This is a genomic window from Pseudomonas jinjuensis, assembly GCF_900103845.1.
GTDB lineage: Bacteria > Pseudomonadota > Gammaproteobacteria > Pseudomonadales > Pseudomonadaceae > Pseudomonas > Pseudomonas jinjuensis.
The window spans coordinates 109,725-165,296 of record NZ_FNIJ01000007.1; the positions used below are offsets into that span (position 1 = coordinate 109,725).

Genomic DNA, 55,572 nt, shown 5'->3' on the forward strand with positions numbered 1-55,572 from the left:
CTGCGCGCCTCGATGCGCCAGGCGCCGGTCATGGCCGCTTCCAGCTCGCGCGGGTCGAGCGGCCGCTGCGGGGTGAGGCTCTGTCCCTCGCCGGCGAAGCGATGCTTGCGCAGCTTGCGGAAGTGGCCCTTGAGCAGGTTGCGGTAGATCAGCGCGTCGCGGTTGTAGAAGGCCAGCGACAGCAGGCCGTCGCGGCGGGTGAGCTGGCGCAGCACCGGGAGGATCGCCTGGGGTTCGGCCAGCCATTCCAGCACCGCGTGGCAGACCACCAGGTCGTAGGGCTGGTCGAGCTGGCCAAGCAGTTCCTGCCACGGCGCCTGGATGAAGGTCGCCTGCTGGCCGGCCTCGGCGAACTGCCGGCGGGCGCCTGCGAGCATGGGTTCGGCGGGTTCGGCGAGGGTCACCTGATGGCCGCGCCCGGCCAGCCACAGCGACATGTGGCCGAGCCCGGCGCCGACGTCGAGCACCCGCAGCGGCCGCTCCGGCAGCGCCTCGGCGAGGTCGGCCTGGAGCACGGCGAGGCGGATCGCGCCTTTGGCGCCGCCGTAGATCTTCTCGGCGAAGCGCGTCGCCAGTTCGTCGAAATGGCGGTCGCTCATGGGCGGAACCGCCGTTCGCTGTCGGCCAGCTTGGCGCGCACCACCTGTTCCATGTCGATGCCCAGTTCCGCGCAGAGCAGCAGCAGGTAGAGGACGATGTCGCCGACCTCCTGGCCGGCGTGCTCCAGTTGGTCGGGCGGCAGGCGGCGGGATTCGTCCTCGCCCAGCCACTGGAAGATTTCCACCAGTTCGGCCATTTCCACGCTGGCGGCCATCGCCAGGTTCTTCGGGCTGTGGAAGCGCTTCCAGTCGTTGTGGTCGCGGATCGCGTGCAGGCGCGCGGTGAGTTCGCTGAGGTTCATCGTGGGACTCCTGATTCGGCCCCTAGCTTCGGCCTTCGCGGCTCAGGCATCAAGGGTTCGCCAGCTGCCGGCCATGTGCGGCAGATCCTCCTTGCCGACCAGGCTGAACTGCCCGTCAGGCCCGGGGGCGCTGGCCAGCAGGGTCAGGCTGGTGGGCAGCAGCACCGGTTTCCGGAAGCGCGCCTCGACCTGGTAGCCGGCCCTGGGCAACTGCGGCTGCAGCGCCGCCAGGCTGCGCGCCTTGTTCCACAGGCCGTGGGCGATGGCCTGCGGGAAGCCGAACAGTTTCGCGCTGGCGGCGGACAGGTGGATCGGGTTGTAGTCGCCGGACACCCGCGCGTAGCGGCGGCCGATGTCTTCCGGCGCGTCCCAGCGGTCGAGCAGGGCCAGCGGCAGGGCGTCCTCTTCCTCGCGACTTGGCGCCGCGCCCTCGATCTGCAGGCCGCGGAACAGCACGCGGCTGTCGCCTTCCCAGAGCAGGCCGAGCGGGTCGTGCAACTGGGTGAGGATGCTGAAGGTAACCCCCTTGGCGTGCGGCTGCAGGTCGTCCACGCGCACGCTGACCTCGGCGCTGGCGAGCCCGCCGAGCGGCCGGACCACGCGGATGCGGTTTTCCAGGTGCACCAGGCCGAGCAGCGGGAAGGGGAAGCGTTCCTCGGTGAGCAGCGCCATCTGCAGGGGGAAGGCGAGGATGTGCGGGTAGGTCGGCGGCAGCAGGTGGTCGTCGGCGAAACCGCAGACCTGCCGGTAGCGCTCCAGATGCTGCGGGTCCACCCTAACCTGGCTGCGCAGGCCGTGGCCGGGCAACTGGCGGCCACGCATGCCGCGGCGCACGGCTGCTTTGGCGAACAGGCCGGGCAGGGCGGGCGGAGTGGGCAGGTCGATCCATTCGGTGGACATCGGACTTCTCCTTGCGCGGGCTTGGCCGGAGGGTATGTCAGTACGGTGAACTTTCCTACCAGCACTTGCGTACTATCTTGAGTGGTTGTCGGAAGCTGCCCTAAGATGGCCGGCTCATGGATAACAAGAAAAAACGCCATGTATGAATTGACTGACACTGGGGCGCCTGTGCGCCTGACGGTCGATGCGCTGGGGAGCTGCATCGATCCACCCGGCCGCAACACCGACCTGGTCTGCCAGGTGCGCGAGCTGATCGGCGAACTGCTGGTCAACGGCGGCGCCACCCTCGAACGTGTCGCCGACCGCCTCGGCATGACCGTGCGGCGCCTGCGCGACGCCCTGGCCAAGGCCGGGGTCGGCTTCAACGACCTGCTCACCGACTACCGCTCGCAACTGGCCATGCAACTCCTGCTGGAGACCGACGAGCGCATCCAGGTGATAGTCGAGCGCACCGGTTTTTCCGAGCCGAGCACCTTCTACCGGGCGTTCAAGCGCTGGGCGGGGGAGACGCCGGTGGAGTTCAGGAGGCGCGGGAGGATTCCTGTGGCCTCGTGATTGCCTGTTCCCTCAAGCCCCCAACACACTCAACCCACACACCCGCAACACCTGTCCCGTCACCGCCCCGGACCCCGGCTGCGCCAGCCAGGCGACTGCCTCGGCGACGTCCTGCGGCAGGCCGCCCTGGCCCATGGCATTCATCCGCCGGCCGGCCTCGCGGTAGGTCAGCGGCATGGCGGCGGTCATCCGCGTCTCGATGAAGCCCGGTGCGATGGCGTTGATGCTGATGCCGCGTCCGGCCAGCGCTGGCGCCCAGGCCTCGGCCAGGCCGATCAGCCCGGCCTTGCTGGTGGCGTAGTTGGTCTGGCCGAAGTTGCCGGCGATGCCGCTGACCGAGGCCATCAGCACCACACGTCCGTCGTCGTGCAGCCGGCCGGCGTCGAGCAGCGCCTGGGTCAGTACCTGCGGGGCCTGCAGGTTGACGGCGATCACCGAGTCCCAGAATTCCTCGCTCATCTTCGCCAGGGTCTTGTCGCGGGTGATGCCGGCGTTGTGCACGAGGATGTCGACGCCTTCCGGCAGCGCCTCCACCAGCTTCTCGCCAGCATCCGCCGCACCGATGTCCAGCGCCACGCCACGTCCGCCCAGGCGCGCGGCGAGGGCGTCGAGTTCGTCCTGTGCCTGCGGCACGTCGAGCAGGGTGACCATGGCGCCGTCGCGCGCCAGGGTTTCCGCGATGGCCGCGCCGATGCCGCGGGCGGCGCCGGTGACCACCGCATGCCTGCCGGCCAGCGGCCGGCTCCAGTCGGTGACCTGCGCGGCGCAGGGCGACAGCTGCATGACCTGCCCGGAGATGTAGGCGCTCTTCGGCGAGAGGAAGAAGCGCAGCGCGCCTTCCAGCTGGTCCTCGGCACCGGCGCCGACGCGGATCAGCTGCACGGTGCCGCCGTGGCGGACTTCCTTGCCCAGCGAGCGCATGAAGCCTTCCAGGCTGCGCTGCACGCTGGCCGCCAGCGGGTCGTCGAGGGCTTCCGGCGGGCGGCCGAGGATCACCAGGTGCGGGCAGGTTTCCAGGCTCTTCAGCGCCGGCTGGAAGAAAGCGCGCAGTTCGGCGAGGTCCTCGAAACGGCTCAGCCCGCTGGCATCGAACAGCAGCGCCTTGAGCTTCTGGCCGGTCCACGGCGCCAGGCCGGGCTGGCCTTCGGCGGGGGTGAACAGGCTGTCGGTCAGGCGCGGGGCGATGGACAGCGCCGTATCGAGCAGCCCGCCGCGTCCGCCGACCAGCAGCGCGCCCTCCAGCGGACGGTTGCGGCCGGAACGCCAGCGCTCCAGGCGCACCGGGGCGGGCAGGCCGACGGCGCCGACCAGGCGGCGGCCGACGCGGGAGTTGGCGAATGTCATGTAGCGATCGGTCATGAAGCAACCTCGTGGGTACTGGAACAGCTGACCATGGGACGGCGCCGGCGGTTCGGATCGATCCACGCCCGCGCCGCGCGAACGGGCTAAGGTTAGCCTGTGCCCCCACCCGCGCCATCCAAGGAGTCCTGCATGACCGAGCCGCGCCGGGTCGCCATCGTCGGCGGCAACCGTATTCCCTTCGCCCGCTCCAACACCGTCTACGCCACGGCGAGCAACCAGGAGATGCTGACCTCCGCGCTGGACGGCCTGGTGGAGCGCTACCGGCTGCACGGCGAGCGCCTCGGCGAGGTGGTCGCCGGCGCGGTGCTCAAGCACTCCCGCGACTTCAACCTGACCCGCGAATGCGTGCTCGGCTCGCGCCTGTCGCCGCAGACGCCGGCCTACGACGTGCAGCAGGCCTGTGGCACCGGGCTGGAAGCGGCGATCCTGGTGGCCAACAAGATCGCCCTCGGGCAGATCGACTGCGGCATCGCCGGCGGCGTGGATACCACCTCCGACGCGCCGATCGGCGTCGACGAGGGGCTGCGCAGGATCCTGCTGGCGGCCAACCGGGCGAAGACCACCGGCGACAAGCTGCGGGCGTTGCTGCAGATGCGTCCGTGGCATCTGAAACCGCACATCCCGCGCAACGGCGAGCCGCGCACCGGCAAGTCGATGGGCGAGCACTGCGAGCTGATGGCGCAGGAGTGGAAGATTCCCCGCGACGAGCAGGACCGCCTCGCCTACGAAAGCCACCTCAAGCTGGCCGCCGCCTACGCCGAGGGCTGGCAGAACGACCTGATGACGCCGTTCCGCGGCCTCAACCGCGACCAGAACCTGCGCCCGGACATCGACCTGGGCAAGCTCGCCGCGCTCAGGCCGGCGTTCGACCACAGCGCGCGGGGCACGCTGACCGCCGGCAACTCCACGCCGCTCACCGATGGCGCCGCGGTGGTGCTGCTGGCCAGCGAGGAATGGGCGAAGGCGCGCGACCTGCCGATCCTCGCCTGGCTGCGCGACGGCGAGGCGGCGGCGGTGGACTACGTCAGCGGCGCCGAGGGCCTGCTGATGGCGCCGGTCTACGCCGTGCCGCGCCTGCTGGCGCGCAACGGCCTGAGCCTGCAGGACTTCGACTACTACGAAATCCACGAAGCCTTCGCCGCCCAGGTGCTGTGCACCCTCAAGGCCTGGGAGGACGCCGACTACTGCCGCACGCGCCTCGGCCTGGAGCAGCCGCTGGGCGCCATCGACCGGGCGAAGCTCAACGTCAAGGGCGGCTCGCTGGCGGCCGGCCACCCCTTCGCCGCCACCGGCGCGCGGATCGTCGCCAACCTGGCGAAGCTGCTGTCCATGGCGGAACAGGGGCGCGGGCTGATCTCCATCTGCGCGGCGGGCGGCCAGGGTGTGACCGCGATCCTCGAAAGGTAATCCAATACCCGAGGCGGCCATTGGCCGTCCTCGCGATGTAAAGCAACTCCGTGACTTCAGGCGGTACCGTGCACGCGGTACCGCCTTTTTTTCGTCCATAGGGCGCCGGAATGTCCCGGAATTCCTGACCTGTAGGAGCCAGCTTGCTGGCGAATCCGGAGTTACCGGCAACCACCGGGCAGCCGGCAGAGATGGATGATCGCCAGCAAGCTGGCTCCTACGAAAAGCGCACTGCGCTGTCTGGGCGCGCTGCCGTTCGTCCGCTACCCGCCGCGCATCGGCCAGGCGGTGGCATGGCTCAAGGGGAGCGGGGGTGTGGCTTCCTATACTTGATGAGTCCCATCGTTGTTGCGGGCTCCTGCCATGTCCCTCCAGAGCATCCGCCCGGCCGCCGTTGCCGGCTTCTTCTATCCCGGAGAACCCCACGCCCTCGCCGCCCAGTTGCGGCAGATGCTGGATCACGCCGACGCCCCGTCCGGCGCGCCGCCCAAGGCGCTGATCGTGCCCCACGCGGGCTACGTCTACTCCGGCCCCATCGCCGCCCAGGGCTATGCGCAGCTGGCGCCGCTGCGCGACGTGGTGCGCCGTGTGCTGCTGCTCGGGCCGAGCCACCGGGTGGCCTTCGAGGGTGCGGCGCTGCCGGCCGCCTCGGCCTTCGACACGCCGCTCGGGCGGGTCGAGGTGGACGTCGAGGCCGTCGCCCGGCTGGCGGCGCTGCCGGGCGTGCTGGTCGACGACCGCGCCCATGCCTTCGAGCACGCGCTGGAGGTGCAGCTGCCGTTCCTGCAGACGGTGCTGGAGGACTTCCGCATCGTCCCGCTGACCCTCGGGCTGGTCGAGCCGAAGGTCGTCGCCGCGCTGCTGGACGAACTGTGGGGCGGGCCGGAGACGCTGATCGTGGTCAGTTCCGACCTGTCGCACTACCTGGAGTACCAGCAGGCCCGGCGCATCGATGCGGGCAGCGCCGAGCACGTCATGCAGCTGCAGGCCGATCTCGATCACGAGCAGGCCTGCGGCGCCACCGGCATCAACGCGCTGCTGCTCAGCGCCCGGCGCCACCAGCTGACGCCGCATCTGCTCGACCTGCGCAATTCCGGCGACACCGCCGGCGATCATTCGCGGGTGGTCGGCTATGCCTCGTTCGCCTTCAGCGAAGCGCCGGCCGTCCAGCGCCTCGAACCGGACGTCGATCGCCAGGCGCTGGGGCGTGCGCTGCTCGGCCAGGCGCGCGACGCCATCGACGAGTGCCTGGGTCTGGCGCGCTTCGCCGCCCCGGCCGAGCATCAACTGCTGGATGAGCCGGGCGCCTGCTTCGTCACCCTGACCCTGGAAGGCCAGCTGCGCGGCTGCATCGGCCGGCTGGTGCCGGAGCGCTCGCTGCGCGAGGACGTGCGGGCCAACGCCCGCGCCGCCGCGACCGAGGACCCGCGCTTCCTGCCGCTGAGCGAGGCGGAGTGGGCGGAGACCCGGCTGGAGGTTTCGCTGCTCAGCCCGATCCACTACCGCGCCTGCCCCGACGTGGACAGCGCGCTGGAGCTGATCGAGCCGGGCGTGCACGGCGTGGTGCTGGAAGGCGGCGGCCAGCGCTCGACCTTCCTGCCGCAGGTATGGCAACAGTTGCCGGACCCGCGCGAGTTCCTCCAGCAGCTGTTGCAGAAGGCCGGGCTGAGTTACTGGCCGGCCGACATGCAACTGGGCCTGTACCGCGTCTGGGCGCATCATGAAAGGAGCGATGTCCTTTGACTGGACCGCCCGCTCGCGGGCGGTGCGAGGTGATCCATGAACCATCCCGGCCGTTGGTGGCATGCGCTGGAGGATGGCCGTATCCAGTGCGACCTCTGCCCGCGCGAATGCAAGCTGCATGACGGGCAGCGCGCGGCCTGCTTCGTGCGCATGCGCGAGGGCGACCAGGTGGTGCTGACCACCTACGGGCGCAGTTCCGGCTTCTGCATCGACCCCATCGAGAAGAAGCCGCTCAACCACTTCCTGCCGGGCTCCAGCGTGCTGTCCTTCGGCACCGCCGGCTGCAACCTGGCGTGCAAGTTCTGCCAGAACTGGGACATCTCCAAGTCCCGCGACATGGACCGCCTGATGGACTCCGCCGCGCCCGACGCCATCGCCCGCGCCGCCCGCGAGGTGGGTGCGGCGAGCGTGGCCTTCACCTACAACGACCCGGTGATCTTCGCCGAATACGCCATCGACATCGCAGCGGAATGCCGCAAGCTCGGCGTGCACAGCGTGGCGGTGACCGCCGGCTACATCGGCCGCAGCGCGCGCGGGGAATTCTATGCGGCGATGGACGCGGCCAACGTCGACCTCAAGGGCTTCACCGAGGACTTCTATACCAGGTTCTGCGGCGCGCACCTGGCGCCGGTGCTCGACACCCTGCAGTTCATCCACCACGAGACCGACACCTGGCTGGAGATCACCACCCTGCTGATCCCGGACGCCAACGACAGCGACGCGGAAATCACCGCGCTGTCGCGCTGGGTCGCCCGCGAGCTGTCGCCGCAGGTGCCGCTGCACTTCACCGCCTTCCACCCGGACTTCAAGCTCACCGACCGTTCGCGCACGCCGCACGAGACGCTGCTGCGCGCCCGCCGCATCGCGTTGGACGAGGGTTTGCAGCATGTGTACGTGGGCAACGTGGTCGACCTGGAAGGCGCGACCACCTACTGCGCGCAGTGCAAGGCGCCGCTGATCGTGCGCAACTACTACGCCATCGTCGATTACCGGCTGGGCGAGGACGGCTGCTGTCCGGATTGCGGCAGCCGGCTGGTGGGTCACTTCGACAGCCGCGCGGGGCATTTCGGCAATCGGCGGATTCCGGTGCGGTTGGCTTCCTGACGCGCCCGCGTCATGCACCCTACGCGGGACGTGAACCCGTAGGAGCGGGCCATGCCCGCGACCCGCCGGGATGTCGCGCGCATGGCGCGCTCCTACGAAAGCGCGAGGCGGATTTCTTATCGTTCCCGTGCCCAGACGGCGGTGGATAACGCTGGCGCGTTATGCACCCTACGCGGGCACGAACCTGTAGGAGGCGGATGCGCCAGCAAAAGTGTTCCGCTCCCTTGCACCCTGGCTGTTCCTTACCCCCTCCACTGTCGGCTCCTAGAATGGACCTTCCCCTCTGCCTGCCGAGCCCGCCCCCATGTCCGCCCCCGCACGCGTCTCGCTGACGCTGATCGCCGCCTTCTTCGCCCTGTATTTCATCTGGGGCTCGACCTACCTGGCGATTCTCGTCGGCGTCGAATCCTGGCCGCCGATGCTGATGGCCGGCTGCCGCTTCCTCGTTGCCGGCGCGCTGATGTTCGCCTGGATGCGCTGGCGCGGTGCGCCCTGGCCGACGGCGCGGGAGTGGGTCAACGGCGGGATGATCGGCATCCTCCTGCTCAGCTGCGGCAACGGCGGCGTGACCGTGGCCGAGCACTGGGGCGTGGCGTCCGGCGTAGCGGCGCTGGCGATCGCCACGGTGCCGCTGTTCACCCTGCTGTTCGGCATGCTCTTCGGCCAGCGCAACACCGTGCTGGAATGGTCGGGCATCGCCTTGGGCCTCGGCGGCATCTTCCTGCTCAACCTCGGTTCCAACCTGCAGGGCAGCCCGGCCGGCGCCGCGCTGATCCTGTTCGCCGCCGCGGCCTGGGCCTTCGGCTCGGTGTGGAGCCGGCGCCTGCCGCTGCCCGCCGGGCCGATGGCCAGCGCGGTGGAAATGCTCGTCGGCGGCGCCGCGCTGCTGCTCGCCAGCGCGCTCAGCGGCGAGCGCATGACCCAGCTGCCGACCTTCGCCGGCTGGATGGCCTGGGCCTACCTGGTGGTGTTCGGCTCGATCGTCGCCTTCAGCGCCTACATGTACCTGCTCGACCACGTGCGCCCGGCGGCGGCGACCAGCTACGCCTACGTCAACCCGGCGGTGGCGGTGCTGCTCGGCGTGATGTTCGCCGGCGAGCACATCGGCATGGCGGAGGCGCTGGCGATGGCGGTGATCATCGGCGCCGTGGTGCTGATCGGCCTGCCGCAGTGGCGCGCCCGGGCGGAGGCCCAGGCGCAGGTGGAGGGCGGCTGAGCGCCTGTCCGCGTCAGATCACGAAGAACCCGTGGGTGCCGCCGCCGGTCTCGCGCCAGCCGGCCAGGCAGCCGTCGAGCAGGGCGACGTCGAGGTAGCCGAAGTCCACCAGCCGTTGTGCGGCGATCTGGGCGAGGCCTTCGCCGTCGTCGTAGAGGGTGATCGCCGTATCGCGCCGGGGAATCCGCGCGAACACCTCCAGTTCCAGCTTCGACAGCGGAAGGTTGGCGGCGAACAGCGGATGCGCCTGGGCGAACGGATCCTCCTCGCGGACGTCGACCAGCGCCACCTCGCGGCTGTCGAGCAGGGCGGCGCGGATATCGTGGAAGGTGCGGCGGGCGAACCGGGTCATTGCGGATTCTCTTTCGACAGGTTCCAGAGATTGGGCAACAGGCTGTTGGAATAGCCGGAGATGAAGGGTTTCTCCCCACCCTCGGCGGTGTAGACGGCGCGGCGCACGGCGCCGATGTTAGCGCCGTAGACGTGGATGCTGATCGAGCTGCGGTCGTTGTAGGCGTTGCTCACCTGATGGATGTCGCCGATACGCGGCGACACCGCTTCCACCTCGCCCGGTTCCAGCCGATGTGGTTCGCCGGTGGGCTGCAGGCGGCTGTCGGCATCGAAGGCGAACGGCTGCGAATACTCCGCGCCGCGCAGCATGCCGATCAGGCCCCAGACCCGGTGGTCGTGGACCGGCGTGCGCTGGCCGGGGCCCCAGACGAAGCTGACCACCGAGAAGCGCTGGCGCGAATCGACGTGCAGCAGGTACTGCTGGTAGCGCTCGGGATCGGGCCGGGCGAAGGCCTCGGGCAGCCAGTCGTCGTGGCGGACCAGTTCGGCGAGCAGCGGGCGGGCGTTGTGCAGCAGCGCTGCTTCGTCGGGTTGGGTGTCGATCAGTGCCGCCAGGTCGCCGATGAAGGCGCGCAGGCGGTCGAAGCGGAGGGGGACGGACATGGCGCGAATCCTTGTGGCCGGGGATGCAAATCACGGTAGCAAAAGGATCTTTATTCATGAAGTGCAATTTGAATATAAGCTAATATGCGTAGATTGCATCTAGTGCCGGGATAGCCATGAAAATCGACGATATCGACGCCTTCGTCGCGGTAATCCGCTGCCAGTCCCTCAGCCAGGCGGCGGAAAGCCTGCAACTGACCCAGTCGGCCATCACCCGCCGCGTGCAGAGCCTGGAAGAGTCGCTGGGCGTGGAACTGCTCGACCGCAACACCAAGCCGCTGAAACCGACGCTGATCGGCCTGCGCGTCTACCAGCAGTGCCGCCAGGTGCTGCGCGAGGTCGACGGCCTGCGCGAACTGGTGGCCGGCGACACGCCGCCCAGCGGCGTGCTGCGCCTCGGCGTGCCGCAGAGCATCGGCGAGCTGGTGCTGCCGGATGCCCTGCGCCGGCTGGGCGACGACTACGCCGGGCTGCGCGCGCAGGTGACCACCGGCTGGGGTGGCCAGTTGCTGGAGCGCATGCAGGACGGCGAGCTGGATGCCGCCGTGGCGCTGTTCCCGCCGAGCAAGGTGTTCCCCGACAGCCTGCAGGCCGAAGCGCTCGGCGGCATGCGCCTGCGCGTGGTCGCCGCGCGCGACGGCGGGATCGATGCCACGCGGCTGGCCGACTGCTACCGCCACGGCTGGGTGCTCAACCCGGATGGCTGCGGCTTCCGCGCCGGCCTGCAGCGGACGCTGGCCGACCAGGGGCTGAACCTGCAGGTGAACCTGGAAACCTTCGGCAGCGAGCTGCAGCTCGGCCTGGTCGCCGAAGGCCGCGGGCTCGGGCTGGTGCCGGCGCCGGTGCTCGAACGCAGCCGCCATCGCGAGGCGCTGCAGGTACTGGCGCTGCAGGATTTCCAGCCGCAGATCGAACTCTGGCTGGTGCATCCGAAGGCGCTGGGCAGCCTGCTGCCGGTGGTGCGGCTGTTCGGCGCGGCGGTGGCGGAGGGGTTGCAGCCGCGCGGTTGAGCGCACGAGGTCGCGGGCAAAGGCCTTCGCGAGCAAGCTCGCTCCTACAGGAGGCACTGCTCTTCGTAGGAGCGAGCTTGCTCGCGAACGCTGGCGACGCCAGAAGCTTCGCGAGCAAGGACTGGGCGTCCCCCCCTCGGTCCTGCGGGGGCTTTCGTCGCGTCATAAATTAATTCCCAAAAATTATTTACTCTTAATTTTTTATAACTGTAATCTTCATTTTACCGGACCACCGGACACCCATTACGACTATGTCCCGTGGTCCGTCCTCGCTCAGGAGGCGGCACCCGTCGCCCCTGAGGAGTTCAGCATGTCCCGCAATCGATTCCTGCGCCGCGTTGCCGTCGGCCTTGCCGCTTCCGCGGCGCTGTTCGGCACCGTCGCCGCCCAGGCCGACATCACCCTCGGCTACCAGACGGGCATCGACCCGACCAAGGTTCCCCAGGCCGACGGCACCTATGAAAAGGCCATCGGCGAGAAGCTCGACTGGCGCCGCTTCAACAGCGGCGCGGAAGTGATCGCCGCCATCGCCTCCGGCGACGTGCAGCTCGGCAACCTCGGCTCCAGCCCGCTGGCTGCCGCCACTTCACGCGGCCTGCCTATCGTCGCCTTCATCGTCTCCGCGCAGATCAACTCCGCCGAGGCGCTGGTGGTGCGCAACGGCAGCAGGATCGACAAGCCCGAGGACCTGGTTGGCAAGACCATCGCCACGCCCTTCGTGTCCACCTCGCACTACAGCCTGCTGGGCGCGCTGAAGCACTGGAAGATCGACCCGGCCAAGGTGAAGGTGGTCAACCTCAATCCATCCGAGATCGCCGCCGCCTGGCGTCGCGGCGACATCGACGGCGCCTTCGTCTGGTCGCCGGCCCTCGGCGAGATCAAGAAGAGCGGCAAGGTACTCACCGATGCGGCGGAAGTCGGCCAGTGGGGCGCGCCGACCTTCGAGGTGTGGGTGGCGCGCAAGGACTTCGCCGAGAAGCACCCGGAAATCATCGCCAGATTCGCCAAGGTCAGTCTCGACGCCTTCGCCGACTACAACGCGCACAAGGCCGAGTGGACCGCCGATTCCGAACAGGTGAAGAAGATCGCCCGGCTGACCGGAGCCGATCCGAAGGATGTCCCCGAACTGCTGGCCGGCTCGGCCTTCCCGGAGGCCAGGGAACAGCTGTCCGGCAACCTGCTCGGCGGCGGCACGGCGAAGGACATCGCCGGCACCGCGGCCTTCCTCAAGGAGCAGAAGCGCGTGCCCGCCGTTCTCGACGACTACTCGCCGTATGTCAGCGCGGAGTACGTGCGCAAGGCGGAGTCGGTGCAGGTGGGGCAGCGCTGAGTTCTTCCTTGTAGGAGCGAGCTTGCTCGCGAACACCGGCCGGCTCCGAAGCTCAGTCCGGTTCGCGAGCAAGCTCGCTCCTACGAAGAGCGAAGCGCGAGCATTCCTTCTCACCCTGCGGAGGCAGAATCCATGAGCCGTCTGACGGCCGAGGCCGTGAGCCTCTCTTTCCAGCAGCACGGGCGCACGCGCCAGGTGCTGCGCGACCTGAACCTGAGCCTGGCCAAGGGCGAATCGCTGGTGGTGCTCGGTCCGTCCGGTTGCGGCAAGTCCAGCCTGCTCAATGTGCTGGCCGGTTTCCAGGCGCCGGACAGCGGCCGAGTGCAGATCGACGGGCGCACCCTCGAAGGCCCCGGCGGCGAGCGCGGCGTGGTGTTCCAGGATGACGCCCTGATGCCCTGGCTGAGCGCGCTGGAAAACGTCGCCCTCGGCCTGCGCATCCGCGGCCTGGGCAAGGTCGAACGCGAGGCGCGGGCGCGTGAGGTGCTGGCGCTGGTCGGTCTGCAGGACCACGCCGACTACGGCATCTCCCAGCTTTCCGGCGGCCAGCGGCAGCGTCTTGGCCTCGCCCGCGCGCTGGCGGTGGAGCCGGATTTCCTCCTGCTCGACGAACCCTTCGGCGCCCTCGACGCGCTGACCCGCGAGCGCATGCAGGTGCTGACCCTCGACCTCTGGCGCAAGACCGGCAAGGGCCTGTTCCTCATCACCCACAGCGTCGACGAGGCGCTGTTCCTCGCCACCGACCTGCTGGTGATGGACGGCCCGCCGGCACGCATCGTCCGCCGCCTGTCGCTGGACTTCGCACGGCGCTACGCGGCCGGCGAACCGGTGCGCTCGATCAAGGCCGACCCGGAATTCGCCCGCCTGCGCCAGGCATTGCTGGACGAGTTCCTTGAACAACCGGAGGTGGAACATGCCCACTGAAGCGCTGGCCGCAAAACTCCCGGAGGTGGTCCGCAAGGCGTGCCCGAGGGACATCGACCGCCGCTGGGCCGCCGCCGGTTCGCTGGTCGTCATCGCCGGCCTGTGGTGGCTGGCGACCCATCTCGGCTGGGTCGACACCCTGTTCCTGCCGGCTCCCGAACAGCTCTTCGAAGCCCTGCAACGCCTGCGCGCGGAAGGCTACGTCGACGCGAGCCTGTGGCAGCACATCGGCACCAGCCTGCTGCGCGTGCTGCTGGCCCTCGGCGCCGCGGTGCTGACGGCGATCCCGCTGGGCGTGGCGATGGGCCTGAATCCCCTGGTCGGCGCCGCGCTCGATCCGCTGGTGGAGTTCTACCGGCCGATCCCGCCGCTGGCCTACCTGCCGCTGATCGTCATCTGGTTCGGCATCGGCGAGCTGTCCAAGGTGCTGCTGATCTATCTCGCGCTGTTCGCGCCGCTCTTGATCGCCACCGCCGCCGGCGTGCGCCGGGTGGACAGGTCGCGCATCCAGGCGGTGCGCTGCCTCGGCGCCAACCGCTGGCAGGTGGTGCGCCACGTGGTGCTGCCCAGCGCCCTGCCGGAAGTGCTGACCGGCCTGCGCATCGCCCTCGGCGTCGGCTGGTCGACCCTGGTCGCCGCCGAACTGATCGCCGCCAACCGCGGCCTCGGCTTCATGGTGCAGTCCGCCGCGCAGTTCCTTGCCACCGATGTGGTGGTGCTGGGGATACTGCTGATCGCGGGCATCGCGCTGGCGTTCGAGCTGGGGTTGCGCTGGATGCAGAAGAGGCTTGCTTCGTGGGAGTGAGCCAAGAGCGCCCCCACCCGAACCATCAATTGAGCACCGAACATGAACATCGAACCCCTAAGCCCCGCCCTCGGCGCCGTAGTTACCGGCATCGACCTCAGCCATCCCCTCGACGACACCCAGCACCGCTCGATCGAACAGGCCCTGCTGCAACACCAGGTCCTGTTCTTCCGCGACCAACCGCTGCAACCCGCCCAGCAGGCACGCTTCGCCGCACGCTTCGGCGACCTGCACATCCACCCGATCTACCCCGGCGTGCCGGAACAGCGCGAGGTCATCGTCCTCGACACCGCCATCACCGACATGCGCGACAACGCCATCTGGCATACCGACGTGACCTTCCTGGAAACCCCGGCCCTCGGCGCCGTGCTGGCGGCCAAGCAGGTGCCGGCCTATGGCGGCGACACCCTGTGGGCCAGCGGCACCGCCGCCTTCGAGGCGCTGTCGAAGCCGCTGCAGAAGCTGCTCGACGGACTCACCGCGACCCACGACATCAGCAAGTCCTTCCCGCAGGAACGCTTCGGCGCCACCGACGCCGACCTCGCCCGGCTGGAGCAGGCGCGCCGCGATCATCCGCCGCGGGTGCATCCGGTGCTGCGCACTCACCCGGTCACCGGGCGCAAGGCGCTGTTCGTCAACGACGGCTTCACCATCCGCATCAACGAGCTGGAACCGGCGGAAAGCCGGGCGCTGCTGGAATTGCTGTTCGCCCACGCCAGCCGCCCGGAGTTCACCGTGCGCTGGCGCTGGAAGGCCAACGACGTGGCCTTCTGGGACAACCGCGTGACCCAGCACTACGCCACCGACGACTACCGGCCGCAGCGTCGGGTGATGCACCGCGCGACCATCCTCGGCGACCGGCCGTTCTAGCGGCCTGGCCGTCGAACTGTAGGAGCGGGCCATGCCCGCGATTCGCGCGCATGGCGCGCTCCTACAAAAAAGCGGGCCTGTGACGACGGCGGATAACGCTGGCGCGTTATTCGCCCTACGCGCTACGACAGGTTCGCGACGCGCACGGGCGCGCTTGATGCATGGCATGGAAGTCATGAATCCGCCCGCCGCCGGGTCGTCTTCGCCTCGCCGCGAGGGAGGGGCTGACCTACTCTTGCCAGACTGCTGTCCAAGAGACCCACTCCATGCGCGATCGGATTCCCGACGAAGCCAGCCTGGCCGAACTGACTTTTCGCGGCCTGGTGCTCGGCGCCCTGATCACCGTCGTCTTCACCGCCTCCAACGTCTACCTCGGCCTCAAGGTCGGCCTCACCTTCGCCTCGTCGATCCCTGCGGCGGTGATTTCCATGGCGGTGCTGCGCTACTTCTCCGGCTCGAACATCCTCGAGAACAACATGGTGCAGACCCAGGCCTCGGCGGCCGGCACCCTGTCGTCGATCATCTTCATCCTTCCCGGCCTGCTGATGATCGGCTACTGGAGCGGCTTCCCGTTCTGGCAGACGGCGGCGATCTGCTCCATCGGCGGCATCCTCGGCGTGCTCTACACCATCCCGCTGCGCCGGGTGATGGTGGTGCAGAGTTCGCTGCCCTATCCGGAAGGCGTGGCCGCGGCGGAAATCCTGCGGGTCGGCAGCCAGGACGAGGACGACGGTTCGCCCAGGGCGGTGGCGAAGAGCGCCCCGGGCCTGCGCGACATCCTCGGCGGCGGCCTGGTGGCGGCGCTGTTCAGCCTGTTCAGCTCCGGCTTCAAGCTGCTCGCGGAAAGCTGCAGCTTCTGGATCACCGCCGGGCAGACGGCGTTCCGCCTGTCCACCGGCTTCTCCCTGGCGCTGGTCGGCGCCGGCTACCTGATGGGCATCACCGCCGGCATCGCCATCCTCATCGGCCTGGTGATCGCCTGGGGCGTCGCGGTGCCGCTGCTCACGGTGAACAGCGTTCCGGCCGCCGGGCAGGGCCTGCCGGAGCTGGCCACCCAGCTGTGGAGTTCGCAGGTGCGCTTCCTCGGCGCCGGCACCATCGGCGTCGCCGCGCTCTGGACCCTGGCCTCGCTGTTCAAGCCGATGGTGCGCGGCGTCTGGTCGTCCCTGGAGGCGGTGCGCGGGGTCAGCGAAGTGAGCGGGCTGCGCACCGAGCGTGACATGCCGGCGCACTGGATCCTGACCATCGCCGGCTTCCTGCTGCTCGCGCTGTTCGTGGTGTTCGGCTACTTCCTCGAACAGGCCGCGCCGGACATGGTCGGCTGGCAGTTCTGGGGCCTGCTGACGGTGTGCGTGGTGTTCGCCTTCTTCTTCGGCTTCCTGATCGCCGCCGCCTGCGGCTACATGGCCGGCCTGGTCGGTTCGTCGAGCAGCCCGATCTCCGGCATCGGCATCATCGCGGTGATCCTGGTGTCGCTGCTGATCCTCGGCGTCGGCAGCCTGGAGCAGGGCTTCCTCGGCCGCCTCGACGGCAAGCTGGCGATCGCCTTGGCGCTGTTCACCACCTCGGTGGTGCTGGCCATCGCGGCGATCTCCAACGACAACCTGCAGGACCTGAAGACCGGCTACCTGGTCGGCGCCACGCCCTGGCGCCAGCAGGTGGCGCTGATCGTCGGCTGCCTGGCCGGCGCGCTGGTGATCCCGCCGGTGCTGGAACTGCTCTACAGCGCCTACGGCTTCACCGGCGCCCTGCCGCGCCCGGGGATGGACCCGGCGCAGGCGCTGGCGGCGCCGCAGGCGACCCTGTTGACGGCGATCGCCAGCGGGATTTTCCAGCACGCGCTGAACTGGAACATGATCCTCATCGGCATCGCCCTCGGTATCGCGCTGATCCTGGTCGACGTGGTGCTGCGCCGCAGCACCGGCAAGGCCAGCCTGCCGGTGCTGGCGGTGGGGCTGGGCATCTACCTGCCGCCGACCATCGGCATGACCCTGTTCATCGGCTCGCTGCTGGCCTGGCGCCTGGAGATCGGCCTGCACCGCCGCGCGCTGCTGGCCGGGGTGGCGGAGGAGCGCTACGCCGAGGAGCCGAAGCGCCGCGGCGTGCTGCTGGCCTCGGGGCTGATCGTCGGCGAGAGCCTGATGGGCATCTTCCTCGCCGCGCTGATCGGCGCCAGCGGCAAGGACGCCCCGCTGGCGCTGGTCGGCGCCGGCTTCGAGGACACCGCGCAATGGCTGGGGCTGGCGGTGTTCCTGGTGGTGTGCGTGCTGTTCTACCGCAAGGTGATGAACGGGACGGACGAGGCGGAGGGGGTTACCCGGCAGCGGTAGTTTTGTGGCGGATTTCATCCGCCCTACGCGGAACACAGGGGGGCAGCGAAACGTAGGGTGGATGGCGCTCTTCCATCCACCGTTGCGGGGCCGCCTGCGCGGCCGTGGTGGATCGATGGAGCGTGATCCACCCTACGGTCTGCCTCGCTGACACCGGACCTGTAGGAGCCAGCTTGCTGGCGATCCGGGCGTTATCGGAAAACTCGGTGTAGCCGGATGGCTCGGCTGATCGCCAGCAAGCTGGCTCCTACGAAGAGCAACACTGCCCTGCTCGATCCGCGTTCAGGGCGCAGGGTGGATGGCGCTTTTCCATCCACCATCGGCGTGGCCGGTTGGTGGATCGATGGAGCTGATCCACCCTACGTACTGGCCTTGCCCCCACGGGTAGTGATGTAGGGCGGGTGCAACCCGCCGCAGCGGCTCAGTGTTCCAGCCGCTCCAGCCCGGTAGGGCGCATGACGCGTCAGCGTTATCCGCCACCGCATCGTCACGGCCCCAACGGCGATTGCCCATGGCGCGAAGACAGTCGCTTGGTGATCGTCCCTTTCTACGCAAGTGCGTTAAGGGCTGCCGTCGGCACGTGTCGCCTTCGTCGCCACTATACGGCGCTCCCAGCCCTCCCGTTCGGCCGTCGGCTTGGCCAGCCACCAGTCGCGCACCGCGCGGTTGTCGTGGCGCGTCACCCAGCCCGGGTAGCGCGCGTACTGCGCCTGCGGGAAACCGCTGTCGAGGCCGCGCAGGTAGCGGTCGAAGAAGCCGACCACGAAGGCGTTGGGCGCGCCGATCAGCACTTCGACCGGCGCCGTGCCGGCCACCAGGTCGCGCAGCGGGCGGCGCGCCAGCAGGGCGTTGTCGGTGAAGCCGGCGTGCAGCGCATCGCGCAGCACCAGCCGGTAGATGTCGTCGCGCTGCCCGGCGTGCTCGAAGCGCTCGTAGGAGAAGTCGTTGGAGCCACGCAGCTCGCCCTTCGGCTCGACGCCAAGCATCCGGTAGAAGCCGCGCAGGTCGGCGTGGAACATCAGCAACGGCACCGGCAGGTCGGCGTCGAACGGGGTGAAGTGGAAGTCGCCGCCGTCGAGGTTGACCGCCGCCGCACAACGCCGGTCGACCATGCACACCGCGCCGGTGGTCGAGCCGCCGAAGGACATGCCCATCTCGCCGGTGCGGGCGAAGTCGCTGGTAGCCAGCAGGTCGGCAACGCTGGCCGGCGCGGCGCCGGCCTGCAGGGCGTCGTGGACGAACAGGCGGTCGGCCAGCCACACCGGCGCGCTGAGGGTGATCGCCCGGTCGCCCGGCGCGCCCAGACCCGCTGCCGTGCGTAGCTGGCCGTCGAGGCGCTGGTCGAAATCGCTGGCGGTGTAGCCGCTCACCATGGCCGCCGGAAATCCGCTCTTGAGCACATGGCGCATGTGCGTCAGCAGTCCCGGGTCCATCGGCGCCACGCTGCCGTCGGGCAACGGCGTCGGCGAGGCGTCGCCGCTGTGCTGGATCGAGTAGACCGCGTAGCCGTGGCTGGCCAGCGCCTCCATCAGCGCCGAGTCCGCCGCCGGGTAGGCGGTGTAGCCGTGGCTGAAGAACACCACCGGCAGCTTGGCGACGCCAGCCGCCAGAGGGGCGTCCTCGAAGGCGTTGCTGCGCACGTGCTTGAGATGGGCGAGCAGCGGCGGGAAGCCGAACAGGCTGCCGAAGCCGCGGGCGGTGGTGCGTGCCTCCGCTTCGCTGAAATAGGCCCGCGGTTGCGTGCCGGGCGTGGGCGCGGCCGGATACCAGACACGCACCAGCAGGCGCCGTGGCGCGTCGGCGGCGGCGCCGAGCAGGCCGCGGCGGGACGGATCGACCAGTTCGAAGTCGCGCACGCCGACCGCGTAGGGGCCGTCCGGCGGCGGCAGGTCGTTCACCGGGAACAGCCACAGCGGGGCCAGCGCCAGGACCCCGAGCACGAAGAACAGCAGCCCCGACCACAGCGGCAGGCCGGTGCGCCGGCGACGGAACGCCAGCACCAGCAGCCATAGTGCGCCGACCGCGGCACCGAGGCCGGCCTGCCAGCGGTCGTCCCACACCCCGTAGAGACCGGCGCCGAAGGTCAGCCAGGCTGCCGGCCACAGTAGCCGGTCGAGTGCCGGCCAGCACCAGGCGACGAGGAACAACGCCAGGCCGGCGAGCAACAGCAGGTCGGCGGCAGTCATGCCCATCATCGTTGCCCGTCCTTGTCCGGCAGGCGCGCCCAGACCCAGCCGACCAGCACCAGCGGCAGGCCGAGGCAGAGCCAGGACAGCAGGTCCCAGGCGCCATCGGCGACCAGCGCCGAGACCAGCCCGACCAGGCTGAGCAGGCCGATCAGCAGCGGCCAGCGGAAAATCATCCAGAGTCCGCGTTTCATGCCCGGCCCTCCGTCGTCGCGTCCAGTTCGGCCAGGCGCTTCTCCAGCGGTGCCTTGCGTCGGCCCAGCCACAGGTACAGGCCGCTGCCGAGCACCACGATGCTGACCACATCGAGCAGCGCCCAGACGATCTTCAGCGGCAAGCCGCCGTAGTCGCCGAAGTGCAGCGGCTGGGAGATGAACAGGACTTTGGCGTACAGCGGCATCTCGCGAACCGCGGTGACCTCGCCGCTGGCGGCGTCGACCAGCGCCGGGGTCAGCAGGCGGCTGGTGAGCGGGGTGTCGCCGGTCAGGTAGATGCCGAAATGGTGCGCACTGGCGAACGGCGAGCCCGGCAGCGCCAGGGTGGTCACCCGCATCTCCGGCAGGCGCTGGCGGACCGCCTCGAGCACCGTGTCGAGCGAGGCCAGCTGCGTCGGCAGCGGCCGGTCGCGGTGCGTGGCGGCCATTTCCACCAACTCGCTGGCCTGCCACATGCGTTCGATGGGTGTCGCCAGGGTGTTGATCGAGCCGGTGAAGCCGACCACCAGCAGCCAGGCCACGGTGACGATGCCGAGCAGGTTGTGCAGGTCCAGCCAGCGCACGCGGCGACCGCGCCGCACGCGCACGGTGGCGAAATCCAGCTTGCGCATGAACGGCGTGTAGAGCACCACTCCGCTGACGATCGAGAGCACCAGCAGCAGGCCCATCAGGCCGAGAAAGAGCATGCCTGGCAGGCCGGCGAACATGTCCACGTGCAGCCGCAGCAGGATGTACAGGATGCCCTCGGTGGGCTGCGGCACGTCCAGCTTGTGGCCATTGCGCAGGTCGAAGAACTGGTAGTGGAAGGTCGCCGGGTCGGCCAGGAAGCTGGCCGCCGAGGCCACCATCACCAGCGGCTCCTCGTCGTCGAAGAACAGGTACGGCACCACCTCGCCAGGCCGCGCCGTCTGGGCGGCGGCGAGGATGGCGTCGAGGCGCGCCGGCGGGGTGCCGGTGGCGACCTCCTCCAGTTCGGGCATGCTCGCGTGGTGCAGTTCGTGGCTGAAGATCAGCGGCAGCCCGGTCAGGCAGAGCAGCAGCATGAACAGCGTGCAGATCAGGCTGCTCCACTTGTGCAGGGCGTACCAGAGACGCAGGGTTCGGGCGGTCATGCATCCTCCCTCAGAAGTCGGCGGTCAGCGACAGCGTCATGGTGCGCGGCTGGCTGAGCGTGGCGTAGCCGCTGGAGGCCAGCCAGTAGTCCTCGCCGGTGGCGTTCTCCAGGTTGGCGCGCGCCACCAGCGGCTTGCCGGCGACCTGGAACTGGTAGCTGGCGCCCAGATCGAGGCGGTTCCAGCTCGGCACGTCGAGCTGGTTGGCGGCGTCCAGGTAGGACTTGCCGGTGTGGATCACCCGACCGCTCAGGATCAGCCCGGCGATGAGCGGGGTGTCCCACTCGAGGCCGAGGTTGGCCTGCTCGCGCGCCACGCCGGGGGCGTCGTTGCCCTCGTTGGCGGGGTTGGCGTCCTTGTTCAGCTTCGGCTTGAGGTAGGTGGCGCCGGCCAGCACGCGCAGTTCGCCGCTCAAGCTGAACTCGATGCCGCGGTTGCGCTGCTCGCCGTCGGCGCGGAACACGTTGGCGGCATCGAGGAAGGCGCTGGGTTTCTCGATCTGGAACAGCGCCACGGTGGCCAGCAGGCTACCGAAGTCGTACTTGGCGCCGAGCTCGTACTGCTTGCTCTTGTACGGCGCCATCATCTCGCCGGCGTTCTGCGCGATCGGCGGCGCCTCGTCGCCCTGGCTGAGGCCCTGGATGTAGTTGGCGTACAGCGACAGCTCGTCGAGCGGCTTGACCAGTACGCCCACCAGCGGGGTCCAGACGCTCTCGTCGTAGCTGGTGGTGCGTGCGCCGCTGGTCCAGTCGTAGTTCTTGGCCTTGATCTCCTGGCGGCGGATGCCGAGGGTCAGTTGCAGGCGTTCGTCGAGTAGCGATAGCCGGTCACTGAGTGCCACGCCGCCGAGGTCGACCTCGGAGGTCTTCGGAATGCTGCCGTCGAGCGCGGAATAGTCCGGGACCGGCGTGTGCGGCGAGTTCTCGTAGAGGTTGCCCGGCTGCATGCCGTCGAACAGGTAGACCAGCCCGATACGCTCGTGCAGGCGGTTGCCGCTGAGCGTCCAGTCGTGGCGCACCGCACCGGTGTCGAAACCGCCGCGCAGGCCGGCTTCGCCGGAATAGCTGCGGCGGTCGCCGCGCTGGCGCGCCAGGGCGTTGAGCAGGTCGCCGTCGTTGCCGATCAGGAAGCTGTTGGAGGCGATGGTCTCGTAGTTGCTCTGCCGTCCGCCGACCGAGGCGAAGGCGGTCAGGTCCTCGCCGAGGTCGTACTCGCCGCGGGTCACCAGGGCGTAGTCCTCCTGGTCGAGGTAGGAGTCGCGCAGGCCGAAGCGGGTGCGCGAGTCCGGCGCGTCGGGTATACGCGTGGCGTTGCCGGGCAGAACCGGGCGCACCACGCCCTCGAAGCTCTCCTTCTGGTACAGCAGATCGCTGGACAGGCGCAGTCGCTCGCCGCGGAAATCCAGCGCCAGCGCGGCCAGCGGGAACTCGCGGCTCTGGTTGGCGATCGCGGTGTCACCATCGCGATAGACGCCGTTGAAGCGCACGCCGAAGGCGTTGCCCTCGCCGAAGCGGCGGCCGACATCGAGGTGGGTGCCGACTTGCGAATCCTCGCTCCAGTCGACGCTGACGCGGGTCAGCGGCTCGTCGGCGGCGCGCTTGGGCACGATGTTGATCGCGCCGCCGACGCTACCGCCCGGCGACATGCCGCTGAGCAGCGCGTTCGGCCCCTTGAGCAGCTCGACCCGCTCGGCGAACTCGATCGGCACCCGCCAGAATGGCAGCACGCCGTACAGGCCGTTGAGCGCGGTGTCGGCGCTGTTCACCGGGAAGCCGCGCACGGTGAAGGTGTCGACGATATCGCCGCGGCCGCCGACCACCCGCACCGAGGTGTCGTTGGCCACCAGCAGGTCGGCGACGCTGCGTGCCTGCTGGTTCTGGATGGTCTGTTCGGTATAGCTGGCGATGCTGAACGGCGCGTCCATGATGTCGGTGTTGCCCAGCATGCCCAGGCGCGCGCCCTTGGCCACCTGGCCGCCGGCATACTCGGCCGGCAGCGCTTCCGCGCTGCCGATGGCGGTGCCGGTCACGGTGGTTGCGGCGAGGGCCAGGGCGTCGCTCGGCAGGCGATGCAGCACGTAGCTGCCGTTGGCCTGGCGCTGGACGCCCAGGCCGCTGCCGGCGAGCAGCGCGGCGAAGCCCTCGTCGATCCCGTAGCGGCCGTGCAGGCCGGGGGAGCGCAGGCCACGGGTCAGCTCGGCATCGAACGACAGCGCCACTCCGGCGGCGCTGGCGAAGCGGCTGATGCTTTCCGCCAGCGGGCCGGCGGGGATGTCGAAGTCGCGCAGCATGCTCTGCGCTCCGCTACTGGAGTCGTCCGCAGCCCAGGCGTTGGCCGGCAGGTGCGCGCCGGCCACTGCCAGCAGGGCGACGGCCAGGGCCAGCGGTTTGTGCGTGTGGCGGATTGTCGTTCGAGTCATGCCTTTCCCCCAAGGAAACGAAGCGCCAGATGGCGCGGAATACTGGGGGGCCGGACCAGGGCGGAAAAAAGTGCAAGTCGCCGGAAAATTTTTTCCGCGGACGATCAGCCGCGCGGCTCCACGCTGATCCAGTAGCGCGTGCGGCGGACGATGCGCAGCGGGAAGGCGGATTCCAGGGCGGCCAGCGCCATGTCGGTGTCGTCGATGGGGAAGGAGCCGGAAATCTTCAGCCCGGCGACCCGCGGATCGCAGTGCAGCAGCCCGCTGCGGTAGCGCGACAGCTCGGCGAGCAGTTCGCCCAGCGGCCGGTCGATGGCGATCACGCTGCCGTCCAGCCAGGCGACGGGGGACAGGTCGTTGCGCCGCACCTCGCCGAGCTGCAGGACGCCGATATCGATGTGTTCGCCGGCCTGCAGCACGCGCTTTTCTGCGGGCGCGGCCAGCGGACGGACCTCTACCGCTTTTTCCAGCACGCTGACGTGGGTAATGGCGCCGTCGATGCGCACGCTGAAACGGGTGCCGAGGGCGAGGACGCTGCCCTGCGGCGTCTCCACGCGGAACGGCCGTGGCGTAGCGGACGGGTCGCGGGCGGTGCTGATGTAGATTTCCCCGCGACGCAACCGGAGCAGGCGCTGGCTGGGGCTGAACAGCACGTCTATGGCGCTGTCGGTGTTCAGGGTCAATGAGGAACCATCGGCCAGCTTCAGTTCGCGGCGCTCGCCGGTGGCGGTGCGCAGGTCGGCGGTCCAGGTCTGCCAGGACATTTCCCGGTAGCCGAACCAGGCCAGCGGCGCGGCCATCGCCAGCAGGCCCAGCCCGCCCACCAGCCGGCGCCGCGACAGGCCTGCGGCGTTCAGCGCCGGCGCGGCGATCTTGCCCGGCACCCGCTCCATCTGGCTGCGCACCCGCTCGACCCGTTGCCAGGCCTGGCGGTGGCTGGGGTCGGCGGCGTACCACTGGTCCCAGGCACGGCGGTCCTCGTCGCTGGCGGCGCCGGAGCAGAACAGCGCGTACCAGCGGGCGGCGGCGCGGATGGCCTGGCGTTCGGAGTCGGAAACGGGCGCGGCGTTCATGGCAGCATCAGGCAGCAGTGTTCCATGGCGCGGGCCATGTGGTTGTTCACGGTGCGCAGGGAAATGCCCTGGCGCTCGGCGATCTGCGCATAGGTCAGGCCGTCCAGCTGGGCCAGCAGGAAGGTGCACTTCACCTTGGCGCCGAGGCCGTCGAGCATGCGGTCGATTTCCATCAGCGCCTCGAACAGCAACGCCTGGGTTTCCGGCGAGGGATGCTCCTCTTCCGGTAGCAGGGCGAGGGTGTCGAGGTAGGCCTGCTCCAGCGAACGGCGGCGGAAGTGGTCGATCATCAGGCCCTTGGCGATGGTTGCCAGGTAATCGCGCGGCTCGCGGATCTTCGCGGCGTTGCGCGCCTTGAGGATGCGGAAGAAGGTGTCCTGGGCCAGGTCGGCGGCATCGCTGGCGTTGTCCAGTCGCCGCCGCAGCCAGCCCTGCAGCCAGCCGTGATGCTCGCTGTAGAGCGTGTGCAAGGCGTGCTGGGGATGGAGTGCGCTGCCCGACATGGGAATGGCCTGCCGTGAAAATGGTCGCCAATGATAATTACTATCATTTGCTTGTGGCTAGGCTTTTATCTTGACGGGGAGCGTGGAGGCCATGGGAATGCCGTGCCCGAACTGTAGGAGCAACTGTCTCGGCATCTCAGCGTATTTTGTTCGCGAACCTTGGGTGTAGGAGCAACTGTCTTCGCGCCATGGCCAATCGCTGGTGTAGGGCGCATGAAGCGGAACGCTTCATCCGCCGATAAGGCCACGCCGATGGGATGGCGGATAACGCTGGCGCGTTATGCCTACCCGGACATTCCAGCGATACCGTGCAGGAGCGGGCCATGCCCGCGAAATTGCCCTACGCTTCCAGCCGCCCCAGCAACTCCCGCACCTTCTCCACCGCCCCCGGCTGGCGCAGCAGCCTTTCGATATCCCCCAGCGCCGCGTCTGAGAAATTCAGGTGCTCCGGCAATATCTCGTCGCCGCTGCTGACCAGCAGGGCGAAGTGCACGACGTTTTCCAGTTCGCGGATGTTTCCCGGCCAGGAGTACGCCTCCAGCGCCCGCTGCGCCTCGACGCCGATCTGCGGGACCGGCAGTTCCAGCCGTTGCGCATAGACGCCGAGGAAGTACTCGGCCAGCGGCAGGATGTCGCCGACGCGCTGGCGCAGCGGCGGCAGGGCGAGGTTGCCGTCGTGCAGGTAGTGCTGCAGCCCTTCGAGGAACTTGCCGGCGTGCACCGCCTGGGCCAGGTCGATGCTGGTGGCGGCGACCAGGCGCACGTCGACGGGAATCGGCTGCTGCGCACCGACCCGCAGCACCTCGCGTTCCTCCAGCGCGCGGAGCAACCTCGCCTGCAGCGACAGCGGCAGGTCGGCGATCTCGTCGAGGTAGAGGGTGCCGCCGTTGGCCGAGCCGATCCAGCCGGCGCGGCTGCCCACCGGGCCGTTGTGCGCGCCCGGGGCGTAGCCGAACAGTTCGGCTTCGGCGTAGTTGCGGCTCAGCGCGCTGCAGCTGACCGCGACGAACAGCCCGTGCCGCTCGCTGGCGCGGTGGATGTGGCGGGCCAGCAGTTCCTTGCCGGTGCCGGTCTCGCCGTGGATCAGCAGCGCCTGCGGACCCGGCGCCAGGCGCTCGACTTCCTCGCGCACCTGGCGCGAGCGCGGGTCGAAGAACACCAGCGCCTTGGCGCGGATGCTCAGCGGGCTCTTCTCGGCGTCGGGGAAGGTCAGCAGCGGTTGGGTGGGTTCATGCCGGGTCATGGCGGCTATCTCCAAAAAAGAAACGCCGGCAAGTCACCGGCGTGAAAGCGGGCGCAGCGCGCCGCGCATGGGAGTCGATGGATCAGAAGGCCGGCACCACGGCGCCGTCGTACTTCTTCTCGATGAAGGCCTTTACCTCGGGGCTGGTCAGCGCGGCGGAGAGCTTCTTCAGCGCCTCGCTGTCCTTGTTGTCCGGGCGCGCCACCAGGTAGTTCACGTAGGGCGAGTCGCGGTCTTCCAGCACCAGCGCGTCCTTCACCGGGTTGAGCCTGGCTTCCAGCGCGTAGTTGGTGTTGATCAGGTCGAGGTCGACCTGGTCCAGCACGCGCGGCAGCAGGGCCGATTCCAGTTCCCTGAACTTCAGGTTCTTCGGGTTCTCGGCGATGTCCCTGGGCGTGGCCAGGGCGTTGCTCGGGTCCTTCAGTTTGATGAGGCCGGCCTTCTGCAGAAGGATCAGCGCGCGGCCGCTGTTGCTGCCCTCGTTGGGCAGGGCGACGGTGGCGCCGTCGGGCAGTTCGCTCAGCGACTTGTACTTCTTCGAATAGCCGCCGAAGGGTTCGACGTGCACGCCGGTGACGGTGACCAGTTCGGTGCCCTTGCCCTTGTTGAAGTTGTCCAGGTACGGCCTGGTCTGGAAGTAGTTGGCGTCCAGGCGTTTCTCCGCGACCTGCACGTTCGGCTGCACGTAGTCGGTGAACACCTTCACCTCGAGGTCGATGCCTTCCTTCGCCAGGGTCGGCTTGATCAGTTCGAGGATCTCGGCGTGGGGCACCGGCGTGGCGGCCACCAGCAGTTTCTCGTTGGCATTGACCGAGGCGCTGAAGGCGGCGGCGAGGGCAGTCAGAAGCAGCAGTTTTTTCATCGCAGTGTCCTTGTGGGGCTGGCTGTACGGCTTCGTCCGGACGGGGTGTCCGCCGGACGGGAAATGGTTTCCGCGTCGCGAGGCGTCGGGTGAGGGACACGTTAGCGATATTTTTTATTCCATAAAAATACTGTTTATTTATTTTTATATTCTTTTTATGGATAAGAGTGAGGCGGCCTGTCGCGCGGCAACCCACCGCGCGGCAACCCACCACGGCGGAATGCACCGCAGCCGGGCGTAGTATCGGAACGCTTTATTGAGCGGGGTCAAAACTCTGTTCTGGCAGGTTTGATCGCGAGTCCGCGTTAAAGCTGAACCGGCGGTCCGCCGGCCCTTCCAATAAGAACCTAACCTGAAGTCACGCAAGAACGTCTCGCGCCCGTGCGCGAGGCAGGCTGCCGGAGCCGCCCGCGCGGCAGGCATCGACCTGAGAGGAATCGTCATGCCCGGATTGGAGGCGCTCGACCTGGCTCGGATCCAGTTCGCCTTTACCGTGTCCTTCCACATCATCTTCCCCGCCATCACCATCGGCCTGGCCAGCTACCTGGCCGTGCTCGAAGGGCTGTGGCTGAAGACCCACGAGGAGGTCTACCGCGACCTCTACCACTTCTGGTCGAAGATCTTCGCGGTCAACTTCGGCATGGGCGTGGTCTCCGGGCTGGTGATGGCCTACCAGTTCGGTACCAACTGGAGCGAGTTCTCCACCTTCGCCGGCAGCGTCACCGGCCCGCTGCTGACCTACGAGGTGCTCACCGCGTTCTTCCTCGAGGCCGGTTTCCTCGGCGTCATGCTGTTCGGCTGGCACCGCGTCGGCCCGGGACTGCACTTCTTCGCCACGGTGATGGTGGCGATCGGCACGCTGATCTCGACCTTCTGGATCCTCGCCTCCAACAGCTGGATGCACACCCCGCAGGGCTACGAGATCGTCAACGGCAAGGTGATTCCGGTGGACTGGTTCGCGGTGATCTTCAACCCGTCCTTCCCCTACCGGCTGACGCACATGGCGGTCGCCGCCTTCCTCTCCACCGCCTTCTTCGTCGGCGCCTCGGCGGCCTGGCACCTGCTGCGCGGGCGCGACAACCCGGCGATCCGCAAGATGCTGTCGATGGCGATGTGGATGGCCCTGCTGGTCGCCCCGGTGCAGGCGCTGATTGGCGACGCCCACGGCCTCAATACCCTCGAACACCAGCCGGCGAAGATCGCCGCCATCGAGGGCCACTGGGACAACAGCGAAGGCGGACCGACCCCGCTGATCCTGTTCGGCTGGCCGGACATGCAGCGCGAGGAAACCCGCTTCAAGGTGGAAATCCCGGTGCTCGGCAGCCTGATCCTCAAGCACAGCCTGACCGAGCCGATCCCCGCGCTGAAGGACTACCCGAAGGAGGACCGGCCGAATTCCACCGTGGTGTTCTGGTCGTTCCGCGTGATGGTCGGCCTCGGCATGCTGATGATCCTCTGCGGCCTGTGGAGCCTGTGGCTGCGCTGGTGCGGCGGGCTGTACAGCTCGCGGCCGTTCCTGCGGCTGGTGATGTGCATGGGACCGTCCGGACTCATCGCGGTGCTCGCCGGCTGGTTCACCACCGAGATCGGCCGCCAGCCGTGGGTGATCTACGGCCTGATGCGCACCAGCGACGCGGTGTCGAACCACAGCGTGACGCAGATGAGCATCACCCTGGTGCTGCTGGTGCTGGTGTACTTCTCGCTGTTCGGCGTCGGCATCGGCTACATGATGCGCCTGGTGCGGCGCGGTCCGGAGACCGAGGAGGGTCGCCGCCCCAGCAGTGGCGGCCCCGGCCAGAAACGCACCGCCGCGCGGCCGCTGTCGGCCAGCGACGACGACGCGGATACCCGGGAAGTGAGGAGCTGAGCCATGGGAATCGACCTTTCGCTGATCTGGGCGGTGATCATCGTCTTCGGGATCATGATGTACGTGGTGATGGACGGCTTCGACCTGGGCATCGGCATGCTCTATCCGTTCTTCAAGGACGACGAGGACCGCGACGTGATGATGAACACCGTGGCGCCGGTCTGGGACGGCAACGAGACCTGGCTGGTGCTCGGCGGCGCGGGGCTGTTCTGCGCCTTCCCGCTGGCCTACGCGGTGGTGCTGTCGGCGCTCTACCTGCCGCTGATCCTGATGCTGGTGGGGCTGATCTTCCGCGGCGTGGCCTTCGAGTTCCGCTTCAAGGCGTCGGCGCGCAAGCGGCACATCTGGGACAAGGCGTTCATCGGCGGCTCGCTGGTGGCGACCTTCTTCCAGGGCGTGGCGCTGGGCGCGTTCATCGAGGGCATCCCGGTGGCCGACGAGCGCTTCGCCGGCGGCGCGCTGGACTGGCTGGCGCCGTTCCCGCTGTTCTGCGGCCTCGGCCTGATCGTCGCCTACAGCCTGCTCGGCTGCACCTGGCTGATCATGAAGACCGAAGGCCGCCTGCAGGAACGCATGCACGACCTGGCGCGGCCGCTGGCGCTGGTGCTGCTGGCGGTGATCGGGCTGGTCAGCCTGTGGACGCCGCTGGCCCACGAGGACATCGCCCGGCGCTGGTTCAGCCTGCCCAACCTGTTCTGGTTCATGCCGGTGCCGCTGCTGGTGCTGCTGTGCTTCTACGCGCTGCTGCGCTCGGTGGCGAACAACGACCACGTGAAGCCGTTCGTGCTCACCCTGGCGCTGATCTTCCTCGGCTACAGCGGCCTGGGCATCAGCCTGTGGCCGAACATCATCCCGCCGGCCGTATCCATCTGGGACGCCGCCGCGCCGCCGCAGAGCCAGGGCTTCGCGCTGGTCGGCGCGCTGTTCATCATCCCCTTCATCCTCGGCTACACGGCCTGGAGCTACTACGTGTTCCGCGGCAAGGTGAAGCACGGCGAGGGGTACCACTGAGATGAAGGACGAAGGGAAGGCGCCGCTGCACAGGCGCCTGGGCTGGCTGGTGCTGATCTGGACGGCGAGCGTGCTGGCGCTGGGCGTGGTGGCCTGGCTGCTGCGGATGGCGATGAGTGCGGCGGGGTTGAGTTCGTAGTCCTGTCGGTCGCGGGCATGGCCCGCTCCTACAGGTGGGGTGCCGTGTAGGAGCGGGCCATGCCCGCGACCCGACGCGTTTCAGGAATGCAGCCGATCCCGCTGCGCCAGGGTCGGGAACAGTTTCATCCACGCCCCGGTGACTATCAGCGTGCCGACCCCGCCGAGCACCACAGCCGGCACCGTGCCTAGCCAGTGCGCGGTGACGCCGGATTCGAATTCGCCGAGCTGGTTCGAGGCGCCGATGAACAGGCCGTTCACCGCGCTGACCCGGCCGCGCATCTCGTCGGGGGTTTCCAGCTGCACGAAGGCGCCGCGGATCACCATGCTGATCATGTCCGCCGCGCCGAGTACCACCAGCACGCCGAGGGACAGCCAGAACGAGCTGGACAGGCCGAAGGCGATGGTCGCCAGGCCGAAGATGCCCACCGCCAGGAACATGATCCGCCCGACGTTGCGCTCGATGGGGTAGCGCGCCAGCCAGAACGACATCAGCAGCGCGCCCACCGCCGGCGCCGAGCGCAGCAGGCCGAGGCCCCAGGGGCCGGTGAGCAGGATGTCGCGGGCGAACACCGGCAGCAGCGCGGTGGCGCCGCCGAGCAGCACGGCGAACAGGTCCAGCGAGATGGCGCCGAAGATGTCCGGCCGGCTGCGGATGAAGCGGATGCCGGCGAGCAGCGAATCCAGCGAGGCCTTGCCCTGGTTGCCCGGCTGCTGACGTCTGGGCAGGGTCTGCATCAAGGTGCAGGCGATGAAGTACAGGACGGCGGTCGGCGCATACACCCAGAACGCGCCGAAGGCATAGAGCAGCCCGCCGAGCGCCGGCGCGGCGATGGTCGCCGCCTGGGTCGCCGAGGCGGAAGCCGCCACCGCGCGGGGGAACAGGCCAGTGGGCACGATGTTCGGCAGCAGCGCCTGGGTGGTCGGCATCTCGAAGGAGCGCGCCGTGCCGAGGAGGAAGGCGAGGACGAAGATCATCTCGCGGGTGACGTTGTCGCTGCTGCTGCCGATCACCAGCGCCAGGGCGATCAGGCCCTGGCCGACCTGGCAGATCGACGCCACCCGGCGGCGGTCGTAGCGGTCGGCGACGTGCCCGGTGTGCAGCATGAACAGCACCCGCGGGACGAACTCCACCAGCCCGACCAGGCCGAGGTCGAGCACGCTGCTGGTCAGCTCGTACATGTGCCAGCCAATGGCCACTGTGAGCATCTGGAAACCGCTGGCGGTACAGACGCGGGCCAGCCAGAAGGCGAGGAAGGGACGGTGGCGGAGCAGGGAGGTGGCGTCGGCGGGCATGGAGCGGGCTATTCATTAGGTGGCTAAGCAAGGTGCGGCAGATTAGCACGCCCCGGTTGGTCGTGTCGGGGCAGGCGTAGGGTGGATCACGCTCCATCGATCCACCATGACCACGAACTCGGCCTCGCAATGGTGGATGAAAAAAGCCTCATCCACCCTACGTTCGGTTACATCCTCCACTCGATCCCCGCATAGACGCTGCGCCCATCCCCCGGCAGGAACTGCGCGCTGTCGCGGCCGTTGGCGTTGGCGATCACGCCGGTGGCGGAGGCGTAGGTCTTGTCGGAGAGGTTGCGGCCCTCGACGAAGAAACCGAAGCCCGACTCCGGCCGGAAGCCCGCCTTCAGGCCCCAGATCGCGTAGCCGTCGGCGTACAGCGTCTCGGCCTGGTCGACGTTGTAGTGGCTGGGCACCCATTCGAAGGTCGGCCCGGCGTACCAGCCGACCTGCTGCCACAGCGCCTCGCCCTTGACGAACTGGCGCGGTACGCCGGCCAGGCGGTTGTTGCCGTAGACCTCGTCGTCATCGAAGCGGAAGTCGTTGAACAGGTACTGGCCGCGCAGCACCACCGGGCCGAGGGTCCAGGCGCCGCCGAGCTCGACGCCCTGGTGGATGGTGCGGTCGGCGTTCACCGTGCCCAGCGGCTGGCCGTCGGCATCGTTGAGGGTGAGCAGTTCGTCGCGGATCTCGCTGCGGTACGCCGCCATGTCGAAGTCGATGTTGTCCCGCGACCAGCGCATGCCGACTTCCCAGGTATTGGCCTTCTGCGCGTCGTTGGGGGCGAAGGCGATCACCTGGCCGCCGGTGAGCTCGCTGAAGGTCGGCGGCTCGAAGCTCTGGCTGAAGTTGGCGAACATCTGCGCGCCGGGCGCCAGTTCGTGGAGCAGGCCGATGCGGCCGATACGGCCGGTATAGGTCTTGTCGAAGCTGGTGTCGCGGCCGATCACCAGCTTGTCGTCGGAGTCGCGCTGCTGGTGCAGCCAGCTGAGGCCGCCGATCAGCTTCCACTGCTCGGCGACGGGAATCGCCAGTTCGCCGAAGGCGTTGAGGTTGCGCGCGGTCTGGTCGAGGTCGTCGACCTTGGCGCCCTTGTGCCCGCCGACGTTGAGGTAGTTGTCCTGCTGGTTGCGCCCGTGGGAGGTCTCCACGCCGCCGTGCCAGCTCCAGCCCTGCTCGTTCTCCCAGATGTGCGCGAGGCGCAGGCCGTAGTCCTCGCTGTCGATGTCGAGCACCTGGAAGATCGGGTGGAACAGCGATTTCTCGCTGTAGTAGGAGGACAGCTGCAGGCTGTGCCCGCCGCCGAGCTGCAGGGTGGTGACGTTGCCGATGCGGTCGAGGATGTAGTTGCGCTGCTGGTCGCCGGTGATGTTGCCCGGCGCGGCCTGTTCCGGGTTGCGCCGCATCTGCGCCCTGGTCAGGTTGCCCGGCAGGTCGGAGTCGGATTCCACGTGGGTCAGGTACAGGCGGCTGGCGAGGTTCTCGTTGATCTTGCCGCCGAGGTTGGCGAAGTAGCGCTGGTTCTCCTGCCGCGCGTGGTCGCGGAAGCCGTCCTGGCTGTAGTTGTTGGCGCTGAGGTAGCCGTCGAGGCCGCCGAAGTCCTGGGCCACCGCGGCGTACTGGCGGTTGTAGTCGAAGCTGCCGGCTTCCAGGCGCAGGTCCACCGGCGGTGCGGTCTTGCCGGTGGGGCTGACGAAGTTGATCGCCCCGCCGAGGTTGGCCGCGCCGTAGCGCCAGGCGTTGGCGCCGCGCAGCACTTCGATGTGGTCCACCGCCAGCGGTTCGATGGTCTGGAAGTCGAAGCTGCCGTCGGCCAGGTTGACCGGCGCGCCGTCCTGCATCAGCAGCAGGCCGCGGCCGTGGAAGGTGCGCTGCAGGCCGGAACCGCGGATCGACAGGCGCGCTTCCTCGGCGCCGAAGCGCGGCTGGATGAACACGCCGGGGGCGAGGCCGAGGGCGTCCTGCAGGGTGCTGGTGCGGCCGGTCTTGTAGGTCTCGGCGTCGACCAGCGTGGCGCCGCCGGGGATGTGGCCGAACTCGGCCTTCTTCTCCTCGATGGTCGGCGCGGTGGGGTCGAACTGGTGCTGGCCGACGATGGTGGTGTTTTCCATTTCCAGGTGGTCGGCCTGGGCCAGGGAGGCGAGGCTGATGCTCAGGGCGAGCATGCTCAGTTTGGGAATAGTGCGCATGGTGCATTCCTTGGTCTTGAGTCAGGTTCCGGTCGCCGGCATGCAAGGCCGCGACGCGCAGACACGGCCGCATGCGCAGCCGATGCCGTCTGTGGATTGCCGCTGGAACGGAGGAATGCGCTAGGGCGCGCGGGGATTGGCCGGGGGCCAGTTGTCGCGGGGTGAGGCGAAGACCCGTGGCGCGGGATGGCGGAACGGTCGGCTGGCCGGGCGGCGCAGCCAGGCGAGCAGGAACAGCGCGGCGACGCCGAGGATCAGGGCGCCGCAGAGGGGACAGTCGAGGGCGTTGAGTTGCGCGTGGCCGGTGGCCGGAGTGTCGACGTCATCCAGGGCGGCCGGGCCGAAATCCGCGCTGGAGCAGTAGAGTCCGCCGACGCCGCCGAGCTGCAGCCCGCCCATGTGTCCGTGCACGATGCTGCAGACGAACGCGCTCAGCAGGATGCTGCCGTAGAGCACCCAGGCGATCAGTGAGCGGTGGCGACGGGCAACGTCCATGACTCGGTCCCTGCGGGTAATGCTGCTGACGAACCTGTTTCCAGGCTTTCCGTGCATCCCTGGATTGAACATAGCCGGCGACCGGGTGCTGTCAAACTGCTGGCAGTTCACTGGTCGGCGGATGAGCGGAGAGCTATTTCGAAGCCTTCAGCACCACGAATTTCGGATTCGCCGCCACCTGCTCGACGCCGCGGAACAGGCGCTTGAGCTTGGCATGGTAGCCAAGGTGGCGGTTGCCGACGATCCACAGCTGGCCGCCCGGCACCAGCGCTCGCTGCGCCTGCTGGAACATGCGCCAGGCGAGGAAGTCGCCGACCACCTGCTGCTGGTGGAAGGGCGGGTTGCACAGCACCAGGTCCAGCGAATCCGCCGGTTGCCCGGCGAGGCCGTCGTCGGCACGGATATCCACAGGACGGTCGCCGAGCGCGGCCTGCCAGTTCTCCCGCGCCGACTGCACGGCCATGAAGGATTCGTCGACCAGGGTGTAGCTGGCCTCGGGATTCTCCAGCGCGCTGGCGATGGCGAGGATGCCGTTGCCGCAGCCGAGGTCGGCGACCCGTGCCCGGCCGAGGTGGCGCGGCAGGTGCGGGAGGAAGGCGCGGGTGCCGATGTCCAGGCCTTCGCGGCAGAACAGGTTGGCGTGGTTGAGCAGTTCCAGGGGCGGCTGGTCGAGACGGTAGCGGGTCGGGTAGGGCGAGGCGGCCCGAGGCTTTTCCTCGACTGTGACGAACAGCAGGCGCGCCTTCTTCTCGGCGAGGGAGGCCTGCACCGGGCCGAGGTACTTCTCCAGCAGGTCGCCGGCGGCGCGTGGCAGGTGCTTGATCATCGCCCCGGCCATCACCCGCGCGCCGGGCGCCAGGTGGCCCTGCAGGCGGATCAGCTGTTCCTCCAGCAGCGCCAGGGTCTTGGGAATGCGGATCAGCACCCGGTCGAATGGCCCTTCGGCGGTCTCGCTGGCCGGGATGAAGCGCACCACGTCTTCCGCCAGGCCATTGCGCGCCAGGTTCTTGTGCAGCGCCAGGACGGCGAGGAAGGAGTCGCCGCTGCTGCTCACCCGGGCGTGACCGGCCAGGCTGGCGGCGAGGGCGCCGAAGCCATCGTTGAGCACCAGCACCCGCTCGTCGGCGCGCAGGCCGTCCTCGGCGGTCTGTTTCAGGAGGTACTCGTCGGCCGCGTCGAAGGCCTGCAGCGGGTCGTTGCGCTGGTCGGGCTGGCGGATCAGGTCGAGCTGGGCGAAGGGGCTGGTCAGAATAGGCATAGGAACTGGCGGTGTTTACCGGCTTCTCGATAGGAGAAACTAGGCGCATGGCTTTTGATAGGGAGCGGAGTATGACCGCCAGCGAAGAGAAGTTCACCCGCCAGACGCTGCAGGACGTGCAGACACTGACGCCGAGCCTGTTCACCCTGCGCACCACGCGCGACCCGGGGTTCCGCTTCCGCGCCGGGCAGTTCGCCCGTCTCGGCGTGTACAAGCCCAGCGGCAGCATCGTCTGGCGCGCCTATTCGATGGTTTCGGCGCCGCACGACGAATTCCTCGAATTCTTTTCCATCGTCGTGCCGGGCGGTGAATTCACCAGCGAGCTGAGCCGGCTGAAGGAAGGCGACCAGTTGCTGATCGACCGCCAGGCGTTCGGTTTCCTGACCCTCGACCGCTTCGTCGACGGCCGCGATCTCTGGCTGCTGGCCACCGGCACCGGGCTGGCGCCGTTCCTGTCGATCCTGCAGGACTTCGAGGTGTGGGAACGCTTCGAGACCATCAAGCTGGTCTACAGCGCACGGGAGAAGCGCGAGCTGGCCTATCTCGACCTGATCGAGGGCCTGGCGCGGCGCGACTATCTGGAGGAGTACGCGCACAAGCTGCAGTTCATCCCGGTGGTGACCCGCGAGGAAGTGCCGGGCTGCCTGCACGGGCGCATCACCACGCTGATCGAGAACGGCGAACTGGAACGTGCGGCGGGCCTGGAACTGACGCCGGAACACTCGCGGGTGATGCTCTGCGGCAACCCGCAGATGATCGAGGATACCCGCGAGATCCTGAAGCAGCGCGACATGAACCTGAGCCTGACCCGGCGGCCGGGGCAGATTGCGGTGGAGAATTATTGGTGAGGGCGGCGGCAGGCTGCAGGCTATAGGCGGCAGGCAAGAGCCGGAAGCGGAGACGCTTCATGCTCCTGGCCTGACGCCTGCCGCTTGAAACCTACCCTTGCCGCTCTTTGAGCAGGTCGCGGATCTCGGTGAGCAGTTCCTGGTCCTTGGTTGGCCCCGCCGGGGCGGCTTCTTCCTGGCGCTTGAGGCGGTTGATCGCCTTCACGCCCATGAAGATGGCGAAGGCGATGATGACGAAGTCGATGACGGTCTGAATGAATTTTCCGTAGGCCAGTACCACGGCGGGTATGTCGCCTTCGGCTGCCTTGAGGGTGATCGCCAGGTCGGAGAAGTCGACCCCGCCGATCAGCAGGCCGATGGGAGGCATGATGACATCGCCGACGAAGGACGAGACGATCTTGCCGAAAGCGGCGCCGATGATGATACCGACGGCCATGTCGACGACGTTGCCCTTGACGGCGAAGGCCTTGAACTCGCTGAGCAGACTCATGCAGGAAACTCCTTGTAACGGAAGAAAGTGGGACAGGAGGGAGTTTAGCGGCACTGCCGCCCGCTGGAAGAGCGATTTTCCCGCGCCGCAACCGTTGGGCCGCTGGCTGGCGGCGAACATGGGCCGAGTCCGGCGGGTGGTCTAGGCTGTAAGGGCAAGTCACTGGGAAAGAGGAGGACCAGCCATGCCACTCGAGCACCACCCGTTGAGCCGCGAATTCCCCGAATACAAAGCCAAGATGACGCAGCTGCACGGCAAGGACGCACATTTCACCAAACTTGCCACCAGCTATGAGGCCCTCGACAAGAGAATCTTCGAAGTCGAAGACGGCCGCGAACCGCTCGACGATCTCTCACTGAACAACCTCAAGCTCCAGCGCGTCACCCTCAAGGATGAAATCGCCGAAGTGCTCAAGCGATCCACCTGAGCATGACTGGAATCAACGGCACCAGTAGGAAGCAGGCGTAGGCTCACGTCATCTTTTTCCTATTTCCTGCTGGTGCCTTGCCATGCTGAAGAAGACTTTCTCGACCAAGCATTCCCTGCCTGACCGCAAGAAAACCGACAAGGCACAGCGCCTTGCCCAGGAAAGACTGGTGCGCCTGAAGCTCCAGTACGAACTGCTCGACCAGCGCATCGCCCGGGTCGAGGAAGGCATCGAACGCCCCGACTGCTCCATCGCCGCGCTGATCATGCGCCGGGAATCCCTCAAGCACGACATGGAGTGCCAGTTCCGCCGGCTGGCGGGCTGACTCCTCGGGACGCACCCGTATCCGGCTCCGCCGGAATTTCGCGGGCATGGCCCGCTCCTACAGGTTCGGCAACGCATTGCAGTAGGGCATAACGCGCCAGCGTTATCCGCCGCGGCCTCCACTCCCCATCATTCCCACGCTCCCCGCGTGGGAACGCATCCTCGGATGCTCTCCTGATGGGTATCGCTGCGCTCGACCCATTCTGCGATTGCCATGCAGCAACTCCGAACCTGTAGGAGCCAGCTTGCTGGCGATCAGAATTACCGGCAGCCCAGGAGTCGCCGGTTCGCGCCGCCAATCGCCAGCAAGCTGGCTCCTACGAAGAACATTCCCCGTATTAGCCGCTATCATGCGCGCTTTGTCCCGACGCGACGGAGTCCCGCCTATGGCCAAGGCCAAGCGCATGTACGGCTGCACCGAGTGCGGCGCCACCTTCCCCAAATGGGCCGGTCAGTGCGGCGAATGCGGCGCCTGGAACACCCTGGTCGAAACCATGCTCGAAAGCGCGCCCAGCGGCGCCTCCGGGCGGGGCGGCTGGGCCGGGCAGCAGGCCAACGTCAAGACCCTGGCCGAGGTCAGCGTCGAGGAAACCCCGCGCTTCAGCACCGCTTCCACCGAACTCGACCGCGTCCTCGGCGGCGGCCTGGTGGACGGTTCGGTGGTGCTGATCGGCGGCGATCCCGGCATCGGCAAGTCCACCATCCTCCTGCAGACCCTCTGCAACATCGCCGGCCGCATGCCGGCGCTGTACGTCACCGGCGAGGAATCCCAGCAGCAGGTCGCCATGCGCGCCCGCCGCCTCGGCCTGCCGGAAGACAAGCTCAAGGTCATGACCGAGACCTGCATCGAAAGCATCATCGCCACGGCGCGCCACGAGCAGCCGAAGGTGATGGTGATCGACTCGATCCAGACCATCTTCACCGAACAGCTGCAATCCGCTCCCGGCGGCGTTGCCCAGGTGCGCGAGAGCGCGGCGCTGCTGGTGCGCTTCGCCAAGCAGAGCGGCACGGCGATCTTCCTGGTCGGCCACGTCACCAAGGAGGGCGCGCTGGCCGGCCCGCGCGTGCTGGAGCACATGGTCGACACCGTGCTGTATTTCGAGGGCGAGTCCGATGGCCGTCTGCGCCTGCTGCGGGCGGTGAAGAACCGCTTCGGCGCGATCAACGAGCTGGGCGTGTTCGCCATGACCGACAAGGGCCTGAAGGAAGTCTCCAACCCCTCGGCGATCTTCCTCACCCGCGCCCAGGAATCGGTGCCGGGCAGCGTGGTGATGGCGACCTGGGAAGGCACGCGGCCGATGCTGGTGGAAGTGCAGGCGCTGGTCGATACCAGCCACCTCGGCAATCCGCGCCGGATCACCCTCGGCCTCGACCAGAACCGCCTGGCCATGCTGCTGGCGGTGCTGCACCGGCATGGCGGCATCCCGACCTACGACCAGGACGTGTTCCTCAACGTGGTGGGCGGGGTGAAGGTGCTGGAAACCGCATCCGACCTGGCGCTGATGGCGGCGGTGATCTCCAGCCTGCGCAACCGCCCGCTGGATCACCAGTTGCTGGTGTTCGGCGAGGTGGGGTTGTCCGGAGAGGTGCGCCCGGTGCCGAGCGGCCAGGAGCGCCTGAAGGAAGCCGCCAAGCACGGCTTCAAGCGCGCCATCGTGCCCAGGGGCAACGCGCCGAAGGAGGCGCCGGCGGGGCTGCAGGTGGTGGCGGTCACGCGCCTGGAGCAGGCGCTGGATGCGTTGTTCGAATAGGTGAAACCTTTCTGGCGGGTTGCACCCGCCCGACGGCGAAGCAATGCCTGTGCGTAGGGTGGATCACGCTCCACCGATCCACCACGGCTGCGCATGCGGCCCGGCAATGGTGGGTGAAAAAAGCCTCATCCACCCTACGTTTCGCTGCCCCCCGTGTCCGGGCAGGGTGGGTGAAACCCGCGGGCAATACCACGCCTCTCACTCGCCGAGATGCGCCAGCTCCTGCTCCATATGCGCGGAGTTGCCGAGATTGAGTTCGACCAGCCTGCGCAGGTGGCTGATCGAGTCGAGGTCGAGGTGGCGGCAGTTGAAGCCGAGGAATCCCTCCCGCTCCCACACCAGTTCCGCCTCCATGTAGATGTTCACGTCGAAACCGAGGTAGATGCGTACCTCGAAGGGTTGCTTCGGGTCGCCCGTCCAGCCTTCGGGGCACTGGATCAGCAGGCCCTGCAGGGAGAGGTCGTGAAGACGCACTTTCCAGCGCCTGTCGCCCTGGCAAAGCTCTGCGTTGGCGTCGAAGGCGATGCGCTGGAAGCGCCGGCGTTCGCGGTTGCTGTCGCTCATGGAGGAATTCCGAAAGGTTTCTGACTACAGCTCCACTATAGACAACGCCATGGAGCGGGCTGGTACGAACGTTCGGAGTAGCCCGGAAAATGTATCAGCCTTTCCGGGATCGCGCAGGTCGCTCGTTCCGGTTTGACAGTTCACCGCCTGTCGCCAAAGCTCCTTGTGGGTTTTCTTCACTTCAGCCACGCAGCGGGGCGAACAGCGAATGGACAAGCAACTCCTGAAGAAGAGTCTGGTGGCCTGTGTTCTGGGCCTGGGCAGCTTGGCGGCTCATGCCGACCAGGCCGGTGGGGGCGGTTGCGGTTGGGGCAACATGGTCTTCGAAGGCCAGCGCGGGCTGTTCCCGCACCTGCTGGCGACCACCACCAACGGCACCTCGGGCAACGCCACCTTCGGCCTCACTTCCGGCACCAACGGCTGCGACTCCAGCGTGCGCCTCGGCTATGGCGGGCGCTCGATCTTCGCCATGAACGGCATGCTCGACAGCATCGCCGAGGACATGGCCAAGGGTCAGGGCGACGCACTGGACGCCTACGCCGTGCTGCTCGGCATCGACGCGAAGGACCGCGCGCACTTCGCCAGGGTCACCCAGCAGCACTTCGGCGAAATCTTCGCCAGCCAGGACGCCACCGGCGAACAGGTCTTCAACAACACCCTCGCGGTCATGAGTCGCGACGAGGTGCTGGCGCGCTACGTCAAGCAGCCGGCCTGAGCAGCATCGCTCCCCTTGCAACCCGCCTTCCGGCGGGTTCTTTTTGAGCGTGCCGGAGGGTCCGGATTCAGGACGCAGCGTTCCGGCAATATGGCTGGAAGCGCTCTAGACTAACGTCGTATAAAACCCGCGCTGGAAGGAACTAGAATTTTTTCCTGCGAATTCTCGCCTTCAAAACTGTCGGAAGAGTCACTATGAACAATAACAACAGCCTGCTACGTCACCTCGCCTGGCTGGTGGTGGCGATAGTCGGTGCCTTTGCCTTGGGAGTCGTGGCACTGCGTCGCGGCGAAGCCATCAACGCCTTGTGGATAGTCGTCGCGGCGGTCGCCATCTACCTGGTCGCCTACCGCTACTACAGCCTGTTCATCGCCACCAGGGTGATGCAGCTGGACCCCAACCGGGCCACGCCCGCGATCCTCAACAACGACGGCCTGGACTACGTGCCCACCAACAAGCACGTGCTGTTCGGCCACCACTTCGCCGCCATCGCCGGCGCCGGCCCGCTGGTGGGCCCGGTGCTCGCCGCGCAGATGGGCTACCTGCCCGGTACGCTGTGGCTGATCTCCGGCGTCGTGCTCGCCGGTGCGGTGCAGGACTTCATGATCCTGTTCATCTCCAGCCGCCGCAACGGCCGCTCGCTGGGCGAGCTGGTGCGCGAGGAGATGGGCCAGGTGGCCGGCACCATCGCGCTGTTCGGCGCCTTCATGATCATGGTCATCATCCTCGCGGTGCTGGCGCTGATCGTGGTGAAGGCCCTGGCCGAAAGTCCGTGGGGCATGTTCACCGTGCTGGCGACCATCCCGATCGCGATCCTCATGGGCCTGTACATGCGCTACATCCGCCCCGGCCGCATCGGCGAGATCTCGGTGGTCGGCGTGGCGCTGCTGCTCGGCTCCATCTGGCTGGGCGGGCAGATCGCCGCGAGCCCGGAATGGGCGCCGCACTTCACCTTCACCGGCATACAGATCACCTGGATGCTGATCGCCTACGGCGGCATCGCCTCGGTGCTGCCGGTATGGCTGCTGCTGGCCCCGCGCGACTACCTGTCGACCTTCCTCAAGATCGGCACCATCGTCGCCCTGGCCATCGGCATCCTGATCGTCATGCCGGAGCTGAAAATGCCGGCGCTGACCCAGTTCACCGACGGCACCGGCCCGGTGTGGAAGGGCGCGCTGTTCCCGTTCCTGTTCATCACCATCGCCTGTGGCGCCGTCTCCGGCTTCCACGCGCTGATCTCCTCCGGCACCACGCCGAAGCTGCTCAACCGCGAGCCCGACGCCCGCTACATCGGCTACGGCGGCATGCTGATGGAGTCCTTCGTGGCGATCATGGCGATGGTCGCCGCCTCGGTGATCGAACCGGGCATCTACTTCGCCATGAACAGCCCGCCGGCGGTGGTCGGCACCGACGTCGCCACGGTGGCCGCGACCGTCAGCAGCTGGGGCTTCGCCATCACCCCGGAAGTGCTCACCCAGACCGCCCAGGACATCGGCGAAACCACCATCCTGGCCCGTGCCGGCGGCGCGCCGACCCTCGCCGTGGGCATCGCGCACATCCTTCACCAGGTGCTGCCGGGTGAGAACACCATGGCCTTCTGGTACCACTTCGCGATCCTCTTCGAGGCGCTGTTCATCCTCACCGCGGTGGACGCCGGTACCCGTGCCGGCCGCTTCATGCTGCAGGACCTGCTGGGCGGCTTCGTCCCGGTACTGAGCAAGACCGACTCCTGGGGCGCCAACATCGTCGCCACCGGCGGTTGCGTGGCCATGTGGGGCTGGCTGCTGTACCAGGGCGTGGTCGACCCGCTGGGCGGCATCAACACCCTGTGGCCGCTGTTCGGCATCTCCAACCAGATGCTCGCCGGTATCGCGCTGATGCTTGCCACCGTCGTGCTGATCAAGATGAAGCGTCAGCAGTACGTCTGGGTGACCATGCTGCCGGCCGCCTGGCTGCTGGTCTGCACCAGCGCCGCCGGCCTGATCAAGATCTTCGACAGCAACCCGGCGGTGGGCTTCGTCGCCCTCGGCCAGAAGTACGGTGCCGCGCTGGATGCCGGCCAGATACTGGCGCCGGCCAAGGACATCGGCCAGATGCAGAACGTGATGATGAACGCCTACATCAATGCCGGCCTGACCATCCTGTTCCTGCTGGTGGTGTTCAGCGTGCTGGTCTACTCGATCAAGGTCGGCGCTGCCGCCTGGAACAAGAAGGAACGTACCGACAACGAGTCGCCGTTCCAGCCGATTCCCGATGCCTGATGGAGGTGACGTATGTTCAACGACCTCAGCCGCATGGGTAAGTACCTCGGGCAGGCCGCCCGGATGCTGGTAGGCATGCCCGACTACGACACCTACGTCGAGCACATGAAGAAGACGCATCCGGACAAGCCGGTGATGACCTACGAGGAGTTCTTCCGCGAGCGCCAGGAAGCGCGCTACGGCGGCGGCAAGGGAAGACCGATTCGCTGCTGCTGAACAACGACCCGGGCTGTCGTCTTCGCGCCAGCGCGACCGGGGGCTGTCGGCAGGGATGAGGTTTTGCGACATCCTTGTCCAAGCCCGATCCGATCACCACGGGCCACGAGCGATCGCGGCCCGTTTTCATTTTCCCGAGTGGATTTCCCATGAGCGATAGCGCAACACCCGTGCAGATCCCGGTAACCGTCCTCACTGGCTTCCTCGGCGCCGGCAAGACCACCCTGCTCAGGCACATCCTCAAGGCCGAGCACGGCCTGAAGATCGCCGTGATCGAGAACGAATTCAGCGAGACCCCGATCGACGCCCAGCTGCTCGGCGACGATCCGGTGCAGGTGATGACCCTGTCCAACGGCTGCGTCTGCTGCACCATCAATACCGACCTGGAGAAGGCGCTGTTCCTCCTGCTGGAGCGGCGCGACAACGGCGAGATCGACTTCGACCGCCTGGTGATCGAATGCACCGGCCTGGCCGACCCGGCACCGGTGGCGCAGACCTTCTTCGTCGACGAGACCCTGCGCGAGCGCTACCTGCTCGACGGCATCATCACCCTGGTCGACGCAGTCAACGCCGAGCGCCATCTGCAGGAAACCATCGCCCAGGCCCAGGCCGGCTTCGGCGACCGCATCCTGGTGAGCAAGCGCGACCTGGTGGCGCCGGCGGACTACGCCGCGCTGGTCGAACGCCTGCAGCGCATCAATCGGCGCGCGGAGGTCTTCCCTGTGGATAACGGCGCCATCGACCTCGACCGCCTGCTCGACGTGCGCGGCTTCAACCTCAACGCCGAGGTCGGCCTGCGCCCGCTGCAGCCGCTGCGCCCGGCGGCGACGGTCAACGATCGCATCGCCACCATGGTCCTGCGCACCGACAGGCCGCTGGACATCGAGCGCCTCAGCCAGTTCATGGACGACCTGTTGCAATGGCACGGCAACTCCCTGCTGCGCTACAAGGGCGTGCTGAACATCGCCGGCGAAGCGCGGCGGCTGGTGTTCCAGGGCGTGCTGCGGCTGTACGGGTTCGACTGGGACACCGAGTGGCAGGACGGCGAGGTGCGTGAGAGCGTGATGGTGTTCATCGGCGATAACCTGCCGGAGGAGCAGATCCGCCAGGGCTTCGAGGCGATTACCGGGGCGTGACGGCCCCGGGGATCCAATAAACCGGCGACGTTGTAGGAGCGGGCCATGCCCGCGACCGGTCATGATGTCGGGGGCATGGCCCCCTCCTACAGGCTCTATGGGCCATTTGCCATCTCCGACAACATCCGAACACACCCCGGGAGTGCCAAAGCCCGCGCAGCCGGCTAGGCTAGGGCGGTTCCCACGCAAATGGATGTTGTAGCCATGACCTCTGAAGCCGAAACCACTTCCGCCCGGGAGCCCCTCAGCGCGGTGGAAGCCCGCATCGTCGGTTGCCTGATCGAGAAGCAGGCGACCACCCCGGAATCCTATCCGCTCACCCTCAACGCGCTGGTCACCGCCTGCAACCAGAAGACCAGCCGCGAACCGGTGATGAACCTCACCCCCGGCCAGGTCGGCCAGGCCCTGCGCCATCTCGAAGGACGCGAGCTGGTGCGCCTGCAGATGGGCAGCCGCGCCGACCGCTGGGAGCAGCGCGCCGAGAAGACCCTGGAGCTGGTCAAGCCGCAGCTGATGCTGATCGCCCTGCTGTTCCTGCGCGGACCGCAGACGCTCAACGAGCTGCTCACCCGTACCCAGCGCATGTACGAATTCGACGACACCGAGGAAGTCCGCCACCAGCTCGAACGCCTCGCTACGCGCGGCATGATCGTGCAGCTGGAGCGGCAGCCGGGGCAGCGCGAGGATCGCTACATGCACCTGCTCGGCACCGAGGAAGACCGCGCCGAAGCCATCGCCGCCAGCGCCAGCCGCAGCAGTTCCAGCGAAGGCGGCGGCGCCGTGGACGGCGGCCGCATTGCCGAACTGGAAGCGCGGGTCGCCGCCCTGGAAGAACGCCTGGCGCGGCTGGAGCAGGAGCGCGAGTGAGCGTGACATCGTTCCCACGCTCCCGCGTGGGAATGCAGTTGCCGACGATCCCGCGTCCGAATCTGACGTTCGGTGTTGGGCAATGGCGGATAACGCTTGTGGCGTTATGCGCCCTACGCGAGAGGTTCGTCGCCGTAGGAGCAACTGTCTTTTGGATTCCCGCGTTCGCGGGAAAGACGAAGTGAGGTGAGGCCTCAGCGCCCTCCCGTCATCCTCGCGAACGCGGGGATCCAATAAGCCGTGTAGGAGCGGGCCATGCCCGCGAATCGCACGCATGGCCCGCCCCTACAGTTCACTTCAGGCGCTTGCCGCCAGCATCACCGACTGCTCGTGGGCGCGCACCCTGGCCAGCGGCACCAGCACCATCAGCAGGGTCAGCACGACGATGCCGGCGATCACGCTGGCCACCAGCGGGTAGCCGCCGATCGACACCAGCAGGCCGGAAGTCGCCGGGCCCACGGCGATGCCAAGGGTGAGGAAGCTGCCGCAGGCGGCGACGATGCGGCCTTCGCGGTCCAGCGAGGCGGCCAGGCCGGTGAGGTAGGCGAGGGCGTAGAAGTAGGTCGAGGCGATCATCATCACCGCCATGGTGTACATCGGCTTGGACATCTCGCCGAGCACGTAGCCCAGGCTCACCGCGCCGCACGACAGGATGCCGACGATCACCGGCATGCTCATGCCGAAGCGCCGGCCGATCAGCGCGGCCAGCAGCGGGCCGATCAACCCGACGAAGGCCTGCAGCGAGAACAGCATGCCCAGCTCCGCGCCGTCGTAGCCGACGCGCACGCCGACCTGCTCGACGAAGGCCCAGCCCATGGTGTCGCGGGCGGAGAACAGGAAGGTCGCGAGGATCATGCAGATCGCCACGCCGGACAGCAGCTTGTTGTCCGGCATGCGCTGCGCGTGGTGCGCCTCCAGGCTCGGGCGCTGCGGCATGAACAGGATCGGCAGCAGCATCACGCACATGGTGATGGCGATCGAGTAGTACAGGCCGGACAGACCGTAGCTCGCCATGGTGTGGGCGAACACCAGCATGACCACGATCATCAGCGCGACGAACAGGATGTTCATGTGCCCGGCGACGTTGTCCGGATGTTTCGCGCTGGACACGCAGGCGTTGCCGCAGGCCAGGGCGAGGCCGGCGCCGGTGCCGGCGGCGCAGCGCAGCACGGCGAGCAGGTAGATGTCGGACACCGAGGCCGACAGCAGGTTGGCGCAGATCGCCAGCACCGCGCCGCACAGCGCGATGGTGCGGCGCGGCGCGCGGCCCATCAGCGGGGCGATGATCAGCGAGGCGAGCATGGTGAAGACGAACTCGGCGGACATCAGGAAGCCGGCCTGCGCTTCGTCGAGTTTCAGATCGTTGATTACCGCGCTGATCAGGAACGGCAGCGCGAGCAGGGCCAGCAGGCCGACCCCGTAGGCCGCGGCGAAGGCGGAGAACACCAGCTTCCAGCTTTCCGGCATGAAATCACGCAAATGCTTCATTGAACGATCCTCTGGGCGAGTGGGGTGGGCAGGCGATGACGAGCCGGATTGCACGGGGGCACTGCTCGGGAGGTGTGGCGTGTTCTTGTTGTATTCATTTCTGCCTCGCTGTTGTTGTTATCGGCCTTCGGTGGCCCGAGCGGGAAAGTGGCTTCGGGTAACACCTGGGGACAGGCAGGAGAGAGAAAGCACAGCCTGTGCCATATTACATATGAATTAATATGTTTTATGTGGTGCAGAACTCATGCATTCGCGCCGAACCCTGTAGGAGCCAGCTTGCTGGCGATCCAGGCCTTGCCGGCAAGCTGGGAGCCGCCGGTTCGCACGAAATCGCCAGCAAGCTGGCTCCTACAGATACCGAGTACGACGAACCGGCGGGTTGCACCCATTATAGGATGCCCCGCATTGGGGCGAGGAATACCCGCTTTGGGGCGTCAGGCGGCGCGGCGGCGCGGTTCGGGGCGCTCGATCAGCGCCCAGTGCGCCGAGCCTTCGCCCAGCTCCACGCTGCGGCAGCCCGCCTCGGCATGGTTCAGCGTGTGGCTGGCCAGTTCGCCGACCGGCCAGTTGGCGCTGTTGGCGGCCAGCACGCGGCCTTCCTCGGTGACGATCAGCGCCTCGTGGCTCATGCGCATCAGGCACGGGGCGAGCACCCGCTCGAAGCGGTTGAGGGCGATGTCGGCGCCGGCGATGCCGAGGAAGCGGCCGTCGACGAGGATCGGCATGGCGAAGGTGAGGATGTACATGTCCTGCCCGTAGAGGTCGATGTACGGCCCGGCGACCACCGCGTGGCCGCTCTGCTGCGGGCCGGAGAACCAGGGCATGTCGCGGTAGTCGTAGTAGCTCTCGCTGCGCCGGTTGAAGTTCAGGCTCAGCGGCACCACGCGGCCGCCCTTGCCCAGGTGGCGCCATTCCAGGTGCATGTCGCGGTCCTGCAGGGTCCCGGGCTGCAGCACCACGCCGCTGCCCTGCATGCACGAGCCGGGCTGGGTGAGGTTGTTTTCGATGAGCGGGCGCAGCGGGGCGAGATCGGCGCTGGTCATCGGCCGTCCGCCATCGGCGAGACTGGTGTGGATGCGGATCACTTCGTCCGCCAGGGTGGCGATCTGCTCGAAGATGTTACCGATTGAAACGTTGATACGTGCAGCGCATTCGTTCAGTTCGTCACGGGACAGTGGGGTATCCATCGTGAGGCCTCGCTCATTCTTGTATTGGCTTCCCAGAAAACCGGGAGCATAGGTTTCGCGTGGGGAATGAGGGGCAAGTGCTGTGCCAATCAGCTGTCTTCGACGGCAAAAAGATCCAATTTCATATCTATGAGTCTTTTTATGCCACGGCTGACATGTGCTTCGGCCAGGGCGCCGGCCAGGTTGCTGTCACCGCTGGCGATGGCCTCGGATATGGCGCGATGTTCCTGCTGGATCGCCTCGACCCCCGGCGCGCCTTCCATCGGCAGCCAGAGCAGTTCGCCGATCTCCGCCTGCAGGCGGATTTCCGCATGGGTCAGGCGGATCGACTGCGAGGCCACGGCGATCTCGATATGGAAGCGCGCATCGGCGCGGCGGCGCTCGTGGCGGCTGCCGGCCTCGCCGAGGGCGGCGATGTAGCGCTGGAAATGCTGGTGGTGTTCCTTCGATGCACGGCGCGCCGCCAGCCGCGCGGCGGCGCCGGAAATCGCCATGTGCTCGTCGCAGAGGTCGCGCAGGTCGGTGGTGCTGAGTTCTTCCAGGCGCGCGAGGAGGATTTCCTCGGGCATCTCGACGATGGTGCAGACGAAGCTGCCGCCGTTGCGCCCGCGCCGGGTCTCGATGGCGCCGCGCTGGCGCAGGTAGGCGAGGGCTTCGCGCAGGGTCACGGTGGCGACGCCGAACTGCATGGCCAGCTCGGTCTCGCTGGGCAATTGCTGGCCTTCCGCGAACAGGCCGAGGTCGATCGCTTCCATCAGGCGGCGCACCACCTCTTCCGTGCGGCCTTCCTGGCGCAGGCGGATGAAGGAGCCGTGGGGCGTGTGGGATCTTCCATTCATGCTGTATGCGGTCGAAGACGCGCGTCCCGCTGGCGGATGACGCTGCGCTCCTGCCCGGTCTCCTGAAGCGGCGGTGGTCTGGGAAAGGAATTTATCAGAGTCGATACTGCATAACCTCATGATCAGAGTTCAAGGGATAGAAGGGGGTATTGCTTTGGTGGACCATTGAAGAAGTGGGCCATTCGATCGCCAGCAAGCAGGCTCCCGCGGTCAGCGCAGCGCCGAACCCGTAGGAACCATCTTGCTGGCGATCGTCATTTCCCTAGAACGGATACGCCAGCGTCGGCATCCACTTCTGCCAGATCGCCCGCAGCTCGCCGGTGGCCTTGGCCGCCGCCAGGGCGGTGTTGACCAGGTCGAGCCATTGCGGATCGTCCTTCTTCACCGCGATGCCCCACTCGTTGTGGGTCGGCACGCTGAAGCCAATGGCCAGGTCGGCTTCCTCGGCCAGCGGCACCAGCGCCACGTCGTCGTCGACGAAGGCGTCGATCCGGCCTTCGCGCAGCGCCCGCACCATGTCGCCGAGCACGTCGTCCGAATCGCCGCCGAAGGGCACGCGGATGGCGCCGTCGAAGGTTTCCGCCAGGGCCATGTTGAGGCTGTTGGCGATCGCGCCGACGCGCTTGCCGGCCAGGTCCGCCGGGCTGCGCACTGGACTGCCGCGCAGGACCATCACCGCCTCGTCGAACACCGCGTAGGGCTCGGTGAAGTCGGCGAGGGTCTTGCGGTAGGCGGAGATGCCCTGGCCGCAGAGCAGCAGGTCGGCGTCGCCGGCCTGCAGGGCGGGGTAGAAGTCCGCCCAGTTGCGGTAGACGAACTCGGTCTGGCGGCCGAGCAGCCGGCCGAGCAGGCGGGCGACGTCGGATTCGTAGCCGTGCCGGTAGCCGGCGGCGTCCTTCCAGAACAGCGGCGGCGCGGGCAGGTCGGCGCAGAGCACGCGGAGAACGGTCTGGCTCATGGCAGGTACTCCATGTACATCTTGCTTTCCCATTCGGTGACCACCGAGCAGAAGCGCGCCCACTCGTCCGCCTTCAGGTCGCGGTAGAGGTCGGCCATGGCCGGCGGCAGCGCGCCACGCACCACGCTGTCCTCGTCGAAGGCCTGCACCGCCTCGCCGAGGGTCAGCGGCATGCGGCTGTTCTCGCGGGCCGCGGGGATGCTGTCGCTGTTGTCCGGCGCGCCGGGGTCTATGCGGTTTTCCAGGCCGTCGCGGATCGCCGCCAGCAGCAGGGTGTGCGACAGGTAGGGGTTCACGCTGGCGTCGGGCAGCTTGTATTCCAGGCGGCCGTTGGCGGACAGGCGCACGGTGCAGGTCTTGTTGTCCATGCCCCAGTTCAGGCGGTTCGGCGCGAACAGGCCGGCGTCCCAGAAGCGCTTGTAGGAGTTCACCGTGGAAGCCATCACCAGCATCGAGCCGGGCGCGTGGGCGAGCAGGCCGCCGAGCGCGTGGCGACCGGTCTCGGTCAGGTGCAGGTCGCGGCGGCCGGCTTCCTCGATGACGTTCTCGTCGCCGCGCCACAGGCTGAAGTTGTGGTGGCAGCCGCTGCCCATGCTGCCGGTGCTCGGCTTGGGCATGAAGCTGGCGCGCACGCCGAATTCGTTGGCGACCTGGCGGCAGATCAGGCGGTAGGTGATCAGGCGGTCGGCGGTCAGTTCGCAGGAATCGAACATCCAGTTCAGTTCCAGCTGGCCCGGGTCCTCGTAGTCACCCTCGATCATGTCCAGGCCCATGGCGCTGGCGTACTGCATCACGCGCTGGAAGATCGGCCGCATGGTTTCCAGGTTGCCGAGGTGGTAGGCGGGGCTGGCGCCCGGGCGCACCTTCACTTCCAGCTTGTCGCCGAACCAGGTCATCTCCGGTTCGCAGCCGGTCTTCAGGCGCAGGCCGGTGTCCTCGATGAACGCCTTGTGGGTGTCGATCAGCAGGCTGCGCGGATCGGTGGCGAGCACCTGGCCGCCGACTTCCGGGCGATGCTCCGGCTCGTAGAGGCGGCAGAAGAAGGCGCCGATGGAGCGGTCCCAGGGCAGCACGTTGAAGCTGCCGGCATCCGGCAGCGCGGTGAATTCCGCGGCCTGCGCGCCGCCGCCGAGCAGCACGCCGGCGCGGGTGCTCTGCAGGTCGGAAAGCGCGGTGCGGTGGAACTGCACGCCCTTCTCCAGGTTGCGCAGCAGATGCTTGGCCGGCACCACCTTGGCGATCACCCGTCCGCTGAGGGTGACGACCTGGTAGTAGACGTATTCCACGCCGGAGTCCTTGATGCGGGCGCTGAGTTCCTGGGCGACTGCGGAGCTGGTGTTGTGTTCTTTATGAAGATCTAACGCGGTCATTCGGGTTCTCCTCCAGCACCGGCATGGCAAGGCGATGCTGCGGTTCGTTGGTTGTTTTTATTTATTTAGATGAACACTGGTTTAATAGTTTTTATTTCGAAGCAAAAAAGACCTCGCGGTGATGGTGCGGTGCAGAGGGTTCAGTGGGTGGGCGTTTCGCCGCTGCGGAACAGCTGCGCGGCCCAGCGGGCGATGGGCGAGCTGTCCACCGGCGTATCCAGGGATTGGTTGGCCTGTGCGGCGACGTCTCCCGGAATCATGCGGCCGCCGTAGCGGTCCAGCAGGGCCTGGACATAGGCCGCGCTGAATTCCGGGTGGTACTGCACCGACAGCGCCGGGAACTGGTAGGCCAGCACGCCGTTCGGGCAGTGCGGCGAGCCGCCGAGCACCTCGGCCTGGGGCGGCACGGAGGTGACCTGGTCCTGGTGGAAGATGAACACCGGCGCGTCCTGCAGCACGGGCGAGCCGTAGCGGTACTTCTCCGCGCCGACGCCCCAGCCCTGCTCGGCCCTGGTGGTCTGCCCGGCGAAGGCGTCGGCCATGATCTGGTGGCCGAAGCAGATGCCGAACACCGGCTTGCGCAGGTCCCGCAGGCGCTGCAGGAAGGCGACCAGGTCCTGCATCCACTCGCTGTTTTCATAGCTGCTGTGGCGCGAGCCGCTGAGCAGGTAGCCGTCGTATTCCCGCGGATCGGGCAGCGCTTCGCCGCTGACCGGCGAGACACAGGCGAAGCTCGCTTCCGGCAATGCCGGCGCGATCCAGCGCTCGATCATCTGCGGGTAGGAGCCGAAGCGCTCACGCAGGTCGTCCGGCACCAGGCCGTTCTCGATGATGCACAGGCGCAGCGGTTTATCGGATTGCACGCTCATCTTTTTTCTCCGGAACGCTCAGATCGCGCCGAGGATCTGTCGGGTCCAGGCCAGCGCCACGTCGCCGGGCAGTTCGCCGCTGGAGGCGTCGTGCAGGCCGCGCTCGCCCACCTGTTCGGCACCCAGTTCGCAGAGCTTGTCGGCGATGATCTGGCTGCCGTTGTTGTAAGTATCGTAGAAGCTGTCGCCGAGGCCGAAGGCGGCGAAGCGCAGGCCGCAGAGGTCGGGGCGGCGCTGCTCCAGGCTATTGAAGAACGGCTGCGCGCTGTTCGGCAGCTCGCCGTCGCCGTAGGTCGAGCAGACGATGATGTGGAAGTCGTCGGCGCTCAGCTGGTCGGCATCGAAGCGCGACATGTCGTGCACGCTGGTCTCGTAGTCGTTGCCGAGGGCGTCGCGGATGTCGTCGGCGACCATCTCCGCGTTGCCGGTCTCGGTGCCGTACAGAACGATCATTTTCATGGCTGTCTCCGTTCTCTTCTAAGGAGAGCTATTGGCTCTGGGCGATGGCGAGCATGTCGCGGCGGTCGCCGATCTTGCGGCGCACCCGCCCGGGCGCCGCGCGCTGTTGTTCCGCCGCGTCGATCAGCTTCCAGCCGGCGTAGGGCACGCACTGCGCGCGGATGGTCTCGGGCAGCGCCAGCAGGCCGGGCTTGCCGGTGGCCAGCTGGTCGTGCTCGACGGCGGCGATGATGGCGTCGGCGACCAGGCGGGCGTCGGCGCGGTTCTCCGGGATGGTCCCGCGCGGACCGCGCTTGAACCAGCCGACGCAGTACAGCCCGTCGTCCAGCCGGCCCTGTTCGAGATCGGCCCGCGCGCTGACCAGCTCGTCGCGGCGCAGCGCGGCGCCGTCGTGTTCGGTGAAGCCGATGGCGGTGATCACGCTGTCGGCCTCGATGCGCAGCTCGCGGCCATCGTCGGCGTTGCGCAAGCGGATCGCCTCGACCCGCTGCTGTCCCTCGATCGCCTCGGGAATCCAGCCGAAATGGAAGGTCACCTGCTTACCGATGGCGTCGCGGCTGGCTTCCTGCAGGTCGAGCAGCACGTCCAGGCGCGCGGCCTCCGCGGTGCTGAGCGGCGTGACCGACTGCGGCAGGTCCTCGACCCGGAAGCGCACCTGCGCCAGCTTGCCCAGCTCGCGCAGCATCACCGGGTCGAACTTGCCCTGCGCAGCCGGCGAGCGGCCGACGATATCGATGCGCTCGACGCCCTCGGCGAGCAGGGCGGCCAGCGGCTCCTCGGCGATGTCCGAGCCGTCGAAATCGGCGGCGGACTTGGCCAGCAGGCGGAGAATGTCGATGGCCACGTTGCCGTTGCCGACTATGGTCACCCGCTTGCCGAGGCGCGGGGCGAAGCCCTGTTCGTCGGGGTGGGCGTTCCACAGGCGGGTCAGGCGGCCGGAGCGGTGCACGCCGTCCAGCTGCTCGCCGGGCACGCCCAGCGCGCGGTCGCCGTAGAGGCCGGTGGCGAGCACCACCAGGTCGAAGGCGCCGCGCAGCTCGTCCAGCGACAGGTCGCGGCCGATCTCCAGGTTGCCGAGGAACTGGATGCCTTCGCGTTCGAACAGCCGCTCGAACTGCCGGCTGACCGCCTTGGTGCCCTGGTGATCCGGCGCCACGCCGTAGCGCACCAGGCCGAAGGGCGCGGGCAGGCGGTCGAGCAGGGCGATCTGCGCGTCCGCCCACTGCTTGCGCAGGGCCTGGGCCAGGTAGCAGCCGGCCGGCCCGCTGCCGACGATGGCGATGCTCGGCGCGTTCATGCCCGCGGCACCGCGTCGAAGGCGATCGGCAGACGCGTGGCGCCGGTGTTGCCGCTGTCCGGCAGCCATTCCGGCTCGCCGTCGTAGGCCGGGTTCTTCATGCGCTGGGCGAGCAGGGCGAGGGCGGCGGTCATGTCGCCGCGAGCGATGAAGTGACCGATGCAGTGGTGCGCCCCGGCGCCGAAGCCGAAGTGCGGCTGGCGCTTGGCGGTGATGTCGAAGCCGGGATTCTCGAACACCCGCGGATCGGTGCCGGCGGCCTGGCTGAACAGGTGCACGGTGGTGCCCCGCTTGATCTGCAGGCCCTGGAACTCGAAGTCCTCCAGCGCCTCGCGGGTCACCCAGGTGACGGTCGGACGCACGCGCATTACTTCCTCCACCGCGGCGCGGGCCAGCTCGGGATCGTCGCCAAGCAGCGTCCACTGCTGCGGATGCTGGAGGAAGGTGTCCATCGCCAGGCTGATCTGGTTCCGCGTGGTGTCGATGCCGCCGAAGATCGCCAGGACGATCATGTCGTACAGCTCCTGCTCGCTCAGCGTGCCCTCGTCGCTGGCGCGCACCAGGTTGCTGAGGAAGTCCTCGCCCAGCCCGTTGCGCCGCGCCGCCTCGACCGCCTGCCGGGCGTAGCCGAACAGCTTGTCGGTGGCGGCATTGATCCGCGCCTCGTCGCGCTTGAAGGTCACGCCGAGTGCTAGGCCCATTTCCACCGCCAGATCGGCCAGCCCGCGCCATTCGCTGCGCGGCAGGTCGAGCAGCAGGCAGATCACCTGGGTCGCGTAGGGCTCGGCGAAGGCCGAGACGAACTCGCACTTGCCGTCGGCGATGAAGTCGTCGATCAGCTCGTTGGCGATCTTCTGGAATTCCGGCATCAGCTGCTTCACCAGCTTCGGCGAGAACGCCGGGTTGGCCAGCCGGCGCAGCCGCGAATGGTCGGCGCCTTCCTTGCTCAGCAGCATGCGCATCCACCAGTCGGCGAAGCTGCCGGTGGCGTTGTTGTGCGCCGGCCAGGCGTAGCTGCCCTGGCGCAGGCGCTGGTCGCGCAGCAGCTTGTTCACCTCGTCGTAACGCAGCACGGCGATGCCGTAGGGCGTGCGGGCGAACCAGCTCTGCTCGCGCGCCTGCATCACCGCGGCGGAGCGCATGGAGAAGGTCGGGTCGCTGACATCCAGGTAGGGAGCGGCTTCCAGGGTGGTCGGGAGACTGGCGGACATGCGGATTCCTCCGGTTCTTCGGCGCCTGGCGGCATCTCGGCCACGGGCGCGATTCGTTGTTCTTGTTGCGGCTGATGCCGTCGCCTGTGTGGGACCCGAACCGGAATTGGCCGGTGGGGAGTGGTTTTCAATTTAAAATATGGTTTTATATTTTTCAAAGGAAATTTTCAGTCCCGTGACTCACCCCTGTAGGAGCGGGCCATGCCCGCGACCTTCATGGCACCGGATCATGGTCGCGGGCATGGCCCGCTCCTACGGGAAACATTCAGGAGAAATGGATATGCCCAGAACCCGCACCATCGCCATCCGCCACGCCGAGGGCGACGTCGCCGGCTGCCTGCCGGAGCTGTTCGCCGAGCAGGGCATCGAGCTGGAACTGCGAACGGTGGGCGACTCGTTGCCGGCGCCGAATGAAATGGAAATGCTGGTCGTGCTCGGCAGCCCCGAATCCGCCTACGACCACCGCGTGCCCTGGCTCGGTGAGGAACTGGCCTGGCTGAAGGCGGTGCAGGCGCATGGTGTGCCCACCCTCGGCATCTGCTTCGGCAGCCAGCTATTGGCGCGGGCGCTGGGCGGCGAGGTGTACCGCAACCGCACGGCGGAAATCGGCTGGATGCGGATCGATACGCCGGAGGAAGACTGGCTGCACCGGGGGCCGTGGCTGAACTTCCACTTCGATGCCTTCACTCCGCCGCCGGGAGCCACCTTGCTGGGACGCACCGATCTTGCGCCGCAGGCCTATCGGCATGGCCGTTCGCTGGGTGTGCAATTCCATCCGGAGATCACTACCGAGATGTTCGATACCTGGACGGCGTATTGGCGTGACAGCGAGGAAGGACAGCGTTTCCTGGCCGGGGCGGGGGACCTGCCGGAGCGGATTCGCGCGGAGATCGCCGAGCGGGAAGCCGGCAATCGCGACAATTGCCGGGCGTTGGTGGGGGATTTTTTGCGTTGGGCGAATGGCGGATAACGCCTGTGGCGTTATGCGCCCTACCCGAAATGCCGCGCCCGGACTGTAGG

The 55,572-nt window shown here is 67.8% G+C and carries 51 protein-coding genes and 2 pseudogenes (1 of these 53 cut by a window edge); 24 read left to right on the forward strand and 29 right to left on the reverse strand.

Annotation, left to right across the window (positions count from 1 at the left end; genetic code table 11):
- The 3 genes in view from BLR75_RS11765 to BLR75_RS11775 are tightly spaced (at most 42 nt apart) and all read right to left on the reverse strand, a layout consistent with a single transcriptional unit that may run on beyond the window.
- Positions 1 to 599: the 5' portion of a methyltransferase domain-containing protein gene (locus tag BLR75_RS11765; RefSeq protein ID WP_084314161.1), read on the reverse strand. Its footprint begins 154 nt before the window's first position; 599 of the gene's 753 nt are visible here — the first part of the coding sequence; the start codon lies at positions 597 to 599; the stop codon falls past the left edge of the window.
- The gene (locus BLR75_RS11770) at positions 596 to 901 is read right to left on the reverse strand and encodes a nucleotide pyrophosphohydrolase (protein ID WP_084314160.1); all 306 of its coding nucleotides are present in this window, start codon (positions 899 to 901) and stop codon (positions 596 to 598) included. Before BLR75_RS11770 ends, BLR75_RS11765 begins: the two co-directional genes overlap by 4 nt.
- Before the next feature lie 42 nt (positions 902 to 943).
- On the reverse strand, positions 944 to 1,801 hold the full coding sequence (locus BLR75_RS11775; RefSeq protein ID WP_084314159.1) for a MaoC family dehydratase: 858 nt from the start codon (positions 1,799 to 1,801) through the stop codon (positions 944 to 946).
- A 225-nt stretch (positions 1,802 to 2,026) separates the two neighbouring features.
- On the opposite strand from BLR75_RS11775, the pseudogene BLR75_RS11780 reads away from it, so the two are divergent.
- Positions 2,027 to 2,356 (forward strand): annotated as a pseudogene (locus tag BLR75_RS11780) (helix-turn-helix transcriptional regulator); the annotation flags it as partial.
- Between the two features lie 12 nt (positions 2,357 to 2,368).
- On the opposite strand, the gene BLR75_RS11785 reads toward BLR75_RS11780, so the two are convergent.
- Complete coding sequence (locus tag BLR75_RS11785; RefSeq protein ID WP_084314157.1) at positions 2,369 to 3,715, reverse strand: 3-oxoacyl-ACP reductase; 1,347 nt, start codon at positions 3,713 to 3,715, stop codon at positions 2,369 to 2,371.
- 132 nt (positions 3,716 to 3,847) lie between these two features.
- On the opposite strand from BLR75_RS11785, the gene BLR75_RS11790 reads away from it, so the two are divergent.
- From BLR75_RS11790 to yedA, 4 genes are all read left to right on the forward strand, one after another.
- On the forward strand, positions 3,848 to 5,125 hold the full coding sequence (locus BLR75_RS11790; protein ID WP_084314156.1) for an acetyl-CoA C-acetyltransferase: 1,278 nt from the start codon (positions 3,848 to 3,850) through the stop codon (positions 5,123 to 5,125).
- Positions 5,126 to 5,488: 363 nt separating this feature from the next.
- Entirely contained in the window at positions 5,489 to 6,868 is a 1,380-nt protein-coding gene (gene amrB, locus BLR75_RS11795) for an AmmeMemoRadiSam system protein B (protein WP_084314155.1), read from the forward strand.
- Positions 6,869 to 6,904: 36 nt separating this feature from the next.
- On the forward strand, positions 6,905 to 7,972 hold the full coding sequence (amrS, locus tag BLR75_RS11800; protein WP_084314154.1) for an AmmeMemoRadiSam system radical SAM enzyme: 1,068 nt from the start codon (positions 6,905 to 6,907) through the stop codon (positions 7,970 to 7,972).
- A gap of 304 nt (positions 7,973 to 8,276) precedes the next feature.
- A complete protein-coding gene (gene yedA / locus BLR75_RS11805; protein WP_084314153.1) occupies positions 8,277 to 9,188 on the forward strand; it encodes a drug/metabolite exporter YedA in 912 nt (303 codons plus the stop codon).
- Positions 9,189 to 9,228: 40 nt separating this feature from the next.
- On the opposite strand, the pseudogene BLR75_RS11810 reads toward yedA, so the two are convergent.
- Positions 9,229 to 9,540: pseudogene (locus BLR75_RS11810) on the reverse strand (rhodanese-like domain-containing protein); the annotation flags it as partial.
- Entirely contained in the window at positions 9,537 to 10,142 is a 606-nt protein-coding gene (locus BLR75_RS11815) for a 3-mercaptopropionate dioxygenase (RefSeq protein ID WP_084314151.1), read from the reverse strand. The gene BLR75_RS11815 and the pseudogene BLR75_RS11810, both read right to left, overlap by 4 nt.
- A 116-nt stretch (positions 10,143 to 10,258) precedes the next feature.
- Here BLR75_RS11815 and BLR75_RS11820 point away from each other — a divergent pair, with 116 nt between their 5' ends.
- The 6 genes from BLR75_RS11820 (at position 10,259) to BLR75_RS11845 (ending at position 17,411) form a co-directional block, all read left to right on the forward strand.
- Complete coding sequence (locus BLR75_RS11820) at positions 10,259 to 11,152, forward strand: LysR family transcriptional regulator (RefSeq protein WP_084314150.1); 894 nt, start codon at positions 10,259 to 10,261, stop codon at positions 11,150 to 11,152.
- Positions 11,153 to 11,462: 310 nt separating this feature from the next.
- Positions 11,463 to 12,482, forward strand: coding sequence for a taurine ABC transporter substrate-binding protein (tauA, locus tag BLR75_RS11825; RefSeq protein WP_084315547.1), 1,020 nt, complete (start codon positions 11,463 to 11,465; stop codon positions 12,480 to 12,482).
- Between the two features lie 132 nt (positions 12,483 to 12,614).
- Positions 12,615 to 13,406, forward strand: a complete 792-nt coding sequence (locus BLR75_RS11830; RefSeq protein WP_084315545.1) for a taurine ABC transporter ATP-binding protein — start codon at positions 12,615 to 12,617, stop codon at positions 13,404 to 13,406.
- Positions 13,396 to 14,211, forward strand: coding sequence for an ABC transporter permease subunit (locus BLR75_RS11835; protein ID WP_084315543.1), 816 nt, complete (start codon positions 13,396 to 13,398; stop codon positions 14,209 to 14,211). Before BLR75_RS11830 ends, BLR75_RS11835 begins: the two co-directional genes overlap by 11 nt.
- A 42-nt stretch (positions 14,212 to 14,253) precedes the next feature.
- A complete protein-coding gene (tauD, locus tag BLR75_RS11840; RefSeq protein ID WP_084315541.1) occupies positions 14,254 to 15,081 on the forward strand; it encodes a taurine dioxygenase in 828 nt (275 codons plus the stop codon).
- 266 nt (positions 15,082 to 15,347) lie between these two features.
- On the forward strand, positions 15,348 to 17,411 hold the full coding sequence (locus BLR75_RS11845; protein ID WP_084315539.1) for an OPT family oligopeptide transporter: 2,064 nt from the start codon (positions 15,348 to 15,350) through the stop codon (positions 17,409 to 17,411).
- 560 nt (positions 17,412 to 17,971) lie between these two features.
- On the opposite strand, the gene BLR75_RS11850 is transcribed toward BLR75_RS11845, so the two are convergent.
- From BLR75_RS11850 to BLR75_RS11885, 8 genes are all read right to left on the reverse strand, one after another.
- The gene (locus BLR75_RS11850; protein WP_090416068.1) at positions 17,972 to 19,597 is read right to left on the reverse strand and encodes an alpha/beta hydrolase; all 1,626 of its coding nucleotides are present in this window, start codon (positions 19,595 to 19,597) and stop codon (positions 17,972 to 17,974) included.
- Between the two features lie 5 nt (positions 19,598 to 19,602).
- Positions 19,603 to 19,791, reverse strand: a complete 189-nt coding sequence (locus BLR75_RS11855) for a hypothetical protein (RefSeq protein ID WP_084312434.1) — start codon at positions 19,789 to 19,791, stop codon at positions 19,603 to 19,605.
- Complete coding sequence (locus BLR75_RS11860) at positions 19,788 to 20,924, reverse strand: PepSY-associated TM helix domain-containing protein (protein ID WP_084312436.1); 1,137 nt, start codon at positions 20,922 to 20,924, stop codon at positions 19,788 to 19,790. Before BLR75_RS11860 ends, BLR75_RS11855 begins: the two co-directional genes overlap by 4 nt.
- Before the next feature lie 10 nt (positions 20,925 to 20,934).
- Positions 20,935 to 23,343: a TonB-dependent receptor gene (locus BLR75_RS11865; RefSeq protein WP_084312438.1), complete on the reverse strand. Its 2,409-nt coding sequence runs from the start codon at positions 23,341 to 23,343 to the stop codon at positions 20,935 to 20,937.
- A gap of 104 nt (positions 23,344 to 23,447) precedes the next feature.
- Entirely contained in the window at positions 23,448 to 24,416 is a 969-nt protein-coding gene (locus BLR75_RS11870; protein WP_084312440.1) for a FecR domain-containing protein, read from the reverse strand.
- Complete coding sequence (locus BLR75_RS11875) at positions 24,413 to 24,919, reverse strand: sigma-70 family RNA polymerase sigma factor (protein WP_084312442.1); 507 nt, start codon at positions 24,917 to 24,919, stop codon at positions 24,413 to 24,415. The genes BLR75_RS11870 and BLR75_RS11875 overlap by 4 nt, the downstream gene beginning before the upstream one ends.
- Before the next feature lie 340 nt (positions 24,920 to 25,259).
- Positions 25,260 to 26,162, reverse strand: a complete 903-nt coding sequence (locus BLR75_RS11880) for a sigma 54-interacting transcriptional regulator (protein WP_084312444.1) — start codon at positions 26,160 to 26,162, stop codon at positions 25,260 to 25,262.
- Positions 26,163 to 26,244: 82 nt separating this feature from the next.
- A complete protein-coding gene (locus BLR75_RS11885) occupies positions 26,245 to 27,024 on the reverse strand; it encodes a MetQ/NlpA family ABC transporter substrate-binding protein (protein ID WP_084312446.1) in 780 nt (259 codons plus the stop codon).
- A 442-nt stretch (positions 27,025 to 27,466) separates the two neighbouring features.
- Between BLR75_RS11885 and BLR75_RS11890 the strand changes: the two genes are divergently transcribed.
- From BLR75_RS11890 to BLR75_RS11900, 3 genes are read left to right on the forward strand one after another with little or no spacing between them, the layout of a single operon-like run.
- Entirely contained in the window at positions 27,467 to 28,891 is a 1,425-nt protein-coding gene (locus BLR75_RS11890) for a cytochrome ubiquinol oxidase subunit I (RefSeq protein ID WP_084312448.1), read from the forward strand.
- Between the two features lie 3 nt (positions 28,892 to 28,894).
- Positions 28,895 to 29,902: a cytochrome d ubiquinol oxidase subunit II gene (gene cydB / locus BLR75_RS11895; protein WP_084312450.1), complete on the forward strand. Its 1,008-nt coding sequence runs from the start codon at positions 28,895 to 28,897 to the stop codon at positions 29,900 to 29,902.
- A gap of 1 nt (position 29,903) precedes the next feature.
- Positions 29,904 to 30,041 carry a DUF2474 domain-containing protein gene (locus tag BLR75_RS11900; RefSeq protein WP_084312452.1) on the forward strand — a complete coding sequence of 46 codons (138 nt, stop codon included), beginning with the start codon at positions 29,904 to 29,906 and terminating at the stop codon, positions 30,039 to 30,041.
- Between the two features lie 80 nt (positions 30,042 to 30,121).
- Here BLR75_RS11900 and BLR75_RS11905 read toward each other — a convergent pair whose 3' ends face one another.
- The 4 genes from BLR75_RS11905 to BLR75_RS11920 all read right to left on the reverse strand — a co-directional run bounded on the left by BLR75_RS11905 (position 30,122) and on the right by BLR75_RS11920 (position 35,275).
- Positions 30,122 to 31,336, reverse strand: a complete 1,215-nt coding sequence (locus BLR75_RS11905) for an MFS transporter (RefSeq protein WP_084312453.1) — start codon at positions 31,334 to 31,336, stop codon at positions 30,122 to 30,124.
- Between the two features lie 167 nt (positions 31,337 to 31,503).
- A complete protein-coding gene (locus tag BLR75_RS11910) occupies positions 31,504 to 33,522 on the reverse strand; it encodes a TonB-dependent receptor family protein (protein ID WP_084312455.1) in 2,019 nt (672 codons plus the stop codon).
- A gap of 120 nt (positions 33,523 to 33,642) precedes the next feature.
- The gene (locus BLR75_RS11915) at positions 33,643 to 34,017 is read right to left on the reverse strand and encodes a DUF2946 family protein (RefSeq protein WP_090416059.1); all 375 of its coding nucleotides are present in this window, start codon (positions 34,015 to 34,017) and stop codon (positions 33,643 to 33,645) included.
- A 133-nt stretch (positions 34,018 to 34,150) separates the two neighbouring features.
- On the reverse strand, positions 34,151 to 35,275 hold the full coding sequence (locus BLR75_RS11920; protein WP_084312459.1) for a methyltransferase: 1,125 nt from the start codon (positions 35,273 to 35,275) through the stop codon (positions 34,151 to 34,153).
- Between the two features lie 71 nt (positions 35,276 to 35,346).
- Here BLR75_RS11920 and BLR75_RS11925 point away from each other — a divergent pair, with 71 nt between their 5' ends.
- Positions 35,347 to 36,123, forward strand: coding sequence for a ferredoxin--NADP reductase (locus tag BLR75_RS11925; RefSeq protein ID WP_084312461.1), 777 nt, complete (start codon positions 35,347 to 35,349; stop codon positions 36,121 to 36,123).
- A 91-nt stretch (positions 36,124 to 36,214) separates the two neighbouring features.
- Here the strand turns inward: BLR75_RS11925 and mscL are convergent, their stop codons facing one another.
- Complete coding sequence (gene mscL / locus BLR75_RS11930) at positions 36,215 to 36,613, reverse strand: large-conductance mechanosensitive channel protein MscL (protein ID WP_084312463.1); 399 nt, start codon at positions 36,611 to 36,613, stop codon at positions 36,215 to 36,217.
- A 184-nt stretch (positions 36,614 to 36,797) separates the two neighbouring features.
- Between mscL and BLR75_RS11935 the strand changes: the two genes are divergently transcribed.
- The 3 genes from BLR75_RS11935 (at position 36,798) to radA (ending at position 39,115) form a co-directional block, all read left to right on the forward strand.
- A complete protein-coding gene (locus BLR75_RS11935; RefSeq protein WP_084312464.1) occupies positions 36,798 to 37,040 on the forward strand; it encodes an HP1242/YdcH family protein in 243 nt (80 codons plus the stop codon).
- A gap of 82 nt (positions 37,041 to 37,122) precedes the next feature.
- Positions 37,123 to 37,365 carry a hypothetical protein gene (locus tag BLR75_RS11940; RefSeq protein ID WP_090416060.1) on the forward strand — a complete coding sequence of 81 codons (243 nt, stop codon included), beginning with the start codon at positions 37,123 to 37,125 and terminating at the stop codon, positions 37,363 to 37,365.
- 385 nt (positions 37,366 to 37,750) lie between these two features.
- On the forward strand, positions 37,751 to 39,115 hold the full coding sequence (gene radA / locus BLR75_RS11945) for a DNA repair protein RadA (RefSeq protein WP_084312466.1): 1,365 nt from the start codon (positions 37,751 to 37,753) through the stop codon (positions 39,113 to 39,115).
- Between the two features lie 198 nt (positions 39,116 to 39,313).
- Here radA and BLR75_RS11950 read toward each other — a convergent pair whose 3' ends face one another.
- Positions 39,314 to 39,679, reverse strand: a complete 366-nt coding sequence (locus BLR75_RS11950) for a PilZ domain-containing protein (protein WP_084312468.1) — start codon at positions 39,677 to 39,679, stop codon at positions 39,314 to 39,316.
- Between the two features lie 208 nt (positions 39,680 to 39,887).
- On the opposite strand from BLR75_RS11950, the gene BLR75_RS11955 reads away from it, so the two are divergent.
- The 5 genes from BLR75_RS11955 to BLR75_RS11975 all read left to right on the forward strand — a co-directional run bounded on the left by BLR75_RS11955 (position 39,888) and on the right by BLR75_RS11975 (position 44,874).
- A complete protein-coding gene (locus tag BLR75_RS11955) occupies positions 39,888 to 40,394 on the forward strand; it encodes a DUF3015 domain-containing protein (protein ID WP_084312470.1) in 507 nt (168 codons plus the stop codon).
- Positions 40,395 to 40,588: 194 nt separating this feature from the next.
- Positions 40,589 to 42,655, forward strand: a complete 2,067-nt coding sequence (locus BLR75_RS11960; protein WP_084312472.1) for a carbon starvation CstA family protein — start codon at positions 40,589 to 40,591, stop codon at positions 42,653 to 42,655.
- Positions 42,656 to 42,667: 12 nt separating this feature from the next.
- Positions 42,668 to 42,871, forward strand: coding sequence for a YbdD/YjiX family protein (locus BLR75_RS11965; RefSeq protein ID WP_084312474.1), 204 nt, complete (start codon positions 42,668 to 42,670; stop codon positions 42,869 to 42,871).
- A gap of 149 nt (positions 42,872 to 43,020) precedes the next feature.
- A complete protein-coding gene (gene yjiA, locus BLR75_RS11970; RefSeq protein WP_084312476.1) occupies positions 43,021 to 44,007 on the forward strand; it encodes a GTPase in 987 nt (328 codons plus the stop codon).
- Between the two features lie 204 nt (positions 44,008 to 44,211).
- Entirely contained in the window at positions 44,212 to 44,874 is a 663-nt protein-coding gene (locus BLR75_RS11975) for a YceH family protein (protein ID WP_084312478.1), read from the forward strand.
- Positions 44,875 to 45,171: 297 nt separating this feature from the next.
- Here the strand turns inward: BLR75_RS11975 and BLR75_RS11980 are convergent, their stop codons facing one another.
- From BLR75_RS11980 to BLR75_RS12020, 9 genes are all read right to left on the reverse strand, one after another.
- Positions 45,172 to 46,362, reverse strand: coding sequence for an MFS transporter (locus tag BLR75_RS11980; protein WP_084312480.1), 1,191 nt, complete (start codon positions 46,360 to 46,362; stop codon positions 45,172 to 45,174).
- Positions 46,363 to 46,796: 434 nt separating this feature from the next.
- Positions 46,797 to 47,549: a cache domain-containing protein gene (locus BLR75_RS11985; protein ID WP_084312482.1), complete on the reverse strand. Its 753-nt coding sequence runs from the start codon at positions 47,547 to 47,549 to the stop codon at positions 46,797 to 46,799.
- Positions 47,550 to 47,638: 89 nt separating this feature from the next.
- Positions 47,639 to 48,388, reverse strand: a complete 750-nt coding sequence (locus BLR75_RS11990; RefSeq protein ID WP_084312484.1) for a FadR/GntR family transcriptional regulator — start codon at positions 48,386 to 48,388, stop codon at positions 47,639 to 47,641.
- Between the two features lie 262 nt (positions 48,389 to 48,650).
- Entirely contained in the window at positions 48,651 to 49,346 is a 696-nt protein-coding gene (locus tag BLR75_RS11995) for a substrate-binding periplasmic protein (protein ID WP_084312486.1), read from the reverse strand.
- Complete coding sequence (locus tag BLR75_RS12000) at positions 49,343 to 50,716, reverse strand: glutamine synthetase family protein (RefSeq protein ID WP_084312488.1); 1,374 nt, start codon at positions 50,714 to 50,716, stop codon at positions 49,343 to 49,345. Before BLR75_RS12000 ends, BLR75_RS11995 begins: the two co-directional genes overlap by 4 nt.
- 140 nt (positions 50,717 to 50,856) lie before the next feature.
- Positions 50,857 to 51,585 carry a type 1 glutamine amidotransferase gene (locus BLR75_RS12005; protein ID WP_169720264.1) on the reverse strand — a complete coding sequence of 243 codons (729 nt, stop codon included), beginning with the start codon at positions 51,583 to 51,585 and terminating at the stop codon, positions 50,857 to 50,859.
- 18 nt (positions 51,586 to 51,603) lie between these two features.
- The gene (locus tag BLR75_RS12010; RefSeq protein ID WP_084312489.1) at positions 51,604 to 52,044 is read right to left on the reverse strand and encodes a flavodoxin domain-containing protein; all 441 of its coding nucleotides are present in this window, start codon (positions 52,042 to 52,044) and stop codon (positions 51,604 to 51,606) included.
- Between the two features lie 28 nt (positions 52,045 to 52,072).
- Positions 52,073 to 53,341, reverse strand: a complete 1,269-nt coding sequence (locus tag BLR75_RS12015) for an FAD-dependent oxidoreductase (RefSeq protein WP_084312491.1) — start codon at positions 53,339 to 53,341, stop codon at positions 52,073 to 52,075.
- On the reverse strand, positions 53,338 to 54,552 hold the full coding sequence (locus BLR75_RS12020; protein WP_084312493.1) for a cytochrome P450: 1,215 nt from the start codon (positions 54,550 to 54,552) through the stop codon (positions 53,338 to 53,340). Before BLR75_RS12020 ends, BLR75_RS12015 begins: the two co-directional genes overlap by 4 nt.
- 280 nt (positions 54,553 to 54,832) lie before the next feature.
- Between BLR75_RS12020 and BLR75_RS12025 the strand changes: the two genes are divergently transcribed.
- Positions 54,833 to 55,522: a type 1 glutamine amidotransferase gene (locus BLR75_RS12025; protein ID WP_084312495.1), complete on the forward strand. Its 690-nt coding sequence runs from the start codon at positions 54,833 to 54,835 to the stop codon at positions 55,520 to 55,522.
- Positions 55,523 to 55,572: the final 50 nt, after the last annotated feature.

Coding starts and splice junctions, on each gene's coding strand:
- BLR75_RS11790 (WP_084314156.1), top strand. CDS start 3,848: ATGACCGAGCCGCGCCGGGTCGCCATCGTCGGCGGCAACCGTATTCCC.
- BLR75_RS11890 (WP_084312448.1), top strand. CDS start 27,467: ATGCCCGGATTGGAGGCGCTCGACCTGGCTCGGATCCAGTTCGCCTTT.
- BLR75_RS11965 (WP_084312474.1), top strand. CDS start 42,668: ATGTTCAACGACCTCAGCCGCATGGGTAAGTACCTCGGGCAGGCCGCC.
- radA (WP_084312466.1), top strand. CDS start 37,751: ATGGCCAAGGCCAAGCGCATGTACGGCTGCACCGAGTGCGGCGCCACC.
- amrS (WP_084314154.1), top strand. CDS start 6,905: ATGAACCATCCCGGCCGTTGGTGGCATGCGCTGGAGGATGGCCGTATC.
- BLR75_RS11855 (WP_084312434.1), bottom strand. CDS start 19,791: ATGAAACGCGGACTCTGGATGATTTTCCGCTGGCCGCTGCTGATCGGC.
- BLR75_RS11845 (WP_084315539.1), top strand. CDS start 15,348: ATGCGCGATCGGATTCCCGACGAAGCCAGCCTGGCCGAACTGACTTTT.
- BLR75_RS11915 (WP_090416059.1), bottom strand. CDS start 34,017: ATGGACGTTGCCCGTCGCCACCGCTCACTGATCGCCTGGGTGCTCTAC.
- BLR75_RS11925 (WP_084312461.1), top strand. CDS start 35,347: ATGACCGCCAGCGAAGAGAAGTTCACCCGCCAGACGCTGCAGGACGTG.
- BLR75_RS11785 (WP_084314157.1), bottom strand. CDS start 3,715: ATGACCGATCGCTACATGACATTCGCCAACTCCCGCGTCGGCCGCCGC.
- BLR75_RS11815 (WP_084314151.1), bottom strand. CDS start 10,142: ATGTCCGTCCCCCTCCGCTTCGACCGCCTGCGCGCCTTCATCGGCGAC.
- BLR75_RS11955 (WP_084312470.1), top strand. CDS start 39,888: ATGGACAAGCAACTCCTGAAGAAGAGTCTGGTGGCCTGTGTTCTGGGC.
- BLR75_RS11870 (WP_084312440.1), bottom strand. CDS start 24,416: ATGAACGCCGCGCCCGTTTCCGACTCCGAACGCCAGGCCATCCGCGCC.
- BLR75_RS11910 (WP_084312455.1), bottom strand. CDS start 33,522: ATGCGCACTATTCCCAAACTGAGCATGCTCGCCCTGAGCATCAGCCTC.
- BLR75_RS11950 (WP_084312468.1), bottom strand. CDS start 39,679: ATGAGCGACAGCAACCGCGAACGCCGGCGCTTCCAGCGCATCGCCTTC.
- BLR75_RS11885 (WP_084312446.1), bottom strand. CDS start 27,024: ATGAAAAAACTGCTGCTTCTGACTGCCCTCGCCGCCGCCTTCAGCGCC.
- BLR75_RS12015 (WP_084312491.1), bottom strand. CDS start 53,341: ATGAACGCGCCGAGCATCGCCATCGTCGGCAGCGGGCCGGCCGGCTGC.
- mscL (WP_084312463.1), bottom strand. CDS start 36,613: ATGAGTCTGCTCAGCGAGTTCAAGGCCTTCGCCGTCAAGGGCAACGTC.
- tauD (WP_084315541.1), top strand. CDS start 14,254: ATGAACATCGAACCCCTAAGCCCCGCCCTCGGCGCCGTAGTTACCGGC.
- BLR75_RS11835 (WP_084315543.1), top strand. CDS start 13,396: ATGCCCACTGAAGCGCTGGCCGCAAAACTCCCGGAGGTGGTCCGCAAG.
- BLR75_RS11940 (WP_090416060.1), top strand. CDS start 37,123: ATGCTGAAGAAGACTTTCTCGACCAAGCATTCCCTGCCTGACCGCAAG.
- BLR75_RS12000 (WP_084312488.1), bottom strand. CDS start 50,716: ATGACCGCGTTAGATCTTCATAAAGAACACAACACCAGCTCCGCAGTC.
- BLR75_RS11960 (WP_084312472.1), top strand. CDS start 40,589: ATGAACAATAACAACAGCCTGCTACGTCACCTCGCCTGGCTGGTGGTG.
- yedA (WP_084314153.1), top strand. CDS start 8,277: ATGTCCGCCCCCGCACGCGTCTCGCTGACGCTGATCGCCGCCTTCTTC.
- BLR75_RS12010 (WP_084312489.1), bottom strand. CDS start 52,044: ATGAAAATGATCGTTCTGTACGGCACCGAGACCGGCAACGCGGAGATG.
- BLR75_RS11995 (WP_084312486.1), bottom strand. CDS start 49,346: ATGAGCCAGACCGTTCTCCGCGTGCTCTGCGCCGACCTGCCCGCGCCG.
- BLR75_RS12020 (WP_084312493.1), bottom strand. CDS start 54,552: ATGTCCGCCAGTCTCCCGACCACCCTGGAAGCCGCTCCCTACCTGGAT.
- BLR75_RS11830 (WP_084315545.1), top strand. CDS start 12,615: ATGAGCCGTCTGACGGCCGAGGCCGTGAGCCTCTCTTTCCAGCAGCAC.
- BLR75_RS11905 (WP_084312453.1), bottom strand. CDS start 31,336: ATGCCCGCCGACGCCACCTCCCTGCTCCGCCACCGTCCCTTCCTCGCC.
- BLR75_RS11880 (WP_084312444.1), bottom strand. CDS start 26,162: ATGACCCGGCATGAACCCACCCAACCGCTGCTGACCTTCCCCGACGCC.
- BLR75_RS11775 (WP_084314159.1), bottom strand. CDS start 1,801: ATGTCCACCGAATGGATCGACCTGCCCACTCCGCCCGCCCTGCCCGGC.
- BLR75_RS11975 (WP_084312478.1), top strand. CDS start 44,212: ATGACCTCTGAAGCCGAAACCACTTCCGCCCGGGAGCCCCTCAGCGCG.
- cydB (WP_084312450.1), top strand. CDS start 28,895: ATGGGAATCGACCTTTCGCTGATCTGGGCGGTGATCATCGTCTTCGGG.
- BLR75_RS11820 (WP_084314150.1), top strand. CDS start 10,259: ATGAAAATCGACGATATCGACGCCTTCGTCGCGGTAATCCGCTGCCAG.
- amrB (WP_084314155.1), top strand. CDS start 5,489: ATGTCCCTCCAGAGCATCCGCCCGGCCGCCGTTGCCGGCTTCTTCTAT.
- BLR75_RS11770 (WP_084314160.1), bottom strand. CDS start 901: ATGAACCTCAGCGAACTCACCGCGCGCCTGCACGCGATCCGCGACCAC.
- BLR75_RS12005 (WP_169720264.1), bottom strand. CDS start 51,585: ATGAGCGTGCAATCCGATAAACCGCTGCGCCTGTGCATCATCGAGAAC.
- yjiA (WP_084312476.1), top strand. CDS start 43,021: ATGAGCGATAGCGCAACACCCGTGCAGATCCCGGTAACCGTCCTCACT.
- BLR75_RS11980 (WP_084312480.1), bottom strand. CDS start 46,362: ATGAAGCATTTGCGTGATTTCATGCCGGAAAGCTGGAAGCTGGTGTTC.
- BLR75_RS11860 (WP_084312436.1), bottom strand. CDS start 20,924: ATGACCGCCCGAACCCTGCGTCTCTGGTACGCCCTGCACAAGTGGAGC.
- BLR75_RS11990 (WP_084312484.1), bottom strand. CDS start 48,388: ATGAATGGAAGATCCCACACGCCCCACGGCTCCTTCATCCGCCTGCGC.
- BLR75_RS11935 (WP_084312464.1), top strand. CDS start 36,798: ATGCCACTCGAGCACCACCCGTTGAGCCGCGAATTCCCCGAATACAAA.
- BLR75_RS11850 (WP_090416068.1), bottom strand. CDS start 19,597: ATGACTGCCGCCGACCTGCTGTTGCTCGCCGGCCTGGCGTTGTTCCTC.
- BLR75_RS11985 (WP_084312482.1), bottom strand. CDS start 47,549: ATGGATACCCCACTGTCCCGTGACGAACTGAACGAATGCGCTGCACGT.
- BLR75_RS11875 (WP_084312442.1), bottom strand. CDS start 24,919: ATGTCGGGCAGCGCACTCCATCCCCAGCACGCCTTGCACACGCTCTAC.
- BLR75_RS11920 (WP_084312459.1), bottom strand. CDS start 35,275: ATGCCTATTCTGACCAGCCCCTTCGCCCAGCTCGACCTGATCCGCCAG.
- BLR75_RS11900 (WP_084312452.1), top strand. CDS start 29,904: ATGAAGGACGAAGGGAAGGCGCCGCTGCACAGGCGCCTGGGCTGGCTG.
- BLR75_RS11865 (WP_084312438.1), bottom strand. CDS start 23,343: ATGACTCGAACGACAATCCGCCACACGCACAAACCGCTGGCCCTGGCC.
- BLR75_RS12025 (WP_084312495.1), top strand. CDS start 54,833: ATGCCCAGAACCCGCACCATCGCCATCCGCCACGCCGAGGGCGACGTC.
- tauA (WP_084315547.1), top strand. CDS start 11,463: ATGTCCCGCAATCGATTCCTGCGCCGCGTTGCCGTCGGCCTTGCCGCT.